This window comes from Amycolatopsis sp. NPDC026612, assembly GCF_040638285.1.
Classification (GTDB): domain Bacteria; phylum Actinomycetota; class Actinomycetes; order Mycobacteriales; family Pseudonocardiaceae; genus Amycolatopsis.
On record NZ_JBEZYB010000005.1, the window covers coordinates 254,528 to 300,273 of the forward strand.

40 protein-coding genes (1 of these 40 cut by a window edge) are annotated in these 45,746 nt (G+C 70.1%); 14 read left to right on the top strand and 26 right to left on the bottom strand.

The genetic code is table 11. The annotated features are described in order from the left end of the window. The 5 genes from cimA to AB0F15_RS08185 all read right to left on the bottom strand — a co-directional run. Positions 1-491, bottom strand: the start of a protein-coding gene (cimA, locus tag AB0F15_RS08165; RefSeq protein WP_360267009.1) for a citramalate synthase. Its footprint begins 1,114 nt before the window's first position; 491 of the gene's 1,605 nt are visible here — the first part of the coding sequence; it begins with the start codon at positions 489-491; its stop codon lies beyond the left edge, outside the window. Positions 492-1,083: 592 nt separating this feature from the next. Then, positions 1,084-2,121 carry a 3-isopropylmalate dehydrogenase gene (locus AB0F15_RS08170; protein WP_360267012.1) on the bottom strand — a complete coding sequence of 346 codons (1,038 nt, stop codon included), beginning with the start codon at positions 2,119-2,121 and terminating at the stop codon, positions 1,084-1,086. A 227-nt stretch (positions 2,122-2,348) separates the two neighbouring features. Next, positions 2,349-5,723 (bottom strand): S8 family serine peptidase, encoded by a 3,375-nt coding sequence (locus tag AB0F15_RS08175; protein WP_360267015.1) that lies wholly within the window; start codon positions 5,721-5,723, stop codon positions 2,349-2,351. A 235-nt stretch (positions 5,724-5,958) separates the two neighbouring features. After that, positions 5,959-7,557: a phosphoglycerate dehydrogenase gene (gene serA / locus AB0F15_RS08180; protein WP_360267018.1), complete on the bottom strand. Its 1,599-nt coding sequence runs from the start codon at positions 7,555-7,557 to the stop codon at positions 5,959-5,961. A gap of 125 nt (positions 7,558-7,682) precedes the next feature. After that, positions 7,683-8,246, bottom strand: coding sequence for a helix-turn-helix domain-containing protein (locus AB0F15_RS08185; RefSeq protein WP_360267021.1), 564 nt, complete (start codon positions 8,244-8,246; stop codon positions 7,683-7,685). 88 nt (positions 8,247-8,334) lie between these two features. Here AB0F15_RS08185 and AB0F15_RS08190 point away from each other — a divergent pair, with 88 nt between their 5' ends. The 4 genes from AB0F15_RS08190 to AB0F15_RS08205 all read left to right on the top strand — a co-directional run bounded on the left by AB0F15_RS08190 (position 8,335) and on the right by AB0F15_RS08205 (position 12,572). Further along, a complete protein-coding gene (locus AB0F15_RS08190) occupies positions 8,335-9,234 on the top strand; it encodes a TIGR03620 family F420-dependent LLM class oxidoreductase (RefSeq protein WP_360267024.1) in 900 nt (299 codons plus the stop codon). Then, a complete protein-coding gene (locus AB0F15_RS08195) occupies positions 9,231-10,055 on the top strand; it encodes a TIGR03620 family F420-dependent LLM class oxidoreductase (protein WP_360267027.1) in 825 nt (274 codons plus the stop codon). Before AB0F15_RS08190 ends, AB0F15_RS08195 begins: the two co-directional genes overlap by 4 nt. 258 nt (positions 10,056-10,313) lie before the next feature. Beyond that, positions 10,314-11,636: an ankyrin repeat domain-containing protein gene (locus AB0F15_RS08200; protein WP_360267030.1), complete on the top strand. Its 1,323-nt coding sequence runs from the start codon at positions 10,314-10,316 to the stop codon at positions 11,634-11,636. Positions 11,637-11,705: 69 nt separating this feature from the next. Further along, positions 11,706-12,572, top strand: coding sequence for a nuclear transport factor 2 family protein (locus AB0F15_RS08205; RefSeq protein ID WP_360267033.1), 867 nt, complete (start codon positions 11,706-11,708; stop codon positions 12,570-12,572). Here the strand turns inward: AB0F15_RS08205 and AB0F15_RS08210 are convergent. The 4 genes from AB0F15_RS08210 to AB0F15_RS08225 all read right to left on the bottom strand — a co-directional run bounded on the left by AB0F15_RS08210 (position 12,569) and on the right by AB0F15_RS08225 (position 16,384). Then, entirely contained in the window at positions 12,569-12,823 is a 255-nt protein-coding gene (locus AB0F15_RS08210) for a DUF397 domain-containing protein (protein ID WP_360267036.1), read from the bottom strand. The genes AB0F15_RS08205 and AB0F15_RS08210 overlap by 4 nt on opposite strands. Positions 12,824-12,886: 63 nt before the next feature. Next, positions 12,887-13,900, bottom strand: a complete 1,014-nt coding sequence (gene ilvC / locus AB0F15_RS08215) for a ketol-acid reductoisomerase (RefSeq protein ID WP_360267039.1) — start codon at positions 13,898-13,900, stop codon at positions 12,887-12,889. Between the two features lie 92 nt (positions 13,901-13,992). Continuing rightward, positions 13,993-14,499, bottom strand: a complete 507-nt coding sequence (gene ilvN / locus AB0F15_RS08220) for an acetolactate synthase small subunit (protein WP_360267042.1) — start codon at positions 14,497-14,499, stop codon at positions 13,993-13,995. A gap of 1 nt (position 14,500) precedes the next feature. Beyond that, on the bottom strand, positions 14,501-16,384 hold the full coding sequence (locus AB0F15_RS08225; protein WP_360267045.1) for an acetolactate synthase large subunit: 1,884 nt from the start codon (positions 16,382-16,384) through the stop codon (positions 14,501-14,503). A 265-nt stretch (positions 16,385-16,649) separates the two neighbouring features. Here AB0F15_RS08225 and AB0F15_RS08230 point away from each other — a divergent pair, with 265 nt between their 5' ends. Both AB0F15_RS08230 and ilvD read left to right on the top strand, forming a co-directional pair. Continuing rightward, entirely contained in the window at positions 16,650-17,180 is a 531-nt protein-coding gene (locus tag AB0F15_RS08230) for a PH domain-containing protein (protein WP_360267166.1), read from the top strand. Positions 17,181-17,275: 95 nt separating this feature from the next. Beyond that, positions 17,276-19,120: a dihydroxy-acid dehydratase gene (gene ilvD, locus AB0F15_RS08235; protein ID WP_360267048.1), complete on the top strand. Its 1,845-nt coding sequence runs from the start codon at positions 17,276-17,278 to the stop codon at positions 19,118-19,120. Between the two features lie 195 nt (positions 19,121-19,315). Here ilvD and AB0F15_RS08240 read toward each other — a convergent pair whose 3' ends face one another. Both AB0F15_RS08240 and AB0F15_RS08245 read right to left on the bottom strand, forming a co-directional pair. After that, on the bottom strand, positions 19,316-19,891 hold the full coding sequence (locus AB0F15_RS08240) for a DoxX family protein (protein WP_360267051.1): 576 nt from the start codon (positions 19,889-19,891) through the stop codon (positions 19,316-19,318). A 37-nt stretch (positions 19,892-19,928) separates the two neighbouring features. Continuing rightward, the gene (locus tag AB0F15_RS08245; protein WP_360267054.1) at positions 19,929-20,837 is read right to left on the bottom strand and encodes a 2-hydroxyacid dehydrogenase; all 909 of its coding nucleotides are present in this window, start codon (positions 20,835-20,837) and stop codon (positions 19,929-19,931) included. A gap of 65 nt (positions 20,838-20,902) precedes the next feature. On the opposite strand from AB0F15_RS08245, the gene AB0F15_RS08250 reads away from it, so the two are divergent. Then, positions 20,903-22,111, top strand: a complete 1,209-nt coding sequence (locus AB0F15_RS08250; RefSeq protein WP_360267057.1) for a PQQ-dependent sugar dehydrogenase — start codon at positions 20,903-20,905, stop codon at positions 22,109-22,111. 364 nt (positions 22,112-22,475) lie between these two features. Here AB0F15_RS08250 and AB0F15_RS08255 read toward each other — a convergent pair whose 3' ends face one another. The 8 genes from AB0F15_RS08255 to gatC form a co-directional block, all read right to left on the bottom strand. Continuing rightward, positions 22,476-23,618, bottom strand: coding sequence for a Gfo/Idh/MocA family oxidoreductase (locus tag AB0F15_RS08255; RefSeq protein ID WP_360267060.1), 1,143 nt, complete (start codon positions 23,616-23,618; stop codon positions 22,476-22,478). Next, positions 23,618-24,349: a cupin domain-containing protein gene (locus AB0F15_RS08260; RefSeq protein ID WP_360267063.1), complete on the bottom strand. Its 732-nt coding sequence runs from the start codon at positions 24,347-24,349 to the stop codon at positions 23,618-23,620. Before AB0F15_RS08260 ends, AB0F15_RS08255 begins: the two co-directional genes overlap by 1 nt. A 9-nt stretch (positions 24,350-24,358) precedes the next feature. Beyond that, complete coding sequence (locus AB0F15_RS08265) at positions 24,359-25,276, bottom strand: PmoA family protein (RefSeq protein WP_360267066.1); 918 nt, start codon at positions 25,274-25,276, stop codon at positions 24,359-24,361. After that, positions 25,273-26,373: a Gfo/Idh/MocA family oxidoreductase gene (locus AB0F15_RS08270; RefSeq protein WP_360267069.1), complete on the bottom strand. Its 1,101-nt coding sequence runs from the start codon at positions 26,371-26,373 to the stop codon at positions 25,273-25,275. The genes AB0F15_RS08265 and AB0F15_RS08270 overlap by 4 nt, the downstream gene beginning before the upstream one ends. Positions 26,374-26,627: 254 nt before the next feature. Beyond that, the gene (locus AB0F15_RS08275) at positions 26,628-27,158 is read right to left on the bottom strand and encodes a hypothetical protein (RefSeq protein ID WP_360267072.1); all 531 of its coding nucleotides are present in this window, start codon (positions 27,156-27,158) and stop codon (positions 26,628-26,630) included. Positions 27,159-27,166: 8 nt separating this feature from the next. Next, entirely contained in the window at positions 27,167-28,672 is a 1,506-nt protein-coding gene (gatB, locus tag AB0F15_RS08280) for an Asp-tRNA(Asn)/Glu-tRNA(Gln) amidotransferase subunit GatB (protein WP_360267075.1), read from the bottom strand. Continuing rightward, positions 28,669-30,186, bottom strand: coding sequence for an Asp-tRNA(Asn)/Glu-tRNA(Gln) amidotransferase subunit GatA (gatA, locus tag AB0F15_RS08285; protein ID WP_360267078.1), 1,518 nt, complete (start codon positions 30,184-30,186; stop codon positions 28,669-28,671). Before gatA ends, gatB begins: the two co-directional genes overlap by 4 nt. Then, positions 30,183-30,482: an Asp-tRNA(Asn)/Glu-tRNA(Gln) amidotransferase subunit GatC gene (gene gatC, locus AB0F15_RS08290; protein ID WP_247013514.1), complete on the bottom strand. Its 300-nt coding sequence runs from the start codon at positions 30,480-30,482 to the stop codon at positions 30,183-30,185. Before gatC ends, gatA begins: the two co-directional genes overlap by 4 nt. A 235-nt stretch (positions 30,483-30,717) precedes the next feature. Here gatC and AB0F15_RS08295 point away from each other — a divergent pair, with 235 nt between their 5' ends. Further along, positions 30,718-31,371: an amino acid-binding protein gene (locus AB0F15_RS08295; RefSeq protein ID WP_360267169.1), complete on the top strand. Its 654-nt coding sequence runs from the start codon at positions 30,718-30,720 to the stop codon at positions 31,369-31,371. Positions 31,372-31,433: 62 nt separating this feature from the next. Here AB0F15_RS08295 and AB0F15_RS08300 read toward each other — a convergent pair whose 3' ends face one another. From AB0F15_RS08300 to AB0F15_RS08315, 4 genes are all read right to left on the bottom strand, one after another. Next, positions 31,434-31,928 (bottom strand): GNAT family N-acetyltransferase, encoded by a 495-nt coding sequence (locus tag AB0F15_RS08300; RefSeq protein ID WP_360267082.1) that lies wholly within the window; start codon positions 31,926-31,928, stop codon positions 31,434-31,436. Beyond that, on the bottom strand, positions 31,921-34,101 hold the full coding sequence (gene ligA, locus AB0F15_RS08305) for an NAD-dependent DNA ligase LigA (protein WP_360267085.1): 2,181 nt from the start codon (positions 34,099-34,101) through the stop codon (positions 31,921-31,923). The genes AB0F15_RS08300 and ligA overlap by 8 nt, the downstream gene beginning before the upstream one ends. A gap of 11 nt (positions 34,102-34,112) precedes the next feature. Beyond that, complete coding sequence (locus AB0F15_RS08310; protein WP_360267088.1) at positions 34,113-34,817, bottom strand: hypothetical protein; 705 nt, start codon at positions 34,815-34,817, stop codon at positions 34,113-34,115. An 83-nt stretch (positions 34,818-34,900) separates the two neighbouring features. Beyond that, on the bottom strand, positions 34,901-35,938 hold the full coding sequence (locus AB0F15_RS08315; protein WP_360267091.1) for a methionine synthase: 1,038 nt from the start codon (positions 35,936-35,938) through the stop codon (positions 34,901-34,903). A 121-nt stretch (positions 35,939-36,059) separates the two neighbouring features. Here AB0F15_RS08315 and AB0F15_RS08320 point away from each other — a divergent pair, with 121 nt between their 5' ends. The 5 genes from AB0F15_RS08320 to AB0F15_RS08340 all read left to right on the top strand — a co-directional run bounded on the left by AB0F15_RS08320 (position 36,060) and on the right by AB0F15_RS08340 (position 40,439). Beyond that, entirely contained in the window at positions 36,060-36,884 is an 825-nt protein-coding gene (locus tag AB0F15_RS08320; protein WP_360267094.1) for a phospholipid scramblase-related protein, read from the top strand. Positions 36,885-36,988: 104 nt separating this feature from the next. Next, positions 36,989-38,032, top strand: a complete 1,044-nt coding sequence (locus AB0F15_RS08325) for an MBL fold metallo-hydrolase (protein ID WP_360267097.1) — start codon at positions 36,989-36,991, stop codon at positions 38,030-38,032. A 77-nt stretch (positions 38,033-38,109) separates the two neighbouring features. Next, the gene (locus AB0F15_RS08330; protein ID WP_360267100.1) at positions 38,110-38,511 is read left to right on the top strand and encodes a GNAT family N-acetyltransferase; all 402 of its coding nucleotides are present in this window, start codon (positions 38,110-38,112) and stop codon (positions 38,509-38,511) included. A 10-nt stretch (positions 38,512-38,521) separates the two neighbouring features. Beyond that, on the top strand, positions 38,522-38,974 hold the full coding sequence (locus tag AB0F15_RS08335) for a GNAT family N-acetyltransferase (protein WP_360267103.1): 453 nt from the start codon (positions 38,522-38,524) through the stop codon (positions 38,972-38,974). 193 nt (positions 38,975-39,167) lie between these two features. Further along, a complete protein-coding gene (locus AB0F15_RS08340) occupies positions 39,168-40,439 on the top strand; it encodes a DUF222 domain-containing protein (RefSeq protein ID WP_360267106.1) in 1,272 nt (423 codons plus the stop codon). 7 nt (positions 40,440-40,446) lie between these two features. On the opposite strand, the gene mnmA is transcribed toward AB0F15_RS08340, so the two are convergent. The 3 genes from mnmA to AB0F15_RS08355 all read right to left on the bottom strand — a co-directional run bounded on the left by mnmA (position 40,447) and on the right by AB0F15_RS08355 (position 44,171). Continuing rightward, positions 40,447-41,538 carry a tRNA 2-thiouridine(34) synthase MnmA gene (gene mnmA, locus AB0F15_RS08345; RefSeq protein WP_360267108.1) on the bottom strand — a complete coding sequence of 364 codons (1,092 nt, stop codon included), beginning with the start codon at positions 41,536-41,538 and terminating at the stop codon, positions 40,447-40,449. A 4-nt stretch (positions 41,539-41,542) separates the two neighbouring features. Beyond that, on the bottom strand, positions 41,543-42,739 hold the full coding sequence (locus AB0F15_RS08350; protein ID WP_360267111.1) for a cysteine desulfurase family protein: 1,197 nt from the start codon (positions 42,737-42,739) through the stop codon (positions 41,543-41,545). Between the two features lie 64 nt (positions 42,740-42,803). Then, the gene (locus tag AB0F15_RS08355; RefSeq protein ID WP_360267114.1) at positions 42,804-44,171 is read right to left on the bottom strand and encodes an MFS transporter; all 1,368 of its coding nucleotides are present in this window, start codon (positions 44,169-44,171) and stop codon (positions 42,804-42,806) included. A gap of 595 nt (positions 44,172-44,766) precedes the next feature. Here AB0F15_RS08355 and AB0F15_RS08360 point away from each other — a divergent pair. After that, complete coding sequence (locus tag AB0F15_RS08360; RefSeq protein ID WP_360267117.1) at positions 44,767-45,669, top strand: NADP-dependent oxidoreductase; 903 nt, start codon at positions 44,767-44,769, stop codon at positions 45,667-45,669. Positions 45,670-45,746: the final 77 nt, after the last annotated feature.

Below are 45,746 nucleotides of genomic sequence, written 5' to 3' on the forward strand. Positions count from 1 at the left end.
TAGCCGTCGAAGAAGTGCTCGGCGTCGAGGAAGACCCGCCGGCCTTCGCCGGTGAGGAACGCAACGGTGTCCCGGACCATGGCGCAGGCCTCGTCGACGTCGACGCGCAGGGCCCGTTCGATGTGGCGCAGATCGGACTTCGCGACGAGCGTGATCACCGGCGCTTCGCTGTCGAGCAGCGCCCGGACCTGCGGATCGACGTCGGCGGTGGTGCCGGCTTTGCGCGTCGCCCCGAAGGCGACGAGTGCCGCGTGCTTCAGCCGCAGCTCGCCTTTCGCGGCGCGGGCGAAGAACTCCGTGTCCTTGGGGAGCGCCCCCGGCCAGCCACCCTCGATGAACCCGACACCGAGCTCGTCCAGCAGCCGCGCGACGGCGAGCTTGTCCGGCACGGAGTAGGAGACGCCCTCCCGCTGCGCACCGTCGCGCAGGGTGGTGTCGTAGAGGTGGAAGGCATCGCCGAGCGGGGTATCGGCGGGCTCCGTGCGGTTCACGGTCGTCTCCTCGGGACGGGGGCGGCGTTTCGGGGCAACAAAAAAACCTCCCGCAGGGTGCGAGAGGTTGCGCGCCGGGAGCTCTGGGAAGAGCTATCGTCCGGCGCGCTCGTCGATAATGATCGCGAAGCTGGTCACGGTCGCATCATGCCACAGCGTTCGCGGCCCCGTCCAGAAGCTGGGCGAAGCTCCCACCATCCGGGAATCCCCCGACCTCCATGCCCCACCGCACCCTGGGGGCTGACCCCGGTCCAGCCTATCGGCGACCCCTGACGGAACCGGCCGGAAAGCGGTTCCGCAGCCGAACCGTCCACATCACGGCAGTGGTGTGGACAACCCGGTCGACGGGCGCCAGCAGGGTCATCCCGCGGCACCCTCACACCGGCCTGGCCGCCCACCACCGACTCGACCGGCAAGCCACCCCCTCGAACCGGCGGCTGCCCGACACGCACGCAGGCAGAGCCGAGCAACACAACCAGCGCCCCGGCCACAAGCAGCGCCCGGAGCGAGCAGCGCACGAGCGGCCAGCGCACGACCGGGCACGAAAAAGCCCCGCACCCCCACCAAGGGAGCGCGGGGCTTCACCGAAAAATCAGCCCGTACGAACGTTCGACGAAACCAGCGCCGCAAGCCGGTCCCCGATGGCCTGCGTGGCCCCCGGGGAAGCCTGGTCCCGTGTGGCCAGATCGAACGCCACCGACGCCTCGATCCGCCGCGCCGATTCCTTCTGGCCAAGGTGGTCGAGCAGCAGCGCCACCGACAGCACCGCGGCCGTCGGGTCGGCGAGGCCCTGGCCCGCGATGTCCGGCGCCGAACCGTGGACCGGCTCGAACATGCTCGGGTTGCGGCGGGTCATGTCCAGGTTGCCGCTGGCCGCGAGGCCGATTCCGCCGGTCACCGCGGCCGCGAGGTCGGTGATGATGTCGCCGAACAGGTTGTCCGTCACGATCACGTCGAACCGGGACGGGTCCGTCACCAGGTGGATGGTCGCCGCGTCCACATGCGAATACGCGACCGTCACGTCCGGGTGCTCCAGCGAAACCTCTTCGACGATCCGCGACCACAGCGAGCCGGCGAACGTGAGCACATTGGTCTTGTGCACCAGCGTCAGGTGCTTGCGCGGCCGGGCCTCGGCGCGGTTGAACGCGTCCGCGACCACGCGCCGGATGCCGAACGCCGTGTTGACGCTGACCTCCGTCGCGATCTCGTGCTCGGTGTCCTTGCGGATCAGGCCGCCAGTGCCCGCGTACGGGCCTTCGGTGCCTTCGCGCACGACAACCATGTCGACGTCGCCCGCGTCGGCCAGCGGTCCCCGGACACCCGGGTAGAGCCGCGCCGGGCGCAGGTTGACGTGGTGGTCCATTTCGAACCTGAGGCGCAGCAGCAGGCCGCGCTCCAGGATCCCGCTCGGCACCGAGGGGTCGCCGACCGCGCCCAGCAGGATCGCGTCGTGCTGGCGGAGCTCGCCGAGGACCGACTCGGGGAGCAGCTCACCGGTCGAGTGCCATCGCGCGGCGCCGAGGTCGTAGTTCGTGATCTCCGCCGTCGGTACCACTTCACCGAGCACCTTCAGCGCCTCGGAGACCACCTCGGGCCCGATCCCGTCTCCTGGGATCACCGCGAGCCGCATCCACACACCTCCGTCGACCGGACCACCGGCGCACCGATGGCCCACCGCAACAAAACGCCAGCAGCCGGAAGGTTACCGGCCGTAGACAACCGGCCGTAGCCGCACCACCCTTATGCCGCATCCTCCCGCAGGGTGAGACACCCAATCGGGTGAACATGGGAGGGGCGTCCCCGACGGAAATCCGCCGGGAACGCCCCTGGTCCTGCAGTGATCGATCTTGCTGCCCGCTATCGGCGACCGGCCCCGATCGGCTGACGGTCGTTCCCCGGCCGGGGCCCCTGCCGGGCACCCTGCACCGAGTCCACCTTGACCACGTTCGCCCGGTTGCCCGCGGCGTTGTGGTGCTCGATGGCCAGCAGCCCGAGGGCGTTGTCGGCCGCGGCCGACGCCGCGTTCCGCGTGACGACCAGTGCCGTGCCCGGCTTCGCGACGTAGCCCAGCGCGGCGTCGCCGCCACCCTGCACCGCGTAGCCCGGCGCGAGCGCGTCGAACGAGAGCGGCGTGCCGACGTAGTCGATCAGCCCGTTCGTCGTGCCCGGCGCGACGTAGAACCCGCTGACGCCCACCGTGTAGGAGATGCGGTGGCTGTCGGCGTTGGCGTCGATGCCGAGTGCGGCCAGCGAAACCGGCAACGTGATGACGTTCGTGTCGAACACGTTGGTGTCGACGTCGCCGAGCTGGCCGTTGACCGCCTGGACGTCGACGGTCGGGAAGCCCGGGGTCAGCGCGACCGTGGTGGCCAGGAGCACGTCGGTAGACGTCGCCTTGGTCACGTAGGTCTCGAAGTCCGGCTGCCCGTCCCCGGTGGTGTCGATGTCGACGAACGGCGACGTGTTGCTGCCGATGTTCGCCCAGTCGCCCCACGTGGAGAGGCCGAACGCGAGGATCGCGTTCTCCGGCTCACCCTGCGCCTTCGCCAGCGGAGCGGTCGAAGCCGCGCCGATGTAGCGGAGGTCGCCGCCCTTGGCCGTCTTGTTGAGCGTGCAGTCGGTGACGACGTCCGCGTCGCACTCGGGCAGCTGCGGGGACTCCGCCTGCAGCTCGAGCACGCTGATGAGCGAGCGGTACCGCTGCGCGCCGGTGCCCTGGTCGACACCCTTGCCACTCAGGTTCAGCACGGCCTGGGTGGCGTCCGGTCCGAACTTCACCGACGGCGGCGTCGAAATCGTCGACACCGGCTTCGGTGCGGAGTAGACCGAAACCCGCAGCGGCACCTTGGCGCCGCTGGTCGGCGTGAAGGCGACGCGGCCGGAGGCGTCCGCGACGAACTGCCGGGCCAGGCCGGCCTGGGTGGCCTGCATGGTCGGGTCCATGACCTTGCGCAGCGCCTTCGGGTCGGTGATCTTCAGCGTCACCTTCACCTTGGCGGTGCCGCGCGGGGTCAGCTTCACCGTCGGCTTGTCCACTGTGTACTCGACACCCGGCAGCGCGGTGACCGCCTGGTAGGCCACGGTGTACTCGGCGGGCGTGACACCCTTGTTGACCAGCTTGATCGTCTTCGACAGCGTCACCGGACCGGACGCCTCGACCGTGCCGAAGCTGACGCTGACCGCGCCCGGGTCGTCCTGCACGTAGGCGAGCACCTGGTTGTCCAGTGCCGCCTTGGCGTCGATCCGGCCGCTGCCGACGCGCTGCGGCGCGTAGGTGTGGCCCGCACCGTCGCCGACGTCGTGGCCGGCGGTGTCGATCACCGACGCCTTGACCTCCTCGACCGACCAGTCCGGGTGGGCCTGGCGGACGAGCGCGGTGATGCCCGTGGTGTGCGGGGCGGCCATCGACGTGCCGGACAGCACGGTCCGGCCGTTGCCGCTGCCGCGGAACGCCGAGGTGATCGTGTCACCGGGTGCGGCGAGGTCCGGCTTGAGCGCCGGGCCGCGGGTGCCGCGCGAGGTGAACGAGCTCGGGGTGTCCACGATCGTCTTGTCGTAGGTCTGGATCGACGCGCGGCCGGCGCCGTAGAGCCGGATCTGCAACGTGCCCGCGGTCAGCGCCGCGCGCAGCGTCTTCGTGGCGGAGCCGGTGAACTGGAACACCGGGATCGCCGCGTTGCCCGCGATGCCGGCGCTGAAGTGCTCCAAAGTGGACGAAAGGAGCGCACCCTTCGCCCCGGCGGCCTGCGCGTTGTTGGCGCGGGCGGCCGAACCGCAGGCGCGGGTCGAGTCGTTGTCGTCCCACTCCAGCCAGACGAACTTGCCGGCGGCCTTCGCCTTGTCCTCCGCCGAGTACGGCGCACAGCCCGCACTGTTCGAGGCGGACAACGCGACGACGGGCGCGGTCAGGTTCAGCGTGTCGTAGCCGGTGTAGTTCTGGCTGTACTGCCCGGTCTTCTGACCCGCGACGCCCGCGGGTGCCTTGACCTCGGCGGCGTCACGCAGAACGCCCGCGTCGCGCGTGCTGGCGACGGTGAGTGCCTCGGGCGTGTTGCCCGGGGACCCGGCGATGTCGTTGATGTCGCCGCCGTTGCCCGCGGAGATCACCGGCAGCACGTTGTTCGCGGCGAGCTTGCGGACGAACAGCGAGTCCGGGTCGTCCGGCGCGCCGAAGTCGGAGCCGAGCGAGAGGTTGACGATGTCGAGGTGGTCGGTGAAGTCGCCGTCGCCGTCCGGGTCGAGGGCCCAGTCCAGCGCCTGCGAGGTGACGTTCGTCGACCCCGTGCAGCCGAACACCTTGATCGCGTAGAGCAGCGACTTCGGCGCCGTGCCCGGGCCGATCTGCATCGCGTCGACCTTCTTGGCGTCCAGCTTCTTGTAGTCGCCCTTGAAGGTCTTGCCGTCGGCGGTGACGCCGAAGCCGCCGATGGTGCCGGCCACGTGCGTGCCGTGCTCACCGCAGGCGAGGGGGTTCGGGTCCGGGTTCGGGGTGGTCTTGCCGGGCGTCGCGGCGTCGTAGTCGTTGCCGACGAGGTCGGTGCCGCCGACCACCTTGGCGCTCGGGAACAGCGGGGTCGGCTTGGTGCTGTCGACGCCCTGGTAGGCGGCCTGCGTGCCGGGGCCGCCGAAGTCGGCGTGGGTGTAGTCGATGCCGTCGTCGATGACGCCGACGCGGACGCCGTCGCCGAACTTGCCGGTCTGCTGCCACGCGGCGAGGGTGTTGGTCAGCTGCTCGGCGCTGGCGTTGGTACGGGTCTTCGGCACGACCGTGCGCACCGCGACGACGTCCGCGCGCTTCGCGACTTCACGCAGCTTCGCAGCATCGGCGGTGACGACCAAGCCGGGAACGGCATTGGCGGTCTGCGTGACGACCTGCGGCTTGGCGTCGGCCGCGCGCAGCTGGCCGAGGACGGAGTCCACGGCCGCGGCGGTGTCGGCCTTGGCGGCGCGGGCGGCCCGCTTCGCCTGGTCCTTGCCCTGCGGCTGCGCCGCGGTGAACGCGTCGACGGCCGGCTTCTTGGCCAGCTCGACGAACGCGGTGACCCGGCCCTGCGTGGCGCCCAGGCGCGGCGACAGCTTGCCCTGCAGCTTCGCGTCGTCGATCTTGGCCGGCGCGACGCCGTCGGCGAGCGGGGTATCCGCCGCGCTCGCGACCGGCGCCCCGAGCGCGGCCGCCAGTACGACGGCGAAGGCCGCCGTCGTGGCGCGCGCGGGTAGGCGGGATCTGCTCATGAGTCGGCCCCTTACTCGAGGTCTGGACCCGAACCTGCCTGCCGCTCCTGACACCCCCGACGGTGAAGCGCGGCAGCGCCGTGCCCTCGACGGCGCGTGGTTCGACCTCGCGGGGAGAACCTAATGCCCGAAAACACCTACTTCCGTAGGCAAAGAAGTCCGTTATGTGAATGTGATTGCCGAAGAAGGCCCCCTCGCCGCGGGGGCGAGGGGGCCTTCTTCTTCGTGCGTTGCGTCAGTTGAAGTCGACGGCGCGGATCGTGTGCGCGCCGACCGAAGCGCCGATCGGCTCCAGCAGGTGCGCGTCGATGTGGCGGTCGACGCGCAGCAGCATCACCGCGTCGGAACCGTCGGTGGTCTGGCTGATCTGCGCGGCCTCGATGTTGATGCCCGCCTCGCCCAGCAGCGTCCCGACCCGGCCCATCACGCCCGGGCGGTCCGGGTACTCGACCAGCAGCACGGTGCCCTCGGCCCGCAGGTCGAAGCCGCGGCCGTTGACCTCGACCAGCTTCTCGACCTCGTCCAGGCCGGTGACCGACCCGGACACGCTCAGCACCGAGCCGTCGGAGTGCACCGCGCGGACGGTGACCAGGCTGCGGAACTTGGGGCTCTCCGGCTCGGTCTCGAGCTCGACCTGCACGCCCAGCTTCTCCGCCAGCTGCGGCGCGTTGACGAACGTGACCTGGTCCTCGACCACGCCGGTGAACACGCCGCGCAGCGCCGCCAGCTGCAGCACGCCGGTGTCCTCGTTGGAAATCTCGCCCTTGACCTGCACGGTCACCGACGTCGGCGACGTGGGGTTGAGCGCCGTCAGCAGCTGGCCGAGCTTCTGCACCAGCGACAGGTACGGGCGGACGTGCTCGCCGACCGCGCCGCCGCCGGAGACGTTCACCGCGTCCGGCACGAAGTCGCCGCGCAGGGCCAGCAGCACCGACTTCGCGACGTCGGTGCCCGCGCGGTCCTGCGCCTCGGCCGTGGAGGCGCCCAGGTGCGGCGTCACGACGACGTTCTCCAGCTCGAACAGCGGGCTGGACGTGGTCGGCTCGGTGACGAAGACGTCGACCCCGGCGCCGCCGACGTGGCCCGAGCGCAGCGCGTCGGCCAGGTCCTCCTCGACGATGAGCCCGCCGCGGGCGGCGTTCACGATGATGACGCCCGGCTTGGTCTTCTTCAGTGCCTCGGCGTCGATGAGGCCCTTGGTCTCGGGCGTCTTCGGCAGGTGGATGGAGATGGCGTCGGCGCGGGTCAGCAGCTCGTCGAGGGTGACGAGCTCGATGCCGAGCTGCGCGGCACGCGCGGCCGAGACGTAGGGGTCGTAGGCGATGAGGTGCGTGTCGAAGGCGGCGAGGCGCTGGGCGAACAGCTGGCCGATCTTGCCGAGGCCGACGACACCGATGGTCTTGCCCTGGAGCTCGACGCCGGAGAACGAGCTGCGCTTCCACTCGCCGCCGCGGAGGCTCTGGTCGGCGGCCGGGACCCGGCGCGCGACCGACAGCAGCAGGGCGACGGCGTGCTCGGCGGCGGAGACGATGTTCGACGTCGGCGCGTTGACGACCAGGACGCCGCGCTCGGTGGCCGCGGGCACCTCGACGTTGTCGAGGCCGACGCCGGCGCGGGCGACGACCTTGAGCTGCGTCGTGGCGCCGAGCACCTCGGCGTCGACCTTGGTGGCGGACCGGACCAGTAGCGCGTCGGCGCTCTTCACCGCCTCGAGCAGCGCGGACCGGTCCGTGCCGTCGACGTGCCGGACCTCCACCTCGTCACCGAAAACGCTCAGCACGGAGGGGGCGAGCTTCTCCGCGATGAGGACGACGGGTTTGCTGGGCTTGCTCACGATGCGGCTCCCACTATCTGGTCATTTCCAGGACGCTCTGTGTCGACAGACGGGCTCGGCACGTCGTTGTGCCCCGGTCGAGCCGGAGTTTAACGCGCGGGCCTGACCTGTGGCGTCTCCCGGTGTTAACTCGCCCGCAATCCCTCGAAAACAAGAGCCAGCAGCCGCGGCATGCCAGCCCCGCCCGGCAGGTGCCCCCCGGCCCAGGATGCCGCGTGCAGCAACAAAAGCAGTTCCTGCGTCGTGACGTCCCGGCGCAGTTCGCCCGCTTGCTTGGCCCGTTCCACCAATTGGGAACCGGCCTCGCGCATCGTGTGGCAGGACTCGTACAAACGGGATGATTCGTCGTTCAGCGCGTCGGCGGTCAGCTCAACGAGGCCGCGAAAGGTCCCGGTGGCGTCCCCGAGGCCGGCGAGCCAGGACCGCAGGGCGGTCAGCGGCTCGGGGTGGGTGAGCAGTTCGCGGGCGCGCTCGGCCTGGGCGTCGAACCGGGTGCGCAGGAGCGCCTCGAGCAGCGCCTCCCGGGTCGGGAAGTGGCGGTACAGCGTGCCGATGCCGACCCCGGCGCGGCGCGCGATGTCCTCCAGGGACGCCTCGACGCCATGCTCGGCGAAGGCGCGTTGCGCCTCTTCGAGGAGGCGCTCGTAGTTGCGGCGGGCGTCCGCGCGCATCGGTTTCACGTCGGTCATCGCGCTGCCGAGCTTACCCGCTAGCCAATCGGAGGCCGCCTCCGTATATTAACCGGAGGCAGCCTCAGCTTACTGGAGGGACTCGAGGATGACCCTGATCGAAGAGACACGGGCCCGGCTCGGCGCGATCGGCGCCTGGTTGCCGAGCGCGCCCATGGCCCCACCCCCGGACGTCGAACGCGCGGCGACGCGGCGGCTCGCCGACGTCGGCTACCGCTCGGTGTGGAGCGGCGAAGGACCCGGCAGCCGCGAAGTGTTCGCCCACTTCGGCGACCTGCTCGCCTCGGTGCCGGACGTCGTGCTCGGCACCGGCATCGCGAACGCCTGGCTGCGACGCGGGGCGACCACCGAGAAGGGCGGCGCGACGCTCGCCCAGGCCCACCCCGGCCGGTTCGTGCTCGGCGTCGGCATCGGGCACGCTTTCCAGGCCACGAAGCTCGGCGAGGAGTACCGGCCGATCGACCGGATGCGTGCCTACCTGGCGGACATGGATGCCGCCGCCGCGGAAAACCCCGCACCGGTCGCGTTCCCGCGAGTGCTGGCCGCGGTCGGGCCGAAGATGCTGGAGCTGGCGCGCGAAGGTGCCGACGGCGCGCACCCGTTCGCCCAGCCGGTCTCGCACACGCCCTACGCCCGCGAAATCCTCGGGCCGGACAAGCTGCTGATCCCCCACCAGACCGTGCTGCTCGGGAGCCGCGAGGACGCCCGGGCGAGCGTCCGGCGCAGCGTGGCGATGTCCCGGGAGCACCACGTGAAGGCGTACCTCGCGGGCTGGAAACGCCTCGGCTACACCGATGCCGACATCGACGGCCCGAGCGACCGGTTCGTCGACGACCTCGTCCTGTGGGGCGACGCCGGCACCATCGCGAAACGCCTGGACGAACTGCTCGACGCGGGCGCGGACCACGTGCTGCTGACGCCGTCCGCCCCGGATTTCGGGTCCGTTGTGGACATTCTGGTCGAACTGGCCCCGAAGGTGGTCCGATGAGCGTCGGGATCTGGCGGTTCTTCGACGGCGCCCCGATCGGCGAGGTCCGCGAAACGGCCGCCGAGGTGGAGGAACTCGGCTTCGACGCGCTCTGGTTCGGCGAGTACGCCGGCCGGGACGCGTTCACGCAGGCGGCGCTGATCCTGGCGGCGACGTCCCGGCTCACCGTGGCCACCGGGATCGCGCGGTTCGACCGCCGCGCGCCGATCACGGCGGAAGCGGCGACCCGGGCGCTCGGCGAGGCCTACCCGGGCCGGTTCGTCGCCGGCCTCGGCGGTCACTTCCCGGGCGTGCGGCCGATTTCGGCGATGCGCGAGTACCTGGCCGGGATGGACGAGGCCGAGCTGCCCGCCCTGCCACCGCCGTCGCCGCGGCCCCGGCGGCTGATCGCGGCGCTCGGCCCCCGCGCGCTCGACCTGGCGGCCGAACGGGCGGACGGCGCGCACCCGTACTTCGTCCCGCCCGAACACACGGCGGTGGCCCGGGAGCGGCTCGGGCCGGGCAAGTACCTGGCCGTCGAGCAAGCCGCGATCCTGGACGCTTCACCGGAGGCCGCCCGCGAAGCGGCCCGGGAGCACGTGGACCTGTACGTCCGGCAGGCGCCACACCACCAGGCGAACCTGCGCCGCCTCGGCTTCACCGACACGGACCTGGCCGACGGCGGCAGCGACCGCCTGGTCGACGCCCTGGTGGCCACCGGCGAACAGGCGGCGGCCGACCGGATCCGCGCCCACCTCGACGCGGGCGCCGACCACGTCTGCGTCCAGGTCCTGTCCCGCACAGGCAAGTCCTACAGCCTCCTGGCCGACCTCCGGCCGTGACGAAACCCGGAACTCGCGTGACCAGAACCGTAACTCGCGTGATCAGACCCGTAACTCACGAGTTCCGCCTTCAATCACGTTAGTTCCGTCGGGGATCACGCGGGATCCGGGTTCCGGGGTAGGGTGGCGGGGCGCGGTGCGGGCCGCGCCCCGTCCGCGGAAAGGGCCGAGCCCACCCCCGTTTCACCGCACCACCAGCTCCGCACCTTCTTCCTGCCCGGTGCCGGCGGACCACGGGCGACGAGGGAAGGAGGCACCATGGGCACGCTGCCCGCGAAACCCAGCCTGGACCAACTGCGCAAGCGCGCGAAGGACCTCGCACGCGCCGAAGGCGTCAAACTCGCCGAAGCGCAGTTCCGCATCGCCCGGGACCACGGGTTCCCGAGCTGGCCGAAGCTGCAGGCGTACGTCCGGCGCGTAACCGAGCACGGGGAAACCCTGCAGCACCCGTACCACCAGGACGTCGAGTACTACGCCGGACGCGCACTCGGCCTGCTCGCCTCGGCCGAGGACGACACGCCCGGCGCGAAAGAGCCGTTCGACCGCTGGGGACAGCCGCTCACCCGGGACGGCGCCCGCGCGGTCGTCGCCCGGGAGCACGGTTTCGGTTCCTGGAAAGCACTCCGCGGCCATGTTAAGTCTCTTGTGGACAGTGGCGAGCCGTTCGCCCGCGCGTACCGGGCGATCGAGGCACGGGATCCCGAGCGGCTCGAAACGCTGCTCGGCGAGTTCCCCGGCCTCGTCGACGCCCGCGGCACCAACGGCAACGACCTGCTCGGCATGGCCGGCGCGACGCACGACGAGCGGCTCAGCCGCATCCTGCTCGACCACGGCGCCGACCCGGCCCGCGGCAACGTCCACGGCTGGACGCCCGTGCACCAAGCGGCCTACAGCAACCTGCCGCTCCTGCTCGACCTCCTCCTGCGGCACGGCGCCCCCGTCGACGTCTCCGCCCGGGGTGACGGCGGCACGCCCCTGGTCGTCGCCCTGTTCTGGGGTCACCGCGAAGCCGCGGAGACACTCGCGAAGCACAGCCGGGCACCGGGCAACCTGCGCGTCGCGGCCGGGCTCGGCGACATCGACGCCATCGAGGAACTCCTGACCTCCGGCCGCGGGGGCGCCCACCGCGGTTTCTACCGGCCCCACAGCGGTTTCCCGCGCTGGCAGCCGACGGACGACCCTGTCGAAGTGCGGAACGAAGCCCTCGCCTGGGCGGCGCGCAACAACCGTGTCGACGCGCTGAGAACGCTCGTCGCCCGAGGTGCCGAGGTGGACGCCGACGTCTACCGCGGCACCGCGCTGGCCTGGGCGGCGGCGCAGGGCAGGATCGACGCCGTCCGGACGCTGCTCGACCTCGGCGCCGACGTGAACCACCGAGGCACCTTCGGCGGCCCGAGCCACGGCGAGGGCGTCACGGCGCTGCACCTGGCCGCGCAGTCCGGGCACCTCGACGTCCTCCGCGCCCTCGTCGAAAACGGCGCCGACCTCGGCGCGCGCGACGCCATCTGGGACGCCACGCCGGAGACGTGGGCGGAGGTCGGCGAGCATCCGGCCGCGCGGGACCTGCTCCGAACCCGGTAGACAACCGGAGTCTGTAGTCCGTATCGTCGAAGGCGGACTACAGACTCCGTTTTGCCCCTGGGAGGATTCATGACCACACCCCGCGACGTGTTCACCGCGCTGTCCGACGGCATCGGCGCAGGACGGTTCGGCGAGCTTTCCGCGCTCTACGCCGAAGACGCCGTCGTCGAACACCCGCAGGCCGTCCCCCGGCCGAGCCGCATCACCGGCCGCACCGCGGTCCACGAGCGGTTCACCGGCGTTCTCGCCGGAGCGCTGCGGCTCAAGCGCAAGGATGTCGTCGTCCACGAGACGACGGATCCCGAGGTGATCGTCGCCGAATACGACTACGACGCCGAGTCGGTCGAGACCGGCCGGACGATTTCCACGGCCAACATCCAGGTGCTGCGGGTCCGCGACGGCCTCATCGTCCATTCCCGCGACTACCACGACTACCTGCGGCTGGCCGTCGTCCGCGACGGCGTCGACCAGCTCGCCAAGGCCTACGAGCAGGCACCGCCGCGTGAGCTGTCCCCGGCCGCCTCGCCGACCTCGGGCACGGTGTTCGAACAGCTCGTCCACGGCGTCGCGGGCAAGCGCTGGGCCGAACTGCCGGACCTGTACGCCGAGAAAACCCACGTGACGCACCCGTTCCTGCCGGGCGCGCCGGTGCTGCGGACGCGCGACGAGCTGCGAAAGCACTTCGCGGCGGCCAAGGACGTCGGCGTCGACTTCGAGGTCGCGGACCTGGTGACCTACCAGGGCGCCGACCCGGAGGTGGTGATCGGCGAGTTCGCCTACCAGGGCGACTTCGGTGGCAGTCCGGTGCGGATCGCGAACATCTTCGCCATGCGCATCCGGAACGGCCTGGTCGTCGAATCCCGCGACTACGGCGACCACCTCGGCATCGCGGGCGACACCGGGCGGATCCCCGAGCTGGCGGCAAAGCTTTCCTAGGCGTCGGGCAGGTCGAACTCGCCGTCGCGAACGCCCTTGATGAACGCGTCCCACTCCCCCGGCGTGAAGACGAGGATCACGCCGTCCGGCTGCGCCGACTGCCGCATCGCAACGTAGGTGACGCCATCGGTGTGCGGCACGAAGGCGTACTCGATGACCTCGTCGAGGGTGACACCCGCCGGTTCACCCCGGATCCACTCGGCCCGCGAAAGGTCCAGGTGGTGCCGGATGTGCGCCTTGTCATCGTTCATGCGACCAGCGTAACGAGACACCGAAGGGGACGCCCGGCGCCGGGCGTCCCCTTCGGCTGAAACTCAAGCGGTTTCGGTGATCGGCCGGTCCACCCACGACATCAGGTCGCGCAGCTTCTTGCCGGTCGCCTCGATCGGGTGCTGGTTGCCCTGCTCCTCGAGCTTGGTGAAGTTCGGCCGGCCGGCCTCGTCCTCGGCGACCCATTCGCGGGCGAACGTGCCGTCCTGGATCTCGCCGAGGATCTTCTTCATCTCTTCCTTGACCGCCGGCGAGATGACGCGCGGGCCGCGGGTCAGGTCGCCGTACTCGGCGGTGTCGGAGATCGAGTAGCGCTGGCGCGCGATGCCGCCCTCGTACATGAGGTCGACGATCAGCTTCAGCTCGTGCAGCACCTCGAAGTAGGCGATCTCCGGGGCGTAACCGGCCTCGGTGAGCACCTCGAAGCCGGTCTGCACCAGCGCGGACGCGCCACCGCAGAGCACGGCCTGCTCGCCGAAGAGATCGGTCTCGGTCTCCTCGGTGAACGTCGTCTTGATGACGCCGGCGCGCGCGCCACCGATGGCGGCCGCGTAGGAGAGGGCGAGCGCCTGGGCGTTGCCGGAGGCGTCCTGCTCGACCGCGATGAGCGCCGGGACGCCCTTGCCGTCGACGAACTGGCGGCGGACCAGGTGGCCCGGGCCCTTCGGGGCGACCATGGCGACGTCCACGTTGGACGGCGGCTTGATCAGGTCGTAGCGGATGTTGAAGCCGTGCCCGAAGAAGAGGGCGTCGCCGTCCTTGAGGTTCGGCGCGATGTCCTGCTCGTAGATGTGACGCTGCTTCGTGTCCGGCGCCAGGATCATGATCAGGTCGGCCTCGGCCGACGCCTCGGCCGGGGTGAGCACGCGCAAGCCCTGCTCCTCGGCCTTCGCCCGCGACTTGGACCCCTCGGGCAGGCCGATGCGGACGTCGACGCCGGAGTCGCGCAGGCTCAGCGAGTGGGCGTGGCCCTGGCTGCCGTAGCCGATGACAGCGACCTTGCGCCCCTGGATGATCGAGAGGTCGGCGTCGTCGTCGTAGAAGATTTCCACTGCCATGGGGGTTACTGCTTCCTTTCCTGACTTACACAAAATCCAGAACAGCGGCGCGAAGCGCCTCCATTGAGGGTGGTGGCGGGGGCATGGATGGATTAGCGCGGTGATGTGGCGGTGATGGAACGGGCGCCCCGCCCCACCGCGACCATGCCGGACTGCACGAGCTCGCGGATGCCATACGGCTCCAGCATCCGCAGCAACGCACCGATCTTGTCGGACGTCCCGGTGGCCTCGACAGTGAGTGCCTCAGGAGAGACGTCCACCACCTTGGCCCGGAAGAGCTGGACGGTTTCGAGGACCTGGCTGCGCACGGTGTTGTCGGCGCGAACCTTCACGAGCAGCAGTTCACGCTGCACCGCGGTCGACTGTTCCAGCTCGACGATCTTGATCACGTTGATCAGCTTGTTGAGCTGCTTCGTCACCTGTTCGAGCGGTAGCTCTTCCACGGCGACCACGATCGTCATGCGGGACACCTCGGGGTTTTCCGTGGGCCCGACGGCGAGTGACTCGATGTTGAACCCGCGGCGGGAGAACAGGCCCGAGACGCGCGCGAGCACACCGGGCTTGTTCTCGACCAGGACACTCAGCGTGTGGACGGTCATCTCAGTGCTCGCCACCTTCCGCGGCAGCTTCCGTGGTCTCCACCGAAACCTCGTCGTCGTCGAACAGCGGCCGGATGCCCCGGACCGCCATGATCTCGTCGTTGCCGGTGCCGGCCGCGACCATCGGCCACACCTGGGCATCCTTCCCCACGACGAAGTCGATCACGACGGGGCGGTCGTTGATTTCCATCGCGCGGCGGATGGTGGCGTCGACGTCTTCCTTCGTCTCGCACCGCAGGCCGGCGCAGCCCAGCGCCTCGGCCAGCAGGACGAAGTCCGGGATGCGGTGCTTGTGCGTGCCGAGGTCGGTGTTGGAGTACCGCTCCGCGTAGAAGAGGTTCTGCCACTGCCGGACCATGCCGAGGTTGCCGTTGTTGATGACGGCGACCTTGATCGGCGCGCCCTCGATGGCGCAGGTGGCCAGCTCCTGGTTGGTCATCTGGAAGCAGCCGTCGCCGTCGATCGCCCAGACCTGCTTGTCCGGGACGCCGAATTGGGCGCCCATCGCGGCGGGCACCGCGTACCCCATGGTGCCGAGGCCGCCGGAGTTGATCCAGGTGCGCGGGTTCTCGTACTTGACGAACTGCGCGGCCCACATCTGGTGCTGGCCGACACCCGCGGCGTAGATGGCGTCCGGGCCGACGATCTGCCCGATCCGCTCGATGACGTACTGCGGCGACAGCGACCCGTCGTCCGGCCACTCGTAGCCGGCCGGGTAGTTCGTGCGCCAGCCGTCGGCCTGGGTCCACCAGTCGGTGAGGTCGGGCGTCCCGCTGTGGTCGAATTCCGCCTTCACGGCGGTGATCAGCTCGCCGATGATCTCCTTGCAGTCGCCCACGATCGGGACGTCGGCCTTGCGGTTCTTGGAGATCTCGGCCGGGTCGATGTCGGCGTGCACGATCGCGGCGTCCGGCGCGAACGACGACAGCTGGCCGGTGACCCGGTCGTCGAACCGGGCGCCGAGCGCGATCAGCAGGTCGGCGCGCTGCATCGCGGCGACCGCGGCGACCGTGCCGTGCATGCCCGGCATGCCGAGGTGCTGCGGGTGCGAGTCGGGGAACGCGCCGCGCGCCATCAGGGTGGTGACGACGGGGATGTTCGTCAGCTCGGCGAGCTGCTTCAGCTGCTCGTGCGCCTCCGCCTTGATGACACCGCCGCCGACGTAGAGCACCGGCCGCCGTGACTTGGCGATGAGCTTCGCGGCTTCGCGGACCTGCTTGCCGTGCGGGCGCAGCGTGGGGCGGTAGCCCGGCAGCCGCAGCTCGGTCGGCCAGGAGAACGAGGTCATCTCCTGCAGCACGTCCTTGGGGATGTCCACCAGGACGGGGCCGGGCCGGCCGGTGCTCGCCAGGTGGAACGCCTCGGCGATGGTCCGCGGGATGTCGATCGGGTCCGTGACGAGGAAGTTGTGCTTGGTGATCGGCATGGTGATGCCGCAGATGTCGGCTTCCTGGAACGCGTCCGTGCCGATCAGCGCGCGGGACTGCTGCCCGGTGATGGCGACGACCGGGACCGAGTCCATGTTCGCGTCGGCGAGCGGGGTGACCAGGTTGGTCGCGCCCGGGCCCGAAGTGGCCATGCAGACGCCGACCTTGCCGGTGGCCTGCGCGTAGCCGGTGGCCGCGTGACCGGCGCCCTGCTCGTGGCGGACCAGGATGTGGCGGACCTTCGTCGAGTCGAGGAGGGGGTCGTAGGCGGGCAGGATCGTGCCGCCCGGAATCCCGAAGACCACCTCGGCGCCGACCGCCTCGAGCGCGCGCACGAGCGACTGGGCGCCGGTGACGCGCACCGGCGTTCCCGCCGGTGGGGCCGGCTTCGGACGTGCTCCGGGCGTTCCGGGCGTCGGCCCGGGTTTCGCGTCGCTGCGCGACGTCGCACTGGTCATCGGTTCTGCCTCGTGGGTCTCGGTGTCACTCGTTCGGGTCTTTTTTGAGCTCGATTGGTGCGGTGGGGCCAGGAATCTCTTCCCTTGGGCAACAAAAAACCCTCGCCGACCGTAAGGTCGCACGAGGGTTCGCGCGTCGACGCAGCGGAAAGTCTTCCCTAAGCGTCGACGCGCTTGGGAAGTACGAGGCCGGTCAGCGGTGTCACGGCCACGACGCTAGACCGAACGCCGGGCGGGTGTCAACTCTGCGGGACGGAGAGTCCGTATCGTGGACACCGGGGCGGCGCACGTCACCCCGGCCCGACCCGGGTTCCGGCAGCCCGGCGGCGCGGTGCACCATTTCCGCGTGGCCGAAAAACAGCAGGACGAAGGCCGGAAGGCCGTCTTCCGCATCCCCCGCACGTCGTTCATGGCGATCGCGCTCCTGACGCTCTGCGTGACGCCGATCGCGCTCGGGGAGATCCCGTACCTGCAGTGGCTCTACCTCTTCCCGATCGCGCTGACGGTGTTCGTGGTCCGCACCCGCACCGTCGCCACCCGCGACGGGCTCGCGATCCGCACGATGTTCGGCCACCACGACGTGCCGTGGTCGGCGCTGAAGGGACTCGCGATCACCAAGAAGGCGCGCGTGCAGGCCGTGTTGAAGGACGACACGAAGGTGCCGCTGCCGACCGTGCGGACCCGGCACCTGCCGGTGCTGTCGCTGGTCAGCGAAGGCCTCGTCGCGGACCCGAGCGGGGTCCTCGAGACCGGGGACATCAAGCCCGGCGAACCGGAGACGTCGCCCAGCGAGTAGCCGGCTCCCCCGCCACCCGCGACGGCCACGCCGGACCCGGCAGCGTAAATTGGTAGGACCAGTTTCGCTGGCCACCCTTTGACCTGGGAGTTCCCGTGCCGCCTCTCCGTTCCCGGACCACCACCCACGGCCGCAACGCGGCGGGCGCACGCTCGCTCTGGCGCGCCACCGGCATGACCGACAGCGACTTCGGCAAGCCGATCGTGGCGATCGCCAACTCCTACACCCAGTTCGTGCCCGGCCACGTGCACCTCAAGGACCTCGGCGAGATCGTCGCCGGCGCGGTCAAGGAAGCCGGCGGCGTCGCGCGCGAGTTCCACACCATCGCCGTCGACGACGGCATCGCCATGGGCCACTCCGGCATGCTCTACTCGCTGCCTTCGCGCGAGATCATCGCCGACTCGGTCGAGTACATGGTCAACGCGCACCAGGCCGACGCGCTGGTTTGCATCTCCAACTGCGACAAGATCACCCCGGGCATGCTCAACGCCGCGATGCGGCTCAACATCCCGGTGGTCTTCGTCTCCGGTGGCCCGATGGAGGCCGGCAAGGCGGTCGTCGTCGGCGGCGTCGCGCAGGCCCCGACCGACCTGATCACCGCGATCGCGGCGTCGGCGAGCACCGAGGTCGACGACGACGGGCTGGACATCGTCGAGCGTTCGGCCTGCCCGACCTGCGGCTCCTGCTCCGGCATGTTCACCGCGAACTCGATGAACTGCCTCACCGAAGCCCTCGGTTTGTCGCTTCCCGGCAACGGCTCGACGCTGGCCACGCACGCCGCGCGCCGGGCGCTGTTCGAGGACGCCGGGCGGACCGTCGTCGAGCTGTGCCGCCGCTGGTACGAAAACGACGACGACTCGGCCCTCCCCCGCTCGATCGCGTCGAAGGCGGCGTTCGAGAACGCGATGGCGCTGGACATGGCCATGGGCGGTTCGACGAACACGGTGCTGCACGTCCTCGCCGCGGCCCAGGAGGGCGAGGTCGACTTCACGATCGCCGACATCGACGCGATCGGCCGCCGCGTGCCGTGCCTGTCGAAGGTGGCGCCGAACTCCGACTACCACATGGAGGACGTCCACCGGGCCGGCGGCATCCCGGCGATCCTCGGCGAGCTGTACCGCGGTGGGCTGCTGAACACCGACGTGTGGTCCGTGCACTCGCGGGATCTGGAGTCGTGGCTGGGTTCCTGGGACATCCGCGCTGCTTCGCCCTCTTCCACGGCGGTCGAGCTCTTCCACGCGGCGCCGGGCGGAGTCCGCACGACGCAGGCGTTCTCGACGTCGAACCGCTGGTCGTCGTTGGACAAGGACGCGGCAGGCGGCTGCATCCGCGACGTCGAGCACGCGTACACCAAGGACGGCGGCCTGGCGATCCTCCGCGGCAACCTCGCCGAGAACGGCGCGGTGATCAAGGCGGCGGGCATCGACGAGGACCTGTGGCACTTCGAGGGCCCGGCACGGGTGCTGGAGAGCCAGGAGGAAGCCGTGTCGGCGATCCTCAAGAAGGAGATCCAGCCGGGCGAGGTGCTGGTGATCCGCTACGAGGGTCCGGCGGGTGGCCCGGGCATGCAGGAGATGCTGCACCCGACGGCGTTCCTCAAGGGTTCGGGCCTCGGCAAGAAGTGCGCCCTGATCACCGACGGCCGCTTTTCCGGTGGATCGTCGGGCATTTCGGTCGGCCACATCTCCCCGGAGGCGGCGGCGGGCGGCCTGATCGGCCTGGTCGAAAACGGTGACAGGATCCTGCTGGACATCCACGAGCGACGCCTGGAACTGCTGGTCGACGAGGCTGTCCTGGCCGAGCGGCGCGCGAAGATGGAGGCGTCCGAGCGGCCCTGGCAGCCGAAGGACCGCCAGCGCCCGGTGACGGCGGCGCTGCGCGCGTACGCCCGGATGGCGACATCGGCCGACACGGGTGCGGTCCGCGACGTGAACAAGTAAGCCCGGCTCGAGCTGCGAAGGCCGTCCCGCTTCCGGGGCGGCCTTTCGGCTTCCCCGGCCCCGCCCGCAAAGAGGACCCCCGCGCGAGGGGGACCCCCGATTTCAACGTTACCGGCACGCACCGACAGTTTCGGACCACGGAACCGGAGTTGTCCACAGCCCCGCTCGGGCCCGCCGAGTTGTCCCCAGGCGCCGCTACCTCGTCAAAACAATGACCACGACGGCCGCCGCCGCCGCCAGCAGCAGCGAAACCAGCCCCAACGGCAGCGGCCGCCTCCGCCAGGGCGTGTTCCGCTCCAGCGAGATCGGTCCGGCCCCGGTGAACAGCAGGCTGAGCGCCACCGCCGCGAGCAGCAGCTCGAACTCGAAACCCTGCCCGTGGCCCTCGAAGAACCCGCCGTGGAACTTCGCGTACACGGCGTTGGCCGCGACACCGAGCAGGCCCGCGGCCGCTAGCGGGGTGAACAGCCCGACGATCACCAGCACGCCGCCGCCGAGCTCGGTCACGCCGGTGATCCACGACAGCAGCGTCGTCTGCTTGTGGTAGCCGAACGTCTCCAGCATCCGCGCGAACCCGCCGATGCCCGGCCCGCCGAACAGGCCGAACAGGTGCTGCAGACCGTGCGCGCCCATGGTCACGCCGAGCGCCAGCCGCAGGATCAGCAAGCCGAGACCGAGCCCGCCCTGGCGCGGCGCGTCGTCCGCGCGGTCGTCCTCGACCCCGGAGAGGAGGCTGGTGGGCTGCTGCGAAACGTCGTCTCCACTGCTCACCCGCGAAGGTTAGGGGATCCTCGCGGGCGTGGCGAGCTCAGTATTCGCCGTGCACCAGGTTGTCCGGCAGCTCCCCGCCGGCGTACCGGGCGATCTCGGCCGCGGCGACGGCGTACGAACGAACCCGGACCCCGCGCACGGCCCCGCCGACGTGCGGGGTCAGCAGCAGGCCCGGCACCGTCCACAGGGGGTGCCCGGCGGGCGGCGGCTCGGGGTCGGTGACGTCGAGGGCGGCCCGCAGCCGGCCCGTGGTCAATTCGGCGACCAGGGCGCCGGTGTCCACGACGGTGCCGCGGGAGACGTTGACCAGCACCGCACCGTCACGCATCCGGGCCAGGAACTCCGCGTCGACCATGCCCCGCGTGCGGGAGGTCAGCGGCACCATCAGCACCACGACGTCGTGCAGTTCGAGCAGCCCGGGCAGCTCGCGCACGCCGTGCACGCCCTCCCGCGCGGTCATCCCGACCATCGTGCAGCGCGCGTCGAACGGCTCGAGCCGGCGCCGCAGGTGCCGCCCCAGGTCACCGGCGCCGATGACGAGCACCCGCTTGCCCTGCAGCGTGTCGGCCGTCTGCCGCTCCCACCGGCCTTCGCGCTGCGCGGTGGCGAAGACGTCCAGCTTCCGGTACATCGACAGCAGCGCGGCGACGACCCACTCGGCGGTGCTCCCGCCGTGCGCGCCGCGGCAGGTGGACAGCAGGACACCGTCGGGCACCTTGCCGACCCAGTCCTCGGCGCCGGCGGACAGCAGCTGGATCAGCTTCAGGTTCGGCAGCGTGCGCCACAGCCGTTCGCCCGGCGGGTGCTTGCCGGGGATGAGTACCTGGGCCTTCGCGGCCTCCGGGGGCACGGGCTCACCCCACTGGTAGCGCACGGGCATGACCCGCGGGACCTCGGCGAGCACGGTCATGCCCTCGTCGTCGGGCACCAGCACGGTCAGCGTCATGATCCCCAACGTAATGGAGGAGTACTCACCCATGGTTCACGCACCGGCCCCTAGGCTGGGGGATCATGCGCACCCGGTACCGCTCGGCCCTGCTGGCGATCTTGGCCTGCGGCGTCCTGCTGCCCGCCGGCTGCGCGCGGTTCGACGACACCGCGGCGGGCCAGACGTTCAGCCCCGCGCCCGTGCCGAGCCCCGAATCGCCACCCGAGGTCCAGGGCCCCGGCGCGGATTCCGGGAGTGACGGCCAGCAGGCACGGCCGGGCCAGTCGGCCGCGCCGGTGCCGCCGCCGCAGGGCTGCAAGGACTTCGACCCGGCGGTGATCGCCACGTGCCTGGACACCGTCGCCGCGGTGGCCGGCCTGCCGGGTGACGGCTCCACGCCGAGCGCGCTGGCCGGCGAACGCAAGAGCGGCCGCGTCCTGCTGGCGACGGCGGGCAAGGACGCGACGGAGTTCGCGAAGCTCGACGTCCAGCCGGCCGGCGACGGCGGCCTGACCGGGCTCGCGCTCTCGCCGTCCTATGTCGAGGACCAGCTCGTGTTCGCCTACATCACGACCGCGACCGACAACCGCGTCGTGCGGTTCGCCAAGGGCCAGGTGCCGAAACCGGTGGTCACCGGCATCCCGAAGGGCGCGTCCGGCAACCGCGGCACGATCGGCACCGACAACCGGGGCGCGCTGCTGATCGCGACCGGCGACGCAGGCAACCCGGACGCCGCGGCCGACGCGAACTCCCTCGCCGGGAAGCTGCTGCGGATCGACACCTCGGGCAAGGCCGCGGCGGGCAACCCGAACGGCTCGCTCGTGGTGGCGGCCGGCCTGCACGCGCCGGGCGGGGTGTGCGCGTCCGCCGACGGCGGCCGCGTCTGGGTCACCGACCGGCTCGCCGACAAGGACGCGCTCTATCGGGTGCAGGCCGGCCAGCCGCTGACGACGCCGGCGTGGACGTGGACGGACAAGCCGGGCGTCGCGGGGTGCGCCGACTTCGTGGACGCGAACGGTTCGCTCTCGATCGGCACGTCACTGGCCGGCAACCTGCAGAGCCTGCCGGTGACGGCGGAGGGCGCGATCAGCGGCAGGCCGACGGTGAGCCTCGACGGGAAGACCGGCAAGCCCCCGGTGACGTACGGCCGGCTCGCGGGCATGAGCATGATCAACCCGCAGCTCGCGGTGGCGGGCACGGTCAACAAGGACGGCGGCACCCCGGTCTCGAGCGACGACCGGGTGGTGCTGATCACCCCGGCCACCTCCGGCGGCGGGAACGGCAAGGACTGAGCCGGGGTTGCGCTCGATCGCCGGTCGTCGATTGTCGACCAGGGCGTGATGCGGGTGAGTTTGTCAGCCGTCACGCACCGGTTCGCCGATTGTCGACCAGGGCGAGCTCGTCAGCCATCGCGCACCGGTTCGGAACGCGACGCAGCCCTCGCACCCGAGCCGCGGAGGCGGCTGCAGGTCCGGACTTCGCTACGGCTCGCGCGGCCGAACCTGACCGCCACGACGACAGGTCCCGACCTCATCCCATCCAGCCCAGCCTGGCCCGCCGCGGGTAGCTGCCGTAGGCCGGTCCGCGGACCGGACGTGCCGAACCCCCATCCGGCACGTCCGGTATCCGCCGGCCCGCTCTTCGTCCGGCCGCCGGTCAGCTCAGCGGCTTCAGCTCCACGCGGCGCCCCTCCGCCGACGACGCCAGGCCGGCCTCCGCGAGCTGCAGCCCGCGGGCCGCGGAGAAGAAGTCGTACCGGTGTTGCCGCCCGGCGACCACGTCCCGCACGAACTCCTCCCACTGCGCCTTGAAGCCGTTGTCGAACTCCGTGTTGTCCGGCACTTCCTGCCACTGGTCGCGGAACTGCTCGGTCGCCGGGAGATCCGGATTCCAGACGGGCTTCGGCGTCGCCGAGCGGTGCTGGACGCGGCAGCGCCGCAGCCCGGCGACCGCGCTGCCCTCGGTGCCGTCGACCTGGAATTCCACCAGTTCGTCGCGGAAGACCCGGGTGGACCACGACGAGTTGATCTGCGCGATCGTCCCCGACTCCAGTTCGAAGATGCCGTACGCAGCGTCGTCCGCCGTCGCCGCGTACGCCTCGCCTTGTTCGTCCCAGCGGCGCGGGATGTGCGTCACCGCCTTGGCCGTCACCGCCGAAACGCGGCCGAAGAGGTTCTCGAGCACGTAGTTCCAGTGGCAGAACATGTCGAGGATGATGCCGCCGCCGTCTTCGGCCCGGTAGTTCCAGCTCGGGCGCTGCGCCTCCTGCCAGTCGCCCTCGAACACCCAGTAGCCGAACTCGCCGCGCACCGACAGGATCCGCCCGAAGAACCCGCCGTCGATCAGCCGCCGCAGCTTCCGCAGCCCGGGCAGGAACAGCTTGTCGTGCACGACGCCGTGGCAGATCCCGGCGTCCCGCGCGAGCCCGGCCAGCTCCAGTGCAGCCTGCAGCGATTCGGCGAGGGGTTTCTCGGCGTAGACGTGCTTGCCCGCGGCGATCGCCGCGCGCACCGACGGCTCGCGCGCCGACGTCAGCTGCGCGTCGAAGTAGATCTGGACGTCGGACAACGCGGAGTCGGCGTCGGTGGTCCACGACGTCAGGCCGTGCCGGTCGGCGAGGTCCTTGAGCTTCGCGGCGCTGCGGCCGGCGAGGATCGGCTCGAGCTGCACGCGGCTGCCGTCCGGCAGGGCGACGCCGCCCTGTTCGCGGATCGCCAGGACCGACCGGAGCAGGTGCTGCCGGTAGCCCATCCGGCCCGTCACCCCGTTGAGCAGCACTCCGATGCTGGACTGGTTCATCACTGCAAGCCTTCCTGGTCGAGGGATCCGTCCCACGGGATGTCGTATTCGGCGCGGCGTCCGCACATGCCGTAGCCGTCCGGGTTCGACGGCGTCGCGACCCGCAGGCCGGACAGATCGAGGTGGCTCCCGTCGCCGTCGGCGAGGGCCTTGAGGTGCGCGCCGGTCAGTTCGGCGGCTCGCAGCGCACCCGCCCGCCAGCGCGGTACCCACTCTGCGACCTTCGGCGCCACGAGCGCGACGGCCGCACGGTGGAACGCCCGGAGCGGCTCAGGATCACCGTCTCGCAGGGCAGCACGCAACGGCAGATAGCCAAGAACGGCCAGGTCACGGCGGTGCCGCGCGGCGTCGTCGGTTTTCGGCAACGCCGCGGCCTCGGCGTAGGCAGCCGCGTCGGCGAGCACGTCGGGCGGAAACGTGAACACGGCGTCCCCGGCCTCCGGCAGCCCGCTGTTCTGCATGAGCACCGTGACGCGCAGGTCGTCCTCCTGCACCATCCGGTGCACGGTGCCGGGCGCGAACCACGCGATCACCCCGGCCGCCAAGGGCGTCTCCACGTAGCCGTCGACGCTCAGCGTCTGGACGGCGCCTCGGCCGCCGGTGACGACGTAGGCCTCGGTGCAGGCGAGGTGGACGTGCGGGCTGCCGCCGCAGACGCCGTCCTCGGCCGCCCAGTCGTAGGCGCGCAGGTGCGAGACGCCGATGCCACCCGGTAGCGGGAATTCGTGCATGTCCTGTCCTCAGAATCCGTGGCTCTCGAGGTACCGCGTCACCCGATCGCGGTCCCAGGCCCCGTCGGCGACGACGATCCGGTAGCGGTAGGTGAAGCTCTCCCCCGGCGGCAGGGCGAATTCCTCGAAAAACGCCCAGGAGAAGGCGACCATGGGCGTGTCCTCGGAACGAACGAACCAGTGCGACTCGTGGATCGCCTTGTCGTTCTCGGGTGCGTGCGCGAAGAGGAGCGTCGAATGCGCGTCGACGTCGTCGTGCTCGCCGACAAACGCGAGCCACGGCGCCTGCGCGCCCATCATCTTCTCGCCCTCGAGATCGCCCGGCCCGAGGACCCGGCCCCCGGCGAAGTCCCGGGGACCCCGCCAGTGCAGGCCGGTGTACCCGGCCAGTTCGCGGCCGGCCGTGGTCGGGCTGCCGAACACGAGCGGGGTGTCGCGGATGTTGGTCAGCTCGATCCCCCAGTCGAGCGCCCAGGCCCCTTCGTCCGGCTCGACCGAGTGGACGACGATGTCGCGCCGCTCCCGCGCCCACTCGTCACCGCCGTTGGCGACCCACGTGAGCCGTTCGGTGAGGTTCAGCCGATCGCGCTCGACGGTGAAGTCGGCGAATTCGTCGTGCCGCATGGAGCCGATGCGGTCCGGCAGGTCCTGGTACCACTCGCCGGGGACGTAGGTGTGGCCACCCCAGAAGTTCTGTCCGGACAGGTGACTCGACGTCATCTGCAGGCCCTTGTGCCACCGGTGGTCGGCGGGCCGGTAGCCGCTGACGTGCCGGCCGCCGAGCGTGCGCAGCGGGTGGGTGTAGGGCTTGCGCGACTCGAAGGCCACCGGATCCGGTTTGTACACATAGGACATCAGCTGGACCCCGCCCGCCTCGATGGAGACGTGCTCGCCGTGCCGGTGGGTCACCGTGATCGCCGCGCTCATCCGCGTGCTCCCGTCTGCGCGGAGGTGCCGGCCATGGAGCCGTAGAAGGCGTCGCCCGGCCCGATCTCCCCGCGGTGCACGCCGAGCCCGGTGGACGCGGACTTGTACAGGGCCGCGACGAACTCCAGCACTCGCCGCCCGTCGTCCCCGCTGCACGGCGGCCGTCGTCCGGCCCGGTAAGCGGCAAGGATCGGCGCGAACGCGGCGGCGTGCGAGCTGTCGACGTCGGTGGGCGGGGTGTGCCAGCGCGCCACGGCATCCCCGCCGACGTGCGGGGCCGGGGTGTAGTGCCAGTTCTTGACGCCGTACCCGTAGAGGTGGGTGAGTTCGGCGGTGGCGTGCTCGCAGTCGATCCGGATCCGGCTCACCTCGTCCGGGGAGAGGACGCTGTTGACGACCGTCGCGAGGGCCCCCGACTCGAACCGGACGAGCGCGGTGGAGACGTCTTCGGTCTCGACGTCGTGCACCAGCCGCGCGGTCATCGCGCGCACCTCGGCCCACTCGCCGAGCAGGTGGAGCAGCAGATCCATCTGGTGGATGCCGTGCCCCATGGCCGGCCCGCCACCCTCGGTCTCCCAGCGCCCGCGCCACGGCACGGAGTAATAGGCGGCATCGCGGTACCAGGTGGTCTGGCAGTGCGCGACGAGCGGACGGCCCAGCTCTCCCTCGGCGAGCAGGCTCCGGAAGTGCGTGGCGGCCGAACCGGACCGCTGCTGGTAGACGAAGGCCGCGTACGGACCACCGTCCCGCTCGGCGGCGGTCATCTCGTCGTATTCGGCGAGCGATCGGCACGGCGGCTTCTCGCACCAAACCCAGGCGCCGCCCTCGAGCGCCTGTTTGGCCTGCTCGACGTGCAGGCTCGGCGGCGTGCAGATGGAGACGAGGTCGGGTTCCTGCTCGGCGAGCAGGGTGCCCAGGTCGTGGTAGGGACGGGCGTGGTCGGTCTCCGCGCAGAACGCGGCGACCCGGGCTTCGTCGACGTCGACGGCGGCCACGATGTCGACGTCATCGCGGTGGGCCCGGTAGGCGGCCCGGTGGCTTTCCGCGATGGCCCCGGTACCGACGACGGCGACCCGCAAGCGCTTTCCCTCGGCCAACCCGGGTCTCCCTCCTCGTTCCGGCGCCCCTGCAGCGCCGATCCGCGCCGGCCCGTTCGCCCGCGGGACGGCAATCTCCGCGGCCGGGCTGCGCCTCTCCGACCGTTCCAGAAAGCGCTTTCTGACGCAACGGGCGGCCGCGATGTCAACGTTGTCAACGAGCGCGATCAACCGGACGGACGACTCGACCGACCGGTCGGAAATTCTCCAGCGGTAAGACTGTTACCGAAGTGGCGGCGTTGGGCCACCGAAGATCACTGCCTCTGGCTGCGGGTCTTCCGCGGTTGCCGGCTCTCGGCACGCATCGCCCGCACGTCCAGGAAAGCGGCAACGCCCGAAACCAGCGCCGCGAACAGCCCGAGAAACCGGCCGAGCCCGGGTCCGATGGCGACCCCGGCGGCCTCGAAGATGCCGCGCTGATCGGCGTCGAACTCCCAGTCCAGCGTGAGCCAGCCCAGCGCCATCAGCAGCAGCGACGCCGCTGCGGCTATCAGCCACAGGTGCGGCAGGCCGCTGACCCGCAGGTTCCGGACTCGCCCGAAAACGACCACGACCAATCCGGCCACCACCAACGGCAGCGGCGGACACCAGGCGAAGAAGCTCGAGTGCCAGGCGTCGCGGACGACGTCACTGTGCGGCAACTGCGCCAGGATGTCTTCGATGTCCGGTCTGGTCGCACTCAGCGTGGTCCACGGCAGGAACGTCGAACCCAGCGCGAGCAGCCCGGCCGCCAGGCCGAGCCACTCGCGCCAGGTGACGCTTTTGACGGAGAACGGCTGTGTCATGGAACCGGTCAGGAACCGACGCGCTCGATGATCAGTTCACGGACCCGCTTGGCGTCGGCCTGCCCCTTGGTCGCTTTCATGACCGCGCCGACGATCGCGCCCGCCGCGGCGACCTTCCCGCCACGGATCTTCTCCGCGACGTCCGGCTGCGCCGCCAGAGCCTCGTCGATCGCCGCGAGCAGGGCCGAGTCGTCCGAGACGACCTTCAGCCCGCGCTTCTCGACGACCTCCCGCGGTTCGCCTTCACCGGCGAGCACGCCGTGGACGACTTCCTTCGCCAGCTTGTTCGTCAGTTCGCCGGACGTGACCAGCCCGATCACCTCGGCCACCTGAGCCGGGGTGATCGCCAGTTCGGCGAGCTCGACCTCTCGGGCGTTGGCCTCCTGGGCGAGGGTGTTGACCCACCAGCCACGCGCGTCGTCCGGCGACGCGCCGGCCTCGACCGTAGCCGCGACCAGGTCGACGGCGCCGACGTTCAGCAGGTCACGCAGGGCTTCGTCGGAAAGTGACCACTCCTGCTGGATCCGCTTGCGTCGCTCCGAAGGCATCTCCGGCAGCGTGCCACGCAGTTCCTCGACCCATTCGCGCGACGGCGCGATCGGGACCAGGTCGGGTTCCGGGAAGTACCGGTAGTCCTCGGCGGTCTCTTTCGTCCGGCCGGACGACGTAGTGCCGTCGGCTTCCTGGAAGTGCCTTGTCTCCTGCTTGATCGTCCCGCCCTCGGCGAGGATCGCCGCCTGCCGGGTCATCTCGTAGCGAACCGCGCGCTCGACGCTCCGCAGCGAGTTGACGTTCTTCGTCTCGGTGCGGGTGCCGAACTCGGTCGCGTCCTTCGCCATCAGCGACACGTTCGCGTCGCACCGCAGCGAGCCCTGGTCCATCCGGACGTCGGACACGTCGAGCGCGCGAAGCAGGTCACGCAACGCCGAGACATATGCGCGCGCGACCTCGGGCGCCCGCTCAGCGGTGCCCTCGATCGGCTTGGTGACGATTTCGATCAGCGGCACGCCGGCCCGGTTGTAGTCGAGCAGCGAGTGCTCGGCACCGTGGATCCGGCCGGTGGCGCCACCGACGTGCAGCGACTTGCCGGTGTCCTCCTCCATGTGCGCGCGTTCGATCGCCACGCGCACGACCTCGCCGTCGTCGAGCGTGACGTCGAGGTAGCCGTTGAAGGCGATCGGCTCGTCGTACTGCGACGTCTGGAAGTTCTTCGGCATGTCCGGGTAGAAGTAGTTCTTCCGGGCGAACCGGCACCACTCGGCGATCTCGCAGTTCAGCGCGAGACCGATCCGGATCGCCCCCTCGACGGCCTTCCCGTTGAGGGCCGGCAACGCCCCGGGCAGGCCGAGGCAGGTCGGGCAGACCTTCGTGTTCGGCTCGCCGCCGAACTCGTTCGCGCAGCCGCAGAACATCTTCGTGTTGGTGTTCAGCTCGACGTGCACCTCGAGCCCGAGCACCGGGTCGAACCGCTCGACGACGTCGGCGTAGTCCATCAACTCGGCCACGGCAGTCACTTCGTTCCTCCCAGCTCCGGGACCTTGTGGATGAGCGCCCCACCGGCGGCGGCGTCGCGGGCGGCCTCGTAGGCGGCACCGACCCGGTAGAGCCGGTCGTCGGCGAGCGCCGGGGCCATGATCTGCAGACCGACCGGTAGGCCGTCCTCATCGGACAGCCCGCTCGGCACGCTCATGGCGGCGTTTCCGGCGAGGTTCGACGGGATGGTGCACAGGTCGGCGAGGTACATCGCAAGCGGGTCGTCGACACGCTCGCCGATCTTGAACGCCGTGGTCGGCGTCGTGGGCGAAACGAGGACATCGACCTGGCCGAAGGCGGCGTCGAAGTCACGCGCGATCAGCGTGCGCACCTTCTGCGCCGAGCCGTAGTAGGCGTCGTAGTAGCCGGACGACAACGCGTACGTGCCCAGCATGATGCGGCGCTTGACCTCGGGGCCGAAGCCCTTTTCCCGCGTCAGCGCCATGACCTCTTCGGCACTGTGCGTGCCGTCGTCGGCGACGCGCAGGCCGTAGCGCATGGCGTCGAACCGCGCGAGGTTCGACGAGCACTCGCTGGGCGCGATCAGGTAGTACGCGGGCAACGCGTAGACGAAATGCGGACAAGAGACCTCGACGACCTCGGCCCCGAGCGCCCGCAGCTGCTCGACCGCGGCCTGAAACGACCGCAGCACGCCGGGCTGGTAGCCGTCGCCGCCGAATTCCTTGACGACGCCGACCTTGACGCCCTTCAGGTCACCGTTCGCACCCTGGCGCGCAGCGGCGACGACCGGCGGCACCGGCGCGTCGATGGAGGTCGAGTCCCGCGGGTCGTACCCGGCGATGACCTCGTGCAGCAGCGCGGCGTCGAGCACCGTCCGCGCGCAGGGCCCGGCCTGGTCGAGAGACGACGAAAACGCGACGAGCCCGTAGCGCGACACCCCGCCGTAGGTCGGCTTGACCCCGACGGTCCCGGTCACGGCCCCGGGCTGCCGGATCGACCCGCCGGTGTCGGTGCCGATGGCGATGGCCGCCTCGAAGGCCGCGATCGACGCCGACGAGCCACCGCCCGACCCACCCGGGATGCGGGCGTGGTCCCACGGGTTGTGCGTCGGGCCGTACGCCGAGTTCTCGGTCGACGACCCCATGGCGAACTCGTCCATGTTGGTCTTGCCGAGGATGACGACACCGGCCTCGCGCAGCTTGCGCGTCACGGTCGCGTCGTATGGCGGAATCCAGCCTTCGAGCGTTTTCGAACCACAGGTCGTCGGCACGCCCTCGGTGGTCAGGACGTCCTTGAGCGCGAGCGGCACGCCGGCCAGCGGCGACGCGGGCGCGTTGCCGTCGGCGAGGCCTTCGTCGACCGCCTTGGCCGCGGCCAGCGCGCCCTCGGTGTCGACGTGCAGGAACGCGTGGATGTGGTCGTCCACCTCGGCGATCCGGTCCAGGTGGGCCTGCGTGACCTCGACCGCGGACACCTCGCGCGAGTGGATCTTGTCCGCCAGCTCCGCGGCGGTCAGTTTGATGAGCTCGGTCACTGCTCTTCCCCCAGAATCCGCGGCACCCGGAAACGCCCGTCCTCGGCGGCCGGCGCACCGGCCAGCGCCTGCTGCTGTGTGAGCCCGGGACGGACGACGTCCTGCCGGAAGACGTTCGTCAGCGGCACGGCGTGCGAAGTGGGTGGCACGTCAGCGGCGGCGACCTCGCTCACCTTGGCCACCGAGTCCAGGATCTGGTCGAGCTGGCCGGCGAAGACGTCGATTTCGTCGTCGGTCACGGCCAGCCTGGCCAGCTTCGCGAGGTGCGCGACCTCGTCTCGGGAAATGTTGGGCACGCGGGTGACTCCCGGGTTGTGCTGTGCGGGTTGTCTCGGAAGCTGCAAGTCTATGGTGGCGGCGCGGGCGGACTCGACTGGGTTACGCCCGGCGCAGGCCGGCTGCCGTCCGGCGACGCTCACATCCCGCCCGGCGGACAGCAGGTCCGCAAGCCGGGTGCGTCTGTCACAATCGGCGACCGGCATCGAGCGTCCCACGGCAAGGCTGGGACGCCAGAGGTGAGAGGGGCGCGTGGTGTCGTTCCTGATCCGGGTCCTCCTTCCGGACAGCCCGGGGACCCTCGGCGCGGTCGCCACGGCGCTCGGCACGGTAGGCGCCGACATCCTCAGCGTGGACGTCGTCGAACGCGGCAGCGGAGTCGCCGTAGACGACCTCGTGGTCGAGCTCCCGTCGGGCCGTCTGCCCGACGCGCTGATCACGGCGGCGGAGAGCGTCGACGGGGTCGAAGTGGACGCGGTCCGTCCCTACGCGGGTGTCCTGGACACCCATCGTGAGCTCGAACTCGTCGAAGAGATCGCCGCACAGCCGAAGTCCGGCCTCGACATCCTCGCCGAGGGCGTTCCCCGCATCGTGCGCGCCGGCTGGGCGATGATCGTCGAATACGCCGAGACCGGCGCGGTTCGGCTGGCCTCGTCCAGCGCAGCCCCGGAGACGCCGATCACGGACCTGCCTTGGCTGCCGCTCGAACGCGCGACGGTCCTCGACAGCGAGGAAGCCTGGATCCCGGAGACGTGGAAGGAACTCGGCACCGAACTGGCCGCGACTCCACTCGGCAAACCGGGCAAGGCGCTGCTCGTCGCCCGCCCCGGCGGCCCGAACTTCCGCGCCGCCGAAGTCGCCCGGCTCGCCCACCTCGCCGGCATCGTCGCGGTCGTCCTGGACGGCTGAAGCGGAACAGGCGTTGTCGGATCGGAGGACGACAGCTTGTCCCCGATCCGACAACACCCAGGTCAGACCTCGATTTGGTAGGCGATCAGCCTGATGTGCGGGAACGGCCGCCAGTCCCGCTCGGCCAGGCGCACGAACCCTAGGCGCTCATAGAGCCGGTGCGCGCTGTGCATCGCGTCGACGCTGCTCAGCACCACCTTGCGGATGCCCAGCGTTCGCGCGCGGTCGAGCACGGCTTTCGTCAACGCTTCGCCGATGCCACGGCCACGCGCCGACGGCGCCACCGCCAGCATCCGGAACTCCAGCTCGCCCGGACGCGAGACCTCGGCATAGGCCGAGCCGGGACGCACGATGGTGACGGTGCCGAGCACCTCCCCGGCGCCGTCGACGGCGACGAGCACCTCGGCCAGCTCGACGCGCCGCGCGACGTCCCGCAGCTCGGCGTCGTACCCGACGTCGCCGGCCAGATGGCCGTCGGCTTCGTATGCCTGCACCGTGACCTCGCCCGCCGCCGCGTACTCCTCGGGCCGTGGCGGCCGGATCTCGACATCACCCATCCGTTTCCCCAGTCTCTTCGTCAGCGGACTCGCCGCCGGCCGGCAGCGCCACCTCCCGCGCAGCGTCGGGGCCCTGCTCGAGCAGGACGCGGAAGCCGGCTTCGTCGAGCACCGGTACCTTGAGCTGAACGGCCTTGTCGTACTTCGAACCAGGAGAGTCCCCGACGACGACGAAGGCGGTCTTCTTCGAGACCGACCCGGCGGCCTTGCCACCGCGGGCCATGACGACCTCTTTGGCCTCGTCGCGGGAGAAGCCGTCGAGCGAGCCCGTCACCACGATCGACAGGCCTTCGAGGTGGCGCGGGATCGACTCGTCGCGCTCCTCCTCCATCCGCACGCCGGCGCGTCGCCACTTTTCGACGATCTCGCGGTGCCAGGCGACGTCGAACCACTCCTGCGTCGCGTGAGCGATGGTCGGGCCGACACCGTCGACCTCCGAGAGCTCCTCCTCGGAGGCCTGCTCGATCCGTTCGATCGAACCGAACTCACGGGCCAGCGCCTGCGCCGCGGTCGGCCCGACGTGCCGGATCGACAGCGCGACGAGCACCTTCCACAACGGCCGGTCCTTCGCCGCGTCGAGGTTGGCGAGCAGCTTTCGCGCGTTCGCCGACAACTCGCCCGCCTTGGTGCGGAACAGTTCGACCTCGGCGAGGCTGTCCTCGTCGAGGTCGAAGACGTCGCCCTCGTCGGCGACCACCCGCGCGTCGAGCAGCGCTACCGCCGCCTCGTAGCCGAGGACCTCGATGTCGAAGGCGCCGCGCCCGGCCAGGTGGAAGAGGCGCTCCCGCAGCTGCGCGGGGCAGAACCGGGTGTTCGGGCAGCGGATGTCCTTGTCGCCTTCCTTCTGGTAGGCGAGCTCCGTACCGCATTCCGGGCAATGGGTTGGCATGACGAACTCACGCTCGTCGCCTGTCCGCGCGTCCACCACCGGCCCGAGGACCTCGGGAATGACATCGCCGGCCTTCCGGATGACGATCCGGTCGCCGATGAGCACGCCCTTGCGCTTGACCTCCTCCTGGTTGTGGAGGGTGGCCCTGGCCACGGTCGAGCCCGCGACCGTGACCGGCTCGGTGACCGCGAACGGGGTCACCCGCCCGGTCCGCCCGACGCCGACCTGGATGTCCAGCAGCGTGGTGATCGCTTCTTCCGGCGGGTACTTGTACGCGATCGCCCACCGCGGCGCACGCGACGTCGTGCCCAGCCGCCGCTGCAGCGTGACCTGGTCGACCTTGATGACCACGCCGTCGATTTCGTGCTCGGCGTCGTGCCGGTGCTCGCCCCAGTAGGCGATGTGCGCGATGAGCTCGTCGGCCGAAGTCAGGACCTTGCTGTGCGGCGACACCGGTAGTCCCCAAGCGGCCAGCGCGTCGTACGCCTCCGACTGGCGCTGCGGCTCGAAGCCCTCGCGCTTGCCGAGCCCGTGGCAGATCAACCGCAGCCGACGCTCGCGGGTGATCTTGGGATCCTTCTGCCGCAGCGAGCCGGCCGCGGTGTTGCGCGGATTCGCATACGGCGGCTTGCCCGCGTCGACCATCTTCGCGTTCAACTCGAGGAAGTCCTCGACGCGGAAATAGACCTCGCCGCGCACCTCGACCAGAGCGGGCACCGGGAACTGATCGGTGCCGGTCAGCGTCGGCGGTACTTGGTCGAGTGTGCGGACGTTGAGCGTGACGTCCTCACCTGTCCGGCCGTCACCCCGCGTGAGCGCCCGGGTCAGGTGGCCGTTTTCGTACAAGAGGTTGATCGCCAGGCCGTCGATCTTCAGCTCGGCGAGGAACTCGGTGCGCCCGACTTCCTTCTCGACGCGTTCCACCCACGCCAGGAACTCGTCCTGGTCGAAGACGTTGTCGAGGCTGAGCATGCGCTCGAGGTGGTCGTGCGCGGTGAACTCGGTCGAGAACGTGCCCCCGACCCGCTGAGTCGGCGAATCGGGCGTGACCAGCGCCGGGTGGGCGTTCTCGAGGCGCTGCAGTTCGCCCAGCAGCTCGTCGAACTGCCCGTCGGAGATGATCGGCGAGTCCAGGACGTAGTAGCGGAACTGGTGATCGCGCAGTTCCTCGGCGAGGGCGCGGTGCCGCTCGCGCACGTCGGCCGGGACGTCGGTGACGTCCTCCGCGGCCACCGGGGCGTCGACCGCTGCCACCTGGTCCTGGGGAAGTTCGGTGCTGCTCACGGGTGGTAACCCTAGCCGGAGGTACCGACATTTTCGTCCGTCCCGCTGCCCAGTCCGCGGACCAGTTCACGGAACTCCAGAAGGGTGATGGCACCGGCCGGCTCGGCCTCCGCGGTCTCCACACGCCGTAACCGTTCGGCGGCGAGCCGTTCACCCAGTGTCGCATCGAGTGGCAGGAAGGTCATGGTCTGCCGGGTCGCGTCGTCGAGGCCTTCGAAGCCCGGGTGGAAGACGGCGACGTCGACCACGTGCTCGTCGTCGTCCACTTGGGCAGCCACCCGGACGTCGGCCAAGGCGATCCGGTGCTCGCCGAGGTTCACCGTGACCTCGGTCGGATCGGGCACCGGCGGCACCGAGTCGTGGTACTCCCAGATCGCGTCATCCGGCGGCGCGGCGGCACGCCAGGCGTCGGTGAACGGGCGCACTTCGGGATCTTCCTGACCGGTCACGACCAGGGCATAGATCGCTTGACGACCACGCTCGAGCGAAAAGTGCAGCCTCGGGTGCAGAGCCTCGACCAGCTGGCAGAGCTCGTGCTCGACCCGGTGCGGCTCGCCCTCGCCCAGTGCCGCGCTGACCATCGGGAGCAGGTCGAACCAGCCGTGCCAGAACGCCTCCGCGGCGACCGCCGGGTCCTCCGGTACGGGCTGCTCGGGCCATTCGGTACGCGGGTCGGGCGGATCAGCAGCGGCGTTCTTGCGTCGGAACAGTCGCATGGGTACGGATGGTCCTCATTCGGTCGGCTACCCGACACGCTACTTGCCGGCCGGAGGGGACGTCGGCGAGCCGCCGGATCCCGTCACCAGTCTTCGGGCGGCTCGACGAAAGCTTTGCCGAGGTCCCGCGTCAGCGCGAGGGCCCGCCGCAACCATTCCGGCGTCGCGCCGGCGAGGCCGCAAGCGGGTGTCGGTACGGCCCGTTCGGCGAGGACGCTGCGGTTGAAGCCGAGCCGATCGGCCAGCCGGAACGCCGGCTCGCCGATGTCCTTCAGGCTCGGCCAAGTCGCGGGAGCCGTTGCCGGGACCGCGCCCATGAACAGCGTTGCCCCGCCGTCCCACACTTCGCCGATCTCGTCGAGGAACGCGGCGGAGGCACCGTCGAGCGCGGCCAGGTCGAACGCCAAGGCGTCCGCACCGGCCTCACGCAGCAAGCCCAGGGGCGGCTTCGCGGCACAGCAGTGCAGGATCACCGGCCGGCCGGTGATCCGCCGGGCGCCCTCGATCACGGTGGTGAGCAGCTGACGGGCCTCGGGCTCCGGCACCGCCGCGACGTTCCCGTAGCCGGACGGCGTCGACAGGCCACCGGCCAGCACATCGGGCAAGGACGGCTCGTCGAACTGGACCACCACCGGCGCGCCGGTCCTGGCCTGCACTTCCGCGACATGCTCGGCGAGGCCGTCCAACAGGGAGGACGTGAAGTCGCGCAAGGCGCCACGATCGGTGAGCACCCGATGGCCCCGAGGCAGTTCGATCCCCGCGCCGAGCGTCCACGGCCCGGCCAGCTGGACCTTGAAGAGCGGCGGCGTGACCCCGGCCTTCTCCCGCACTTCCTGCACGGCGTCGAGATCCCAGCGAAGCAGGTCGACGGCCCGGCGATGGTCATGTCCGGACCGAGGCACGACGCGGTAGCCGCTCGGCACCACGTCGACGGCCAAGTCGACGAGGAGGGCCGCGGTCCGGCCGAGCATGTCCGCTCCGACACCGCGATCCGGCAGCTCGGGCAGATGCGGGAAGTCCGGCAGCTCGCCGAACACGACCGCCGCCGCTTCGGCCGGATCGTTGCCAGGCATCGAGCCGATCGCCGTTGCGGCCCCACTGGGCCAGATTCGCTCACTCACGACCACCGATTCTCGTCGACCCCGCAGTACCGGCACCGGCCGGGGCACCACGATGCGGACATTCACCGCATTTCCGTTGAGCGACACCATGAACCGGTCCACGGCGATAGGCTGACCGGCCATGACGAGTTCGCCACCGCAGCCGGGCTGGTACCCGGACGCGCGGGACCCCCGTCTGCACCGATGGTGGGACGGCCAGACCTGGACCGCCGACACCCGGCCGGCCTACCAATCCCCGCCACCGAGCGACTCCGCGCCGATCGAACTGGACATCGAACGCGCCCACGACCCGGCCCGGATCCAGAACCAGGTGAATCGCGGGACACGCGGCCGAGGCGGCACGCACAGCGGGGGCGGGACCCTCTTCAGCGAGCCGATCCTGGTGGTCAACCAGCGCGCGAAGCTGATCGAGATGGCCAACGAGTTCGGCGTCTTCGACCAGCACGGCACCCGGCTCGGCGGGGTCGTCGAGGTGGGCCAGAGCACGCTGAAGAAGGCGATCCGGCTCCTGACCAAATACGACCAGTTCCTGACCCACAAGTTCGAGGTCCGCGACGCCAACCACAGCACCGTGCTCAAGGTGACCCGGCCGGCGAAGGTGTTCAAGTCCAGGTTCCTCGTCACCAGAGCCGACGAGACCCCGATCGGCGAGATCGTCCAGGAGAACGTCTTCGGCAAGATTCGGTTCGGCTTCCTGGTCGACGGCCGCTCGGTCGGCGGGATCTTCGCCGAGAACTGGCGCGCCTGGAACTTCTCGATCCGCGACCACGCCGGCACCGAGGTTGCCCGGGTGACCAAAACCTGGGGTGGATTCCTCAAAGCCGCCTTCACCACGGCCGACAACTACGTCGTGGAGATCCCGCGCCCGCTGCCGGATCCCCTCGCCAGCATGGTGGTAGCCGCCGCCTTGACGATCGACACCGCCTTGAAGCAGGACACCGACTGAACGAGTGACCGGCATCTCATCTCGTCCAGGTGGACAGCGGGCCCGGCACGGCTCAGGGTGAAGAAGAGCCGGGACGCCGCAGTCTCGCCGGGACGGAGGTCACCGTGGAGCCGTTGCCGGAAAGCAGCGGACGGAACTGGACCGAGCCCGGAATCTACGAGGTCTCGGCCGACGTCTACCGGATCCCGTTGCCATTGCCCAACGACGCCCTGCGCGCGGTCAACGTCTACGCGGTCACCGACGGCAAGAAGCTGGTCCTGGTCGACTCCGGGTGGGCGCTGGACGTGGCCCGGCAACAGCTCGCGGATGCTCTCCGCGGGATCGGTGCCGAACTCGCCGACGTCAGCGAGTTCCTCGTTACCCACGTGCATCGGGACCACTATTCGCAAGCTGTGGTCCTCCGGCGTGACTTCGGCTCGAAGATCGCCCTCGGCCAGGAAGAAGAACCATCACTCAAGGCATCCGGCAACCCCGACCGGCTGCCGATGGAAGCCCAGGTCGATCTCTTGTTCCAGGCCGGGGCCGGCGAAGTCGTGGAAGCGCTGGGCCGGGAGTTCGGCACAAGTCGGCGGCACACGGAAGCCGACCTCTGGGAAGCACCCGACGAATGGCTGACACCGGGCACCCGGTCGATCCTGCCCGGACGCGAATTCGAAGTCGTCGCCACTCCGGGCCACACTTCCGGGCACGTCGTCTTCGTCGACGACACCGCCGGCCTCTTGTTCTCCGGTGACCACGTGCTGCCGCACATCACGCCGTCGATCGGGTTCCAGCCCGTGCCGGCCGAGTTGCCGCTCAACGATTTCATCGGCTCACTTCGTTTGGTGCGCGCCATGCCGGACCGCCGCATGCTTCCCGCGCACGGCCCAGTGTCCGGAAGCGTGCACACGCGGGTCGACGAACTACTGGAACACCATCGGCAACGCCTCGAGACGCTGGGCGCCCAAGTCGCGGCCGGAGCAAGCAGCGCGTATGAAGCCGCGCATCGGATCAGCTGGACCCGCCGCAACCGTAAACTGTCCGAAATGGACTTCTTCAACCAGATGCTCGCGATCCTGGAAACCGCGGCACATCTGGATCTTCTGGTGGCGCAGGGCAAACTGAACGCCCAAGCTGTCGACGGGATTCGGCGCTACACGATGAGCTGAGGCCGCGCGGCCGACACAGCGGGTAGCCGGCTCGTTGCAGTTATGTCCGCTGTCCAGCCTCCTGCATACTGGGTGAAATGGATGTCATCAGACGTGCCCGGGCGACTGACGTGGAGGCGCTCGTGCGCCTGTTCGGCGCACGGGGCGAACCGTTGGCAGCCGCGCTCGGGGAACTCATGAACACCCCGCACGTCACGCTGGTCGTCGCGGAGGACGACAACGGCGTCGCCGGCACCGCACAGCTGACGGTGCTCCGAGGCCTGGCATGGGACGGCGCACCCCGTGGCCTGCTCGAAGGAATCCGCGCCGCTCGGCGTGGGGTGACGAGCGCGCTGCTGACCTGGGGCATCGACGAAGCGCGCCGACGCGGGTGCACGCGCGTCCACCTCGATTCGGGCCTCAACCGCGGCGACCTGCGGGATTTCTACGCACGCTTCGGCTTCGAGTACAGCTACCAAGGATTCACCCGCGTCCTGTGATACTGGCGCCGTGGCCGACTACATCATCCGCAGGGCACGGCGCGAAGACGTCGGTGCGATCGTGCGCATGCTGGCAGATGACCAGCTCGGCGCCACCCGGGACGATCCTGGCGATCTCAAGCCGTACCTACGCGCCTTCGATGAGCTGGACGCGGATCCGAACCAGCTCCTGGTGGTCGTCGCGTCCGGCGACGAGCCGGTCGGCACCCTGCAGCTGACGATCATTCCGGGTCTGGCCAGGCGTGGTGCACTTCGTGGTCAGATCGAGGCCGTGCGGATCCACGCCGACCACCGAGGCACCGGTCTCGGTGCCGATCTCATGCGCTGGGCGATCGACGAGTCACGGCGGCGCGGGTGCGCCCTCGTGCAACTCACGTCGGACACCTCCAGGACGGAAGCGCACCGCTTCTACGAGCGCCTCGGGTTCACGCCGAGTCACACCGGATTCAAGCTCAAACTCTAAGCAGCAACGACTGTCCATTTCAGACATTCACCCTCCTGTGAGCGCGACGCGGACGCCGACACACGCGAACCATCCCGAAACAATTGCGATCCGTCAAGCAGCGAAGGGCGCGAACGGACCGTTCGCTACCTTTTGCCACCCATTCCTCTGAATCTCGGTGACTTTCCTCGCGAGCCGTCGTACGGTCGGGTTCATGACACCTTCCCAACCAGTCCGCAAGCTCGTCCCCGCAACGGCGTCCCAGAGCGACGACGAACTTCCGTTCGTACTGCGTTCAGTCCGAGCTGACCCGAACACCTTGCGGCACATGAAAGACGAACAGGTCGTCGATGTGATCCGCAATAGCGAAGCCGAGATCTCGAAGTTGCAAGCACTGCAGCTAAGAGCGATCGCGGATCTGAGTGTGCGCCGGAGACGGGCGCCCAGCGCGTCATCGGAAGTCGCGTTGGCCTTGTCCATAACGGAACACCGCGCCGGCGCCATCGTTTCCGCGGCCAACGCGCTGATTGCACGTCTGCCCCGGATGCTCAACCTCATGGACGACGGCCGGCTCGACCTCTATCGCGCCATGAAGGTCACCGATGCGACAGCATGGCTGTCGGGAGATCACGTACGCGTCGTCGACGCGATACTCGAGGATCGGGTTCCCGGCCGGAACGCCACGCAGGTCCGCCGGGCGGCAGCCTATGCGGCCGCACAGACCGATCCTGAGGGCGCAGCGCTCCGCACCGAGCGAAAGCTTGTCGAGCGCCGGCTCACCGTGCATCACCAGGACGCCGGCGTGGCCCATCTCTCGGTCAACAACGCGCCGACCGAGAAGGCAACCGCCGCCTACGCTCGCGTCGACCAGGCCGCCCGGGCGTTGAAGACGCCCGACGAGCCGCGGACGCTCGATCAGCTCCGCGCGGACGTGGCCATCGATCTGCTGCTCAGCGGCACCGGAGGCCCGAGCGAACGCGCCGAGGTCTTCCTGCACATCGACCTGGCCACCTACCTCGGGCTCAACCAGTCTCCGGCAGCGTTGGCCGGTCGCGGGCCCATCGCGGCTACGCTGGCTCGCCACATCGTCAGCGGGCCCAACACGACGCTGCGGCGGGTTCTCACCGACCCACGAACCGGTCACGCCGTCGAACTGTCTCCGACGCGCTATCCGCTCGATCAGGACGAATTCATCCGGGTCCGGGACCAAGAGTGCCGGCAGCCCGGCTGCACGCGCCCAGCGCAGAGTTGCGGGATCGAAGCGACGCGCACGAAGGGTGCGGCCGAAGCAGGCGCGGATCAGCCCGTCACGTTCTGCTCGCGGCATCGCAAGCTGAAGGGCCAGCCTGGCTGGGACTACGAAGTCACGCCGGATGGCACCGTGAGCGTCGCGACACCGGCCGGGCAGGCGCATTCGACAGCGCCACCGTCGATGCACCCAGGCCGCCGACGGGCGAATCGACTCCGGAAGAAGCCGCGGAGGTGACCGACGATCAGCGGGTGCCCGAGATCTTCGCGCTGCCGAGCACGACATCCCCACCCTCGGGGTCAGGGCGGTAGAGAACGACGACCTGGCCCGGAGCGACTCCGCGCAGCGGCTCCCGCAAGTGCACCGTCATGATGTCGGAGTCCACGTCGGCGACCGCATCCACGATGCCTCCGTGGGCCCTGACCTGAACCACGCACTCCGTAGGTTCGGTCAGCGGCCGACCGCTGGGCCAGATCGCCCGGTCAGCTTCGATCACCTTGACGCCGAGCCCGGCCACCGAACCGACCTTGACGGAGCCGGACACCGGTTCCAGCGAAAGGACGTACCGAGGACGGCCATCCGGCGCCGGAGCGTCGATCCCGAGGCCCTTGCGCTGGCCCACCGTGAACCCGTGCACTCCGGTGTGCTGGCCGAGGACCGCACCCGTCTCCGCGTCCACGAGCTCACCGGGACGCTGCCCCAGCCGGTTCTCCAGGAATTTCTTGGTGTCGCCGTCCGGGATGAAGCAGATGTCGTGGCTATCCGGCTTGTTGGCGACGGACAGACCTCGTCGCTCCGCCTCGGCCCGCACATCGGCTTTCCAGGAGTCGCCCAAGGGGAACATGGCGTGGCTGAGCTGTTCCGGCGTCAGCGAGGCGAGGACGTACGACTGGTCCTTGCCGCTGTCGACACTGCGACGCAACTCGGGCACGCCGTCCACTACGGAGAGGCGTGCGTAGTGGCCTGTCGCAACCGCGTCGAATCCAAGCGCCATCGCCTTCTCGAGGAGCGCTTCAAACTTGATCTTCTCGTTGCAGGTGACACACGGATTCGGGGTGCGTCCGGCGGCGTATTCACCGACGAAGGTCTCAACGACCTCTTCGGTGAAACGCTCGGCGAAGTCCCAGATGTAGAAGGGGATTCCGAGGATGTCAGCGGCCCGCCGGGCGTCGTGCGAGTCTTCGATCGTGCAACACCCGCGCGAGCCGGTCCGCAACGTTCCCGGTTTGGCGGACAACGCCAAATGCACGCCGACGACGTCGTGTCCGGCGTCGACAGCTCGTGCTGCGGCGACCGCCGAGTCCACTCCTCCGCTCATCGCGGCCAAAACCCGCATTGCCTTACACCTCTTGCTTCTGGGTCTGCTTACGCATTCCGGCGAGACCGGCCTGCCGGGCGCGCATGACGACGCCACCGATCTCCGCGGCGACCGCCTCGACGTCCGCGGCGGTCGATGTGTGGCCAAGGGAGAAACGGAGAGAACCGCGGGCCGCCGCCGGGTCGGCCCCCATGGCGAGCAGTACGTGGCTGGGCTGGGCGACGCCTGCCGTGCACGCGGAGCCTGTCGAACATTCGATGCCCTTGGCGTCGAGCAGCATCAGCAGGCTGTCGCCGGCGCACCCGGGGAAGGTGAGGTGGGCATGGCTGGGCAGCCTCTCACCATCTCCACCGTTGAGGACGGCGTCGGGTACCTCGCGCTGAATCGCCTCGATAAGCGCATCTCGGAGTTCCTCCACGCGCTTCGCATACTCGGCTCGGGTCCCGACGCTGATTCGGACAGCGGCCGCGAAACTTGCGATCGCCGGGACGTCCAGGGTGCCGGAACGGACATTGCGCTCCTGGCCTCCGCCGTGCAGCAGAGGCGCACACGGCACGTCACGTCCGAGCAGAAGTGCTCCCACTCCGATTGGGCCGCCGAGCTTGTGTCCGGTCAGGGTGAGCGCAGCGGCGCCACTGGCCCCGAAGTCGACCGGAGCGGCACCGACGGCCTGAACGGCGTCAGTGTGGAAAGGAATGGCGAACTCGGCGCACACTGCCGCCAGCTCGGCGATCGGGTTGATCGTGCCGACCTCGTTGTTCGCCCACATCACGGTGGCCAGCGCCACGGCTTCGGGATCCGCGGCGATGGCTTCACGGAGAACGTCGGGCGTGACCCGGCCCTGACTGTCCACGTCAAGCAAAATGACCTCGGCGCCGCTGTGGGCTTCGAGCCATTCGACGGTGTCGAGCACCGCGTGGTGTTCCGCCGCACCGCACAGGATGCGACGACGCTGGTCCTGCTCGTCGTGCCGGGCCCAGTAGATGCCCTTGATCGCGAGGTTGTCGCTCTCGGTGCCGCCACCGGTGAAGATCACCTCGGAGGGACGGGCGCCGAGTGCGTCGGCGATCGTTTCGCGGGCTTCCTCGACCATCCGGCGGGCCCGGCGGCCCGAAGAGTGCAGCGCCGAGGCGTTGCCCACGGTGGACAGCGCCTCGGTCATCGCCGCTATGGCTTCGGGCAACATCGGAGTGGTCGCCGCGTGGTCGAGATAGGTCATCGCTCCTTCAGGGTAGTCCGCTCCAGCGCGTGACGAAGCCCACCCTGGCTCTGGAAGTGGGCTGTCACACGTTCGACGGCCACCGGCCGGTCAGCCGGACGCCCACCATGGCGAGCGCCACCAAGGCCATTGTGAGCAGGGCCATCGCCGGCGACGGCTCGAGGACCGAGCCGACCAGGCCGAGAAGGACGCCACCCAGGCCGATGAGCAGCGCGGAACCCACCCAGTCCGCGAGCTGCATCGCCGAGGTGTTGAACCCACGCTCACCTTCGGGTGAGTAGCGGAGCAGAAGGACAGAGATGGCGGGTATCGCGATGCCCATGCCGGCGCCGCCCACCGCACAGGCCACGAATGCCACCCAACCGGGGAACCACGGCTGGGAAACCAGGCCGAAGCCGACCAGGCCGGCCGCGACCAGCCAGAAGCCGGTGCGCAGCGATGCCTCCCTCGACCAGCCGAGGTACCGGCCTTGCGCCGCCGAAGCCGCGGACCACCCCAGAGCCGTGATCGTCAGCGGCAGGCCGGCGAGGGCGGGACCGTAGCCGTGGACCGAGCTCATCGTCAGGGGCAGGTACGCCTCCATCCCCGCGTACGCGCCGGCGATCAGGGCACGGGAGGCGATGACCGTGGGCAGGCCGGGGCGGGAAGTCAACGTCCCGGCCGGCAGCAGCGTCCGGAGGGCGTAGCCCAGCGCGATGAGCCCGACTGTGCCGTACCCCAGCGCGATGAGCGACTGGTGCTGGGCCGCCCACGTCAACGCCGCGACGCCGAGCGCGGCAATGATCGCCTGAGGAACGCTCGCTTGCCGGCCGCCTGTGATGGGTGTGTGCACGGGTAAGCGTCGGACGACGACGACCAGCATCAGCACGCCGGCGGCCACGAGAGGCACCAGGCCGAGGAAGATCCACCGCCAGCCGACGCTGACCGTCACGACCCCGGCCACTGACGGCCCGATGACCGCCGGCAGGACCCAGGCCGCAGCGTTCGCGGCGTAGATGACCGGACGTTCGTGGTCGGTGAACGTCAGCGCGATCAGGAGGGAGACCGAGACCAGGAGCAATCCGGCGCCGAAGCCCTGCAACGCGCGGCCGAAGAGGAACATCGGCATTCCGCTCGCCGTTCCGGCGACGACGAGGCCCGCCGCGAACAGCAACGGTCCCGCCAGCAGCGCGGGCGCCGGGCCGCGACGGTCGCCGATCCGGCCGGAAAGCACCGTCGCGACCACGCTGGAGATCAGGAAGATCGTGAAAGGCCAAGAATAGAGCGACAACCCGTCGAGGTCGGCGACCAAGGTGGGCATCGCCGTCGCCACACCCATGCTCTCGAACGCGACCAAAGTCACCACGAGCAGCAGCGCGATCGTGGTCAGCCGGTGTTCCGCGCTCCAGAGCACGCTTCGGTGACGGGGTGTGGAGTCGATCGTCGAGGCCATGATCAGCAGCGTGCAACCTCCAGCCCGCTGGAGGTCAAGGTTGTTCAGGCGGAGCGGTACGCCACCGGTTCCAGCGGCAGGTCGCGGGCCAACGCGGCCGCTCCGCCGCCGAACTGACGTCCCGCTTGTCCAGGATCTGCCGGTTGCTCAGGCCTTGGGTAGATGCCCCGAAAGAACCGCGAGCTCCCGCAGGTGAGCCGGTCGCGCAGACGCAGCTCCGGCGGTTCGGCCACGCTGGGGGCGCACTGCGGTGACTATCGTGCCCCGCCCGAAACGGCGTCGACCTCCCAGCGGCCACCAGAGCCGTGAGCCGCTCGGTCAGGCCCGGCGGGCGGGATTGCGTCGGCGACTTCGAGGCGATTGTCACGGACTGTGATCCGCACCACCGATCCGTCGACGCGCCGGGACCCCGCAGGCGTGTTGTCGCGGGCAGCGAGCACCAGGCCGCGGGTCAGGGTTCGTGCCATGTGGCATGTCCTGCGCGGTGAGGCTGGTGAACGCCGCTTGTCCGGACGGTTCGGCGAGTCCACCGGGCGAGTTGACTTCCGGGGGAGGACATTCGAAGCCGGAGTCACGAACCAAGGAGCGAAACACCATGCGAGCGATCACCTTCTCCACGTACGGCGGGCCGGAAGTCCTGCAGCTGTCCGACGTTCCGGTGCCGGAGCCGGGTCCGGGGCAGGTGCGGCTGGCTGTCCGGGCCGTCGGGGTCAACCCGATCGACTGGAAGATCCGCAGCGGCGCCATGCGGCAGAACAGCCAGATCGCCTTCCCGCACATCCCCGGCCTCGAGGTCGCCGGGGTCGTCGACGCCGTCGGTGACGGCGCGGACTTCGCCCTGGGTGACGAAGTGTTCGGGTGGTCGGAAACCGGCGCCTACGCCGAGTACGCGCTGGCGAAGGCGGTCGCGCCGAAGCCGGCGAACCTCTCGTGGCCGGACGCGGCGGCGTTGCCGGTCGCCGGGGAGACGGCGCTTCGCGTCCTCGGGCTGCTCGGGATCCGTGAAGGCGAGACGCTGCTGATCCACGGCGCGAGCGGTACCGTCGGCCGGTTCGCCGCTCAGGTCGCCGTCGCGCGGGGGCTCACCGTCATCGGCACCGGCGGGAGCCGGAGTCTCGAGGACCTGAAGTCACTGGGCGTCGTTCCGGTGCTCTACGGCGACGGCTGGCTGGAGCGGGTTCGCGAGGCCGCGCCCGGGCCGGTGGACGCCGTGTTCGACGCCGCCGGTCGTGGGGCGCTGCCCGGGTCCGTCGAGCTGCGGGGCACGAAGGACCGGATCGTCACCATCGCCGACGGGGCCGCCTTCGAGCTGGACATCCCGTTCTCGAGCATGGGTGAGCAGACCCGGGAGGTCCTGATCGAGGTCGCCGGCTGGGTCACCGATCGCGGCGTCGACATCGCGCACGGCAGGAGCTACCCGCTCGAAGAGGCGGCCGCGGCGCAGGCCGAGAGCGAGGGCGGACACCCTGGCGGAAAGTTGACGATCGCCGTCAGCTGAAGGCCGTCCGCCGGGGACGAACGGGCTCTCCCACCGGAGAACAGTGGCAGGGCCCTGTCGCCGGATCGCGGCGACAG

Excerpts from the sequence above, each read along its gene's own strand:
- AB0F15_RS08350 (WP_360267111.1), bottom strand. The coding sequence starts at position 42,739 with ATGACCTATCTCGACCACGCGGCGACCACTCCGATGTTGCCCGAAGCC.
- AB0F15_RS08300 (WP_360267082.1), bottom strand. The coding sequence starts at position 31,928 with ATGGGTGATGTCGAGATCCGGCCGCCACGGCCCGAGGAGTACGCGGCG.
- mnmA (WP_360267108.1), bottom strand. The coding sequence starts at position 41,538 with ATGCGGGTTTTGGCCGCGATGAGCGGAGGAGTGGACTCGGCGGTCGCC.
- AB0F15_RS08360 (WP_360267117.1), top strand. The coding sequence starts at position 44,767 with ATGCGAGCGATCACCTTCTCCACGTACGGCGGGCCGGAAGTCCTGCAG.
- AB0F15_RS08250 (WP_360267057.1), top strand. The coding sequence starts at position 20,903 with ATGCGCACCCGGTACCGCTCGGCCCTGCTGGCGATCTTGGCCTGCGGC.
- AB0F15_RS08265 (WP_360267066.1), bottom strand. The coding sequence starts at position 25,276 with ATGAGCGCGGCGATCACGGTGACCCACCGGCACGGCGAGCACGTCTCC.
- AB0F15_RS08310 (WP_360267088.1), bottom strand. The coding sequence starts at position 34,817 with ATGCGACTGTTCCGACGCAAGAACGCCGCTGCTGATCCGCCCGACCCG.
- AB0F15_RS08320 (WP_360267094.1), top strand. The coding sequence starts at position 36,060 with ATGACGAGTTCGCCACCGCAGCCGGGCTGGTACCCGGACGCGCGGGAC.
- ilvC (WP_360267039.1), bottom strand. The coding sequence starts at position 13,900 with ATGGCAGTGGAAATCTTCTACGACGACGACGCCGACCTCTCGATCATC.
- AB0F15_RS08200 (WP_360267030.1), top strand. The coding sequence starts at position 10,314 with ATGGGCACGCTGCCCGCGAAACCCAGCCTGGACCAACTGCGCAAGCGC.
- AB0F15_RS08260 (WP_360267063.1), bottom strand. The coding sequence starts at position 24,349 with ATGCACGAATTCCCGCTACCGGGTGGCATCGGCGTCTCGCACCTGCGC.
- AB0F15_RS08210 (WP_360267036.1), bottom strand. The coding sequence starts at position 12,823 with ATGAACGATGACAAGGCGCACATCCGGCACCACCTGGACCTTTCGCGG.
- AB0F15_RS08245 (WP_360267054.1), bottom strand. The coding sequence starts at position 20,837 with ATGACGCTGACCGTGCTGGTGCCCGACGACGAGGGCATGACCGTGCTC.
- AB0F15_RS08190 (WP_360267024.1), top strand. The coding sequence starts at position 8,335 with ATGACCCTGATCGAAGAGACACGGGCCCGGCTCGGCGCGATCGGCGCC.
- AB0F15_RS08340 (WP_360267106.1), top strand. The coding sequence starts at position 39,168 with ATGACACCTTCCCAACCAGTCCGCAAGCTCGTCCCCGCAACGGCGTCC.
- AB0F15_RS08355 (WP_360267114.1), bottom strand. The coding sequence starts at position 44,171 with ATGGCCTCGACGATCGACTCCACACCCCGTCACCGAAGCGTGCTCTGG.
- AB0F15_RS08195 (WP_360267027.1), top strand. The coding sequence starts at position 9,231 with ATGAGCGTCGGGATCTGGCGGTTCTTCGACGGCGCCCCGATCGGCGAG.
- AB0F15_RS08330 (WP_360267100.1), top strand. The coding sequence starts at position 38,110 with ATGGATGTCATCAGACGTGCCCGGGCGACTGACGTGGAGGCGCTCGTG.
- AB0F15_RS08275 (WP_360267072.1), bottom strand. The coding sequence starts at position 27,158 with ATGACACAGCCGTTCTCCGTCAAAAGCGTCACCTGGCGCGAGTGGCTC.
- AB0F15_RS08255 (WP_360267060.1), bottom strand. The coding sequence starts at position 23,618 with ATGAACCAGTCCAGCATCGGAGTGCTGCTCAACGGGGTGACGGGCCGG.
- AB0F15_RS08225 (WP_360267045.1), bottom strand. The coding sequence starts at position 16,384 with ATGACCAGTGCGACGTCGCGCAGCGACGCGAAACCCGGGCCGACGCCC.
- AB0F15_RS08170 (WP_360267012.1), bottom strand. The coding sequence starts at position 2,121 with ATGCGGCTCGCGGTGATCCCAGGAGACGGGATCGGGCCCGAGGTGGTC.
- AB0F15_RS08185 (WP_360267021.1), bottom strand. The coding sequence starts at position 8,246 with ATGACCGACGTGAAACCGATGCGCGCGGACGCCCGCCGCAACTACGAG.
- AB0F15_RS08175 (WP_360267015.1), bottom strand. The coding sequence starts at position 5,723 with ATGAGCAGATCCCGCCTACCCGCGCGCGCCACGACGGCGGCCTTCGCC.
- ilvN (WP_360267042.1), bottom strand. The coding sequence starts at position 14,499 with ATGACCGTCCACACGCTGAGTGTCCTGGTCGAGAACAAGCCCGGTGTG.
- AB0F15_RS08205 (WP_360267033.1), top strand. The coding sequence starts at position 11,706 with ATGACCACACCCCGCGACGTGTTCACCGCGCTGTCCGACGGCATCGGC.